Source organism: Novosphingobium fuchskuhlense (assembly GCF_001519075.1).
Lineage (GTDB): Bacteria > Pseudomonadota > Alphaproteobacteria > Sphingomonadales > Sphingomonadaceae > Novosphingobium > Novosphingobium fuchskuhlense.
In genome coordinates this window covers 277,495-334,744 of record NZ_KQ954245.1, presented here as the reverse complement: position 1 = coordinate 334,744, position 57,250 = coordinate 277,495, and the positions used below count along the sequence as shown (strand labels likewise).

Below are 57,250 nucleotides of genomic sequence, written 5' to 3'. Positions count from 1 at the left end.
CGGCTTCGGCAACACCGCCTTCGCGGTGAACGGCCCGACCTACCACATCAAGGGTGCCGAAGTGCAGATCGTGGCACGTCCGGCCGCAGGCCTCACGTTCCAGGGTTCGGCGACCTACAATGACAGCAAGCAGGCGAATTCGCCCTGCTTCATCGCCAACAACCCGGGTGTGTCGAGCTTCGGCAAGTGCATCACCCAGGTGTTCTCGGGCGGTGCGGTCAAGGATGTGCAGAGCCCGTTCGGTACGCCTGGCAGCATCACGCCGTTCAGCCCGCACTTCCAGGGCAACATCCGCGGCCGCTACGAATGGACCGGCAAGGGTGGCGTGGAATGGTTCGTTGCGGGCGGCGTGAACTACACCAGCTCGTACTTCAACCAGCCGGGCACCTACCCGTCGGGCGACGAAGCGGGCAACGGCAACGGTGTCGGCCCGAACGGGATCATCGTCCCCGGCACCACGGTGCTGCGCTACAAGATGAAGGGCTACGCGCTGGCTGACGCCCAGGTCGGCTTCACGCGTGACAACTGGACGGTTACGCTGTTTGGCGACAACATCTTCAACAGCCACGCATCGACGTTCACCAACTCGTCGCAGTTCATCAAGACTTCGACGGTTGTCCGTCCGCTGACCTACGGCATCAAGATCGCCACCAAGCTGTGATCTGATGCAAATGAATGGAAGGGGTGGCGCCACAAACGCCACCCCTTGCTTTCCGGCGGCCCAGAGCCTTTGATGGGCGAGTTTGATGGGCAAACGGCGTCAGCCGGCAGGAAAGTGCGTTAATGGCCACGCAGATCGAATTGACTCCCACTGACAAGACACGCCCTGCTTCGCCCTCTGCCGCAGTGCCCGAGGCCGACATCACGGCGCTGCATGCCCTCCAGGCCAAGGGCGATTACGCGGCCGCTGCCGCAGGCGCACGGAAGCTGCTTCCCGTCGATCCCGCCAACCGCGAATTGCTGCTGATCGAGGCGCATTCGCTGCGCATGTTGCAGCAGACCGATGCCGCGCTTGAGGCGCTGGCGCGCTTCGCACAGCATCATCCCAATTTCAGCCAGCTCTATCTGGAGCGCGGGCTCTGCCATGTCGCCCGGCGCGATGCACCGGCGGCGATCTTCGACTTGCGCCTCGCGGTCGGGGCCAATCCAGCGCTGGCAATGGGCTGGCGCATGCTCGACGGGCTCTACCGCATGACGGGTGACACCCGCAGCGCCGAACTCGCCACGCGCCATTTCGCCCATCTCGCCAGCCTGCCACCGCCGATCGTTCAGGCCAAAGTGCTTTACGGCGATGGCGAGGTCGATGTGGCGGAATCGCTCATCCGGCGCTTCCTGCTGGAAGCGGGAAACCACCCCGAAGCGATGCGTCTGCTCGCTCAGATCGGCCATCGCCGCAATGTGCTCGACGATGCCGAGGCGCTCTATGAAGGCATGCTCGCGCTGGTGCCCGACCATGAGGAAGCACGGCACGAATATGTGCAGGTGCTGATCGCGCGGCACAAGTTTCCCCAGGCGCGCGAAGCCCTGGAGCCGCTGTTGCGGCGCGATCCCGGGAACCATGCACACCGCATCCAGGCCGCCACGATCCGGGTGGGCCTTGGCGATTTCGAGAGCGTGATCCCGGAATACCGCGCGATGATCGCGGAGATAGCAGGCGACACGCTGGAAGCCCGCGTCCGCCGGGCCGATCTCAACCTTTGGCTCGGACACGCGCTCAAGACCGAAGCCCGCACGCCCGAAGCGATCGACGCCTATATGGCCGCGACCGCCGATCGGCCGGATTTCGGTGATGCCTGGTGGAGCCTCGCCAACCTCAAGACCTACCGCTTTTCGCCTGAGTCCATCGCGGTCATGCAAGGGCGGCTGGAGGCCCCAGAAACTGCCGACGTGGACCGCATCCACATCGCGTTCGCGCTGGGCAAGGCGCTGGAAGACGCCGGCGACCATGAAGGCTCGTGGGCGGCCTATGTCCGCGGCAATGCCATGCACCGTGCCAGCAACGGCTATATACCCGAGGTCTTCGAAACCAACACCCGCGAACAGAAGCGCGTCTGCACCTCCGCCTTCTTTGCCGCGCGCGAAGGCTGGGGGCTGGACGATCCCTCCCCGATCTTCGTGCTCGGCCTGCCGCGCTCGGGTTCCACCCTGCTCGAACAGATCCTCGCCTCGCACTCGATGGTCGAAGGCACGCAGGAACTGCCCGATATCCAGCGCATCGTGCACGAACTGCAGGGCCGCGAGCTCAATTTCGACCAGCCGCTCTATCCCGGATCGCTTCAGGACCTCGATGCCGAGGCCGTGCGCCGTTACGGCGCGCAGTATATCGCGGACACGATGCCCAACCGCATTCTCGGCCGGCCGTTCTTCATCGACAAGATGCCGAACAACTTCCGGCATGTCGGCCTGATCCACCTCATTCTGCCCAACGCCAAGATCATCGACGCGCGGCGCGATCCGATGGCGTGCTGCTTCAGCAATCTGAAGCAGCTCTTCGCGCAAGGGCAGGAATTCACCTACGGGATCGAGGACATCGCCCGCTACTACAAGACCTATGTCGAGCTGATGGACCACTGGGACGCGGTGCTCCCCGGCCGGGTGCTGCGCGTGCAGCACGAGGACGTGGTCGAGGACCTTGAAGGCAGCGTGCGGCGGATCCTCGACTACTGCGGCCTCCCCTTCGAAGAAGCCTGCATCGAATTTCACAAGACGAGGCGCAGCGTACGCACGCCGAGCTCCGAACAGGTCCGTCGGCCGATCTTCCGCGACGGACTTGATCAGTGGAAGAAGTTCGAGCCCTGGCTCGGGGCCTTGCGCGAGGCGCTGGGCCCCGAGCTGGCACCACAATAAATCAACACAGAAAAGGGACAGGAACGGCAATGGCAGCAATAGGTGCAACCGCCGCCCCCGCGGGCGAGGAGAATGCTTCGGCAGCCCTGCGCTGGTACGTGCTGCTGGTCATGATGCTGGCCTACACGATCAACATCGCGGACCGCTACGTGATGTCGACCGTGCTGGAGCAGATTCGGCTCGACCTGCATCTCAGCGATGGCGGCGTGGCCTTTCTGACCGGCGTTTCGCTGGCGCTGTTCTACGTGAGCATGGGCATTCCGCTTTCGTGGATCGCCGACCGTTACAACCGGCGCAACCTGCTGGCGATCTCGATCACGCTGTGGTCGGTGATGACAACGATGTGCGGCCTTTCGCGCGGCTACATGCAGCTCTTGCTCGCGCGGATGGGCGTGGGCGTGGGCGAGGCGGGCGGCACGCCTTCCTGCAACTCGATCATCTGCGACTATTTCCCCGCCGCGCGGCGCCCGATGGCGCTGACGATCTTCTGCCTCGGCGCCCCCATCGGTGCATGGATCGGCGCGGACATGGCGGGCGCGGTGGCCCATGCCTATGGCTGGCGCGCGGCGTTCCTCGTACTCGGCATTCCCGGCGTGCTGCTCGCGCTGCTGATCATGGCGACGATCCGCGAGCCCAAGCGCGGTTGTCTCGACGTGATCAAGAGCGAGGATGATCCGACGCTCATGGAAACCATGCGCTTCTGCCTCAGCCAGAAATCGGCGGTGCACGTGATGATGGGCAGCGGCGTGGGCGCGCTCTGGGGCTGGGGCCTGATGTGGTTCATCCCCACGTTCCTGCAACGCACGTACCAGATCGACGTCGGTGCGGCCGGCGCGATCGTCGGGCCGATCCATCTTGTCATGGGCATCGGCGCCTCGCTCCTGACAGCCTGGATTCTCGGCCGTCCGTCCTACACCGATCCGCGCAAGATCGTGTACCTGCTGGGCGCGGTGACCGCGGTCGCAACAGTGCCCGGCATCATCGCGATCTATACCCACAACCTGACGCTGGCGACGGTATCGCTGTGGCTGTTCATCCCGGGCATCTACTTCTACATCGGCCCCGCCTTCGCGCTCGGCCAGAACCTCGCACCGCCCAAAATGCGCGCGATGTTCAGCGCGATTGCACTGCTTATCGCCAACGTGTTCAACCTGATCGTCGCACCGCAGGGCGTCGGCATGCTGAGCGACTACTTTGCCGGGCCCGCCGGCCCCGACGCCGCTTCGCTGCGCTCGGCGCTCCTCATCCTCGCGCCGACCGGTTTCTGGGCGGCCTTCCACTATTTCATGGCGGCGAAAACGATCGTCGAAGACCAGAAGCGAGCCATCGGTCATGTCTGAGCTGAAGCCCCTCCCCTCCTACATAAACGGCCAGTGGGCCCTGCCCGCAACCTCGACCGCGCTGTTCGAGGCAGTCAATCCGGCGACAGAGGAAGTCTGCGCGCGCGTGGCGCTTTGCGGCCCGGACGATGTCGACCGCGCGATGGCAGCCGCCCGCGCGGCGTTTGACGGCTATTCCACCACGAGCCTCGAAGAGCGTCTCGCGCTCGTCGAGAAGCTGATCGCGGTGTTCGAGGCGCGCTATGACGAGATGGTCACGGCCATCAGCACCGAGATGGGCGCGCCTTACGACCTGTCCTACAATGCCCAGGCCGAGTGCGGGCCCGGCCACCTTAAGGAAACAGTGCGGGCCGCGCGTGAAATGGTGTGGGAACGCCAGCTCGGCAGCCGGGGACGCCTCGTGCATGAGGCCGTCGGCGTCTGCGCGCTGATCACGCCGTGGAACTGGCCGATCAACCAGCTCGCCGCCAAGATCGGCCCGGCGCTGGTCGCGGGCTGCACGATGGTCCTGAAGCCCAGCGAAATCGCGCCGCTTTCGGCGCAGCTCTTCGCAGAGTTCATCCATGAGGCGGGCTTCCCGGCGGGCGTGTTCAACATGGTCCACGGCACCGGCCCCGGCATCGGCGATGCGCTGACCGGCCACCCTGAGGCCGACATGGTCTCCTTCACCGGGTCGACCCGCGCGGGCATCCAGGTGGCAAAGTCCGCCGCCGAGACCGTCAAGCGCGTCAGCCAGGAACTGGGTGGCAAGTCGCCGAACCTCGTGTTCGCCGATGCGGGGCTTGAGGCTGCCGTCACGCGCGGCGTGCGCCACTGCTTCAACAACACCGGCCAATCTTGCAACGCGCCAACGCGCATGCTGGTCGAGGCCTCGGTCTATGACGAGGCGGTCGAGATCGCGAAGAGCGTGGCGGAAAGCGTGCAGCTCGGCGACCCGATGGAAAAGGGTCCGCATATTGGTCCAGTGGTGAGCAAGGTCCATTTCGAGCGCATCCAGAAGCTCATCGAAGCGGGCATCGCGGAAGGCGCGCGGCTGGTGACGGGCGGTCCGGGCCGCGCTGACGGGTTCAACCGCGGCTACTACGTCCAGCCGACGATCTTCGCGGACGTCACAAACCAGATGACCATTGCGCGCGAGGAAATCTTCGGGCCGGTGCTCACGATGATCCCGTTCAAGGACGAGGCGGACGCCGTCGCCATCGCCAACGACACGCCCTATGGCCTCGCCGCCTATGTCCAGACTGGCGACCTCGACCGCGCGCGCCGGGTGGCGCGGCAGCTGCGCGCGGGCAGCGTCTATCTCAACGGAGCGGGACAGGAATACTGCTCCCCCTTCGGCGGCTACAAGCAATCGGGCAACGGGCGTGAATGGGGCGAATTCGGCCTCCACGACTACCTTGAGATCAAGATCATCAACGGTTTCGAAGCGGCGGCATGAAACTCGCCGACATCGAGACTTTCGTCGTCGGCAATCCGCCGCCGCATTTCGGCGGGCGCTACTTCGTGTTCGTCAAACTGACGACGGCCTGCGGGATCAGCGGGATCGGGGAGGCCTATTGCGTCCCCTTCTCACCCCACCTCGTGGCCAAGATGATCGAAGACGTCTTCGCGCGCTATGCCGAGGGCCGCGATCCGCATGACATCGAGACCCTCTGGCGGCGGGTCTATTCGAGCGGGTTTACCCAGCATTCCGACCTTTCGCTGATGGGCGTGCTGAGCGCGTTGGAAATGGCGTGCTGGGATATCATCGGCAAGGCGGCGGGGCAGCCGGTCTACAAGCTGCTGGGCGGGCAGGTTCACGAGCGGCTTCGTGCCTACACCTATATCTACCCGCGCCCCGGCGACAAGACGGACGTTTATCACGACCCGGATCTCGCGGCGGAGCGTTCGGCGGAATACCTCGGACTGGGCTTCACCGCGCTGAAGTTCGATCCGGCGGGGCCTTATTCCGCGTTCGACGGGCGGCAATTGTCGCTGGAGGCGCTCGACCTGTCCGAGCGATTTGCGAACACGCTGCGCGAGGCGGTGGGGAGCCGCGCAGACCTCCTGTTCGGCACTCATGGCCAGATGACCGCGGCGGGTGCGATCCGGCTCGCGAAGCGGCTCGAGGCAGCCGATCCGCTGTGGCTTGAAGAGCCCGTGCCGCCCGATGCGCCCGAGGAAATGGCCAAGGTCGCCCGCGCGACCTCGATCCCGATCGCGACGGGCGAGCGGCTTTCGACCAAATACGACTTTGCCCGCCTGCTCGATGCAGGCGGCGCGGCGATCCTGCAGATGAACCTGGGGCGCGTCGGCGGGCTGCTCGAGGCCAAGAAGATCGCCGGGATGGCCGAAGTCCGCCACGCCCAGATCGCACCGCACCTCTATTGCGGGCCGGTGGTGGGCGCCGCAAATATCCAGCTGGCAACCGCGACACCCAATTTCCTGATCCTCGAAAGCATCGAGACCTGGGGCGGGTTCCATACCGATATCCTGAAACGCCCGATCCGTTTCGAGGAGGGCCATGTGATCCCGCCGACCGAACCCGGCCTCGGGGTCGAACTCAACGAGGACGTCGCCCGCGCGCATCCCTACACCGGGGATATGCTGCACCTGGAAATGACCCAGCACCCGGTGTTCTGATGAGCGATACCTTCGACTATATCGTGGTGGGCGCCGGCACCGCCGGATGCGTGCTGGCCAACCGGCTGACCGAGGACGGCAAGTCCACCGTACTCTTGCTGGAAGCAGGCGGCAGCGACCTTTCGATCTGGATCCAGATGCCGATCGGCTATGGCCGCACCTTCTTCGACAAGCGCATCAACTGGATGTACGATACGGAAGCCATCGAAGGGCTTGGCGGGCGCAGCAGCTACTGGCCGCGCGGCAAGGTGATCGGTGGCTCGGGTTCGATCAACGCGATGGTCTATGTGCGCGGGCAGCCACGCGATTTCGACGATTGGCGCGCGGCGGGCAATACCGGCTGGGGCTGGGACGATGTGCTGCCCTTCTTCACCAAGTCCGAGGATTTCGACCGCTACAGCGCGCACCACGGGCGCGGCGGGCCGCAGCACGTGACCGAGATCACCCCGCACGTCCACCCGGTGTGCCACAGCTTTATCGAGACGGCGGAGGGCCTGGGCTTTCCGGTGACGACCGATTTCAACGGCAACAACCCCGAAGGCGTGGGGTTCTATCAGATCAACACGCGCGGCGGCTGGCGCGCCTCCACCGCCAATGCCTTCCTGCACCCTGCCCGCCGCCGCAAGAACCTCGAACTGCGCACAAAATCGCAGGCCACGCGCGTGCTGTTCGAAGGCTCGCGCGCTGTCGGCATCGAGTATCGGCGCGGCGGGAAGCTCCACCAGGTGCGCGCGCGCCGCGAAGTGGTCCTGTCGGGCGGCGCGATCAACTCGCCGCAATTGCTGATGCTCTCCGGCATCGGTGATGGTGGAGCATTGGCGCAGCACGGGATTGGCGTGCAGAGCCACCTGCCCGCCGTGGGTTGCAATCTGCAGGATCATCTCGCGGTCTCGTATTTCTACAAGGTCCGCACCGCCACGCTGAACGACGAGCTCCACCCGCTGCTCGGCAAGGCGCAGGCGGCGCTGCGCTTTGCGTTCGACCGGCGCGGGCCGCTCTCGCTCAGCGTGAACCAGAGCGGCGGCTTCGTGCGCAGCGAGAAGGATGCGCCCAATGTCGATCTGCAGCTCTATTTCAGCCCGGTAAGCTATACAAAGACACCGCTGGCTGCGCGCAAGCTGCTCAATCCCGATCCGTTTTCGGCGTTCCTGCTCTCGTTCAATCCCTGCCGCCCGACGAGCCGGGGACACCTCGAACTGCGCTCGGCCGATCCGCTGGCCTATCCGGTGATCCAGCCCAACTACCTCTCGACCGAGCAGGACATCGCCGAAGTGCGCGCGGGCAACCGCCTGCTCCGCCAGATCGCGGCGAGCAGGCCGCTGGCGGACATGATCACCGAGGAGCTGATCCCCGGCCCGCAGGTCGCGAGCGAGGAAGACCAGCTCGCCGATTTCCGCGCGCGGGCCGATACTGTCTACCACCCCACCGGCACGTGCGCGATGGGGCCGGACGCGGCAGTTTCGGTGGTCGATGCGCGGCTTCGGGTGCACGGCACCGAGGGCCTGCGCGTGATCGATGCCTCGATCTTCCCCAACATCACCAGCGGCAACACCAATGCGCCGACAGTGATGGTGGCGGAAAAGGGTGCCGCGATGATCCTCGAGGATGCGCGCCGGCGGTAGGCCCGGCCGGCGCGCCTTCAGGCGTTACCGGCGCGGCACCACTTCGTAGCCCTGCTCTTCGGGCTCGTCATCGACCATCTGGTCCGGGAAGCCGGTGCCCAGCACCTTGATGCCGACGGGCTCTTCATAGCGGCGGATGATGTTGGGCGAGAACTCGCGCGGGCCGTAGGCGGCCTCGCCTTCCTTGAACAGGCGCACGATCAGCGGCGACATTTCGACCGGAACGCCGGTTTCCTGGGCGATCTTGTCGAACAGGCCGACGTCCTTGGAGACGAGGTCCATCGTGAAGTTGATGTCGCGGCTGCCGTTGAGGATGACCTGGCTCTCCGTCTCGTGGACAAAGCTGTTGCCCGAGGAGATGCGGATCGCCTCGTAGGTCGTGTTCATATCAAGCCCGACCGCCTTGCACACCGTCAGCGCCTCGGCGAGCGCGACGAGATGCGCGGTGCACAGGAAGTTGGTCATCACCTTGAGCTGCGAGGCGGTGCCCCAGTCACCCGTATGCAGCACGCGGCGGCCGAGCGTGGTGAGGACCGGCAGCACGCGCTCGAACCCCTCGCGCGGGCCGGCGGCGAAGATCGAGATATTGCCGGTATCCGCGCGGTGGCAACCGCCAGAGACAGGGCATTCCATGAACAGGCCGCCTTTGGCTTCCACCAGCGGACCGAGGCGCAGGACCTCGGCATAGTCGGTCGTGCTCATTTCCATCCAGACCTGGCCGGGGCGCATGACGGCGAGGAAGCCGTCCTCGCCCTCCGCGACGGCGGCGCTGGCGGCAGGCGACGGCAGGCAGGTGATGATAACATCGACCGCCTCGCCGAGTTCGCGCGGGCTGGCCGCTTCCTTGGCGCCGCGCGCGACATATTCGGCGACGAGCTCGGGATTGAGATCGCGCACGGTAACGTCGTGGCCATTGCGGATCAGGCTGCCCGCGAGCTTGCCGCCGACATTGCCGAGGCCGATGAAACCGATCTTCATGTGAGTCATTCTCCGGGGATCAACACGATCTTGCCGACGTGCTGCTTGGTAAGGAAGGCGCGCTGCGCCTCGACGATATGCGTAAGCGGCCAGGTTGCGGCGACAACGGGGCGGATTTCGCCGCGTTCGATGTAGCCGACGAGATTGGGGAACACTTGCGGCTCAAGGATCGTGCAGCCGTAAAGCGTCAGGTCCTTGAGGTAGAGCGTGCGCAGGTCCAGCTCTGCGATGGGGCCCGAAATCGCGCCCGCCACGCCGTAGCGACCGCCGCGCTTCAGGGCATCGAGCAGTGCCGGGAACCCGGCCCCGCCCGCCACATCGATCACCACATCGAAGCTCTCGCTTTCGAAACGGGCATCGCGCGGCGCGACGTGGGCAGCACCGAGCGCACGCACGCCCTCGGCCTTTTCCGGGCTGGCGAGTGCGGTGACTTCGGCCCCCCGGCGCCTGGCCAGCTGAACCGCAGCCGAGCCGACACCACCCGACGCGCCAGTGATCAAGACCCGCTCGCCCGCCGCCAGCGCTGTGCGCGTCAGCATGTTTTCCGCTGCCGAATAGGCGCAGGGGAACGAGGCGAGTTCGATATCGCTCAGCGGCGTTTCGATGCGGTGCGCGTGGGCAGACGGCATCCGCGCATATTGCGCAAACGCGCCATCGACTTCGGATCCGAAATAGACCGCCTCGAACGGCCCCGCACCGCGAAACACCGGCTCGACCAGAACGCGCTCGCCGATGCGGGCGGCAGCCACGCCCTCCCCCACGGCGACAATCCTGCCGGCGGCATCGGCACCCTGAATCCGGGGGAACTGCGGCAGTGCCCCCGTCCAGCCGGAATCCTCCGTCTTCGCTTCCGCAAAGCCATCACCGCCACCAGCCTCGGTGGCCACGGTGACAGCCTTGGAATACCACGCGGTGCGGGTGTTGATATCGGTGTTGTTGACCCCCGCCGCGCCAACCCGGATCAGCACCTCGCCTGGCCCGGGCTTCGTCACCGGCACATCGGTTCGGTGCGAGAGGCAATCGAACCCGCCGTTGCCGGTGAGCAGCACGGCTTCCATGGTGGCGGGGACGAGGTCCATCGGATCAGACGAGCGGCGGTAGCTGCGACTTCAGCCAGTCGAAATGCGCATAGGACATGCCGCGATAGTCGTCCCAGCCGCGCGCAGTCTTCTCGGCGACCTCGTCGGACAGGACATTGAGCGGCTGGCCGCTGGCATAGGCGAGCAGCAAAGTCTGGGCGGCCTTCTCGAAGAAGTAGAGGTCCTCGAAGGCTTCGGCGACCGTCGGGCCGGTGCAGGTCACGCCGTGATTGCCCATGAGCAGCGTCTTCTTGCCGCCGAGCGCAGCGGCGAGGCGCAGGCCTTCCTCCGCTTCATCGGCAATGCCGCCGAAGCCCTGATCGATCGCAAGCCGATTGAAAAAGCGCGCCGTGTTGTTGTCGAGCGGGAGCATGCGCGGATCCGCGAGCGTGGCGAGCGCGGTGGCGTGCGGGGGGTGGCAGTGAATGATGACCCGCGCGGCGGGGCACTGGCGGTGTACGGTGCCGTGGATGGTCCAGGCAGAGGCATCGGGCGCATCGGGCCGGTTCATCACGTCCGCATCGTCGGCATCGAGCAGCATCAGGTCCTGCGGCTTGATGCTGGCAAAGTGCTGCCACTTGCGGTTGAGGAGGAACTGCTTGCCATCATCCGAAACTGCCGCGCTGAAATGGTTGCCGACCGATTCCGACCAGCCCATCTGCGCCGTAATGCGGAACGCGGCGGCAAGGTCCTCGCGCAGCGCCGCGACTTCAGCTTCCGTCACTTGAAGCGGCCTTCACTCGTCAGCGCGCGATAGGTGCTGCGCATTTCGCCGCGATCGGCATAAGTCCCGCGCAGATAGCGCGCACCGCTGGTGGCTGAATAGGCCTCGCGCCCGTGGACGATGCGGTGGTTGTCGAACACGATGCATTCGCCCGCGTTGATGCGAAAGCGCATGAGGTACTTGTCCGATTGCAGCATCCGCCCGAAGCGGCAGAACGCGGGATAGTAGCGGTCAAGCACGTCCTGCGGCAGATCGAACACGTCGGCCATGTGCTGGCTGATGGTGACGCCGGACACCTCGCCATGCGCGTCAAGCTCGATCACCCGCTGGCGTGAGCGGACGTCGTATGTGTCGTGCTCGCAGTAGAAGGGCACTTCGGTCTCGGCGAGGAGCTTGAAGTCCTCCGGGTAGAGCTCGCGGAAATCGTTCGCGACCGCGACACCATCGAGAAACAGGTTGGCCCCGCCCTCCACGCTATTGGCGCGGCAATGGAGGAACTGCACGCCGGGAGCCATGTCCTCGGCCGGGGTATCGGTGTGCAGTTCGAGCGCCTTGGCCGTGTAGGCAAGGTTGGTCGGCTCGATATGGGTCATCACGTCGAAGTATTCGCCGAAGAAGGTCGGGCGCACGTGGCCCATCAGCTTGACGAGATCGGTCAGACCCTCGTCGCTGTCGGGCATGTCCGTCACCAGCGCCACGCCTTCGACGATCAGCGCCCTCAGCCATTCGGCAACCTTGGCCTTGTCGGCCATGAGCTCCGCTTGCGGGAAGCGGGCGATGTCGGGGTAGTGATCGGCATACCAGGCGCGGCGCGGCAGGTCTGACGGATCGTGGCGGCGCTTGCCCTCGGCATAATCGGCCAGCCAGTCCAGCGGATAGCGGCTGGTGTGGTTCTCGCCGTCCCACGTGATTTCGAGCGCACCTTCCACCACTTCGGCGCGGCGCGGGCGCGGGGCAGCCTCAAGGTGGAAGATATCGAACACCCGCTCGCGCGTCTGGCTGTCGAACGACGTCGGGCAGTTGTCGCGCAGCCAGTAGGCGTTGAAATAGGCGGCGCGCCCGCCGGGAAGCACGAGCTCAAGCCCGGTTTCGGTGATCGTGACCGGTGCTGCGGACGTGGTGGTCTGGTTCATGCATTCCCCCGCTGGGATTGGCGGCCGTCTGCCTGCCGCATTTTCTCCTGCAGCCTATCCCGGATTGCACGGGCTCAGCAGTGCATCATCAAGAATCATATACCGTATCAATGACCGTAATGCACTGACATCGATGGATCATACACTGCCGAGCAGGTCCGCCGCCCAGGGGAGCTGCGCAAGAACAAGAGGCATGCTTTCGCTCCGGATCGTCTCGCCCGCCAGCGCCGCGGTCTCGGCAGCGAGGTCGCCCAGTTCGCCGGCGCGGCTCACGACCTGGATGCGGCGGGCAAACCGCGCGCGCGGCAGCGGTTCGACCCGCAAATCCGGGATCAGCGCAGGCATCGCGGCAAGGCACAGCAGCGAGGTGATCGACCAGCCGATCCCCAGCGCGACCGCATTCAATTGCTGCGGCACGATATCGACCTCGATCACGTTGGGCAGGCGCAGCCGCATCCGGGTAAGCTGGCTTTCGATGCGCTGGCCCATTCCGGTATCAAGCGAATAGCGCACGAACGGGAGGCCCTCCGCCGCCGCGATCGGATCGGCAGCCCCCCGGAAACTGGGCGGAAAGACGAGCACGAAGGGATCGTCGAGGACGTCGTGGTGGACCACGCCTTCCTGCTTTTCGAGCACGCTGCTGCCGGTGATCAGCAGATCGACACGCCGCGCCAGGAAATCCTGCTGCTGGTTGAGCGAAATCCCCGAGCGCACCCGCCAGCGCGCCACGCGGGGGCCGAGCCGGTTGAGAAGCGGTCCGGTCAGCAGGATCGCCAGCGATTCCGCCATCGCGACTGTCACCTTGTCGATCGGCTGGTTGGCGCCTTCGCGGACCTCGTCGACCATGGTGCGCGCGGTGGCGAGCAAGTGCGTCGCGCGTTCGTAGAGCGCGCGGCCCGCCGGGGTAAGCCCGAGCGGGCGGAGGGTGCGATCGAACAGGGTCGCGCCGATCCCCTGCTCGAGCCGCGCGATGGTCTGCGACACGGCGGACTGGGTGATGCGCAACTGCTGCGCACTGGCCGTCATGCCGCCCAGTTCGACGGTGAGGACGAAGACTTCCAGCGCATGGAAATCGAACTCAGCGGGTAGCAGCATGGCAGGCCTCACGATAAAAATGCCTGAAGGCTCATATTATAAACTATTATCGTGGGGCAAGAACGTTCACGCGATGAGCCGGATTGACGTAGATCAATGCGCGGAGCAAAATGCCCGAAAATCCAGTGGAGTTACCGAAATCGCGCCTGATCGCCTCATCAATCGCCGCTGGCTGCCGCTGAACGCGCTGCGGGCGTTCGAGGCGGTCGGTCGGCACATGAGCTTCACCGCTGGCGCGCAGGCGCTCACGGTTTCGCAGAGCGCGATGAGCCGCCATGTCAGCAGCCTCGAGGATCTGATCGGCCGCCCGCTGTTCGAACGCGGGCCAACCGGTCTCAAGCTGACCCCTGCGGGCTCGATCCTCCTCCCCGTCGTGAGCAAGTGCCTTGACCGGATGGAGCAGACGATCAACACGATCCGCAACAAGGATCTCGAAAGCCGGCCGATCCGGCTGCACATCCCGCCCTCGCTGCTCTACCAGAACGCGCTGCCGCTGCTGGCCCAGTTCCACAAGGAGCATCCCGAGATCCGCATCGATGTGGTGACCTCCAACGTCACCGGCGCCCCGCGCGACAACGTCGACATGGCGGTGGTGTTCGACCGCCCCAATGTCGACGACAGCGTGGCGGACCTCTTGTGGATGGTTCGGGTCGCCCCGCTCTGCTCGCCCGAAACGGCGGCGGCGCATGAGGGCAAGAGCCTCGAGCAGTTCCTCAACGACAACGAATTGCTGCACGTGAAGCTGGAGGGAGAGCCGCGCGGTCTCCTGTGGTCCAGCTACGCCGCACAGCAGCGTCTTGCGATCGAGGCGGGTGACGGGCTGGCATTCGACACCGCGTTTTCGGCCGTGCGCTATGCCATCGGCGCTTCGGGTGTGGTGCTGGCGGACATTGACATGTTCGCACAGGAAATCGCCAGCGGCCAGCTTGTGATGCCTTATGACCGCGTCTCGGCGGACGGTTTCGGCTATTACCTCAAGACTCATGCCGAAGATCTCGGCGATCCGGCGATCTACCTCCTGCGCGAATGGATCATCCGGCACTTCTCGAACGGCATGGGCCGCGATGCTCCGACGCCCACCGAGATGGTGCCGGAAATGCGCGGCTGACGGCTGCGTTTCTGCGGTGCGGTCCCCGCCCTAAGGGGACGGCGGCAAGTGCCGCAGGATCAGTCCGTCCTGGTGGTCCTTGACGAAGCCCTTCCACGTCGGGTTGCTGCCGCCTTCGCTCACCGCATCGTAGCGCTTGTCGTCGCTCGTCCACTTGGCGCCGTCGGATTCCTCGGACGGCACCGCGAGATACTCGGCCTTCGCCGCCTCGCCCTTGAGCTGCAGATCAAGGAACGCCGTGATGAAGTGCAGCGCGATGCTGTTGACGCGCGGCTTGCGCCACATGCGGTCCTCGAACCAGTCGAAATCCCACACGGTGCCGCGCATTTCGGCGGGGGCAGGATTGGTCCCGATGGCGTGCCCGGCCCCTTTCAGGGCCAGCAGCCAGCGATCCGATCCCTTGGCATCGCGGAAGATCGCCGCGGGGCCAGGATCATACCCGACGGTGCGATCTGCCGTACCAGCGACCACCAGGAGCGGCGCCTTGATGCCCGACAGGCCGTTTGCCCCCCAGGCCGCCCACGGCGAGCCGCCGGCCGGCGCTATCGCGACGACGGCCTTGATCGCCGGATCATGGAGCGCGGCGACCTCCGGTCCGCTCCCCGTATACCGCTCGACGAGCGCGGTAGGCAGGCGCTTCACGGCAGGACTTCCCGCATCGATCTGCGCGCCCGCCACGGTCAGTGCGCCGTAGCCGCCGAACGAATAGCCCGCGAGCGCAATGCGCGTGCTGTCGCCAAGCCGCCCCAGCAGGCCATCGCGAATGCGGCGAAGCACGAAGGTGATATCAAGTGGACGGCGGATCAGCGTCGCGGGGGTCTGCTTGGTATCGGTGATGGCCGGATCATGATGACGGATGGCCACAACGACATAGCCCTTGGTGGCGAGGTTTTCGCCCAGCCATGACAGCATGACCGGATCATTGTTGTAGCCATGGGACAGGAGGACGATCGGATAGCCCTGCCCCGCCGGCTTCGCATCCGTCACAGCGAGCGCGGGAACGGTGAAATAGGCAGGCGGCCTCGGCGGCTCGGAGACGAGGCTTGCCCGGTAGGTGGCGCGGCGATCCTTGGGGCCGACATGCGCCGGATACCAGATCACCAGCGGCATTGTCCGGTCGGCGCGGACGAGCTCGCCCTTGGCAAGCGTACCGAGCGGATCGACGGCGGCTCTGTCGACCACCGTCTTCTCGATCACGCCGACGCCATTGGGCCCGAGGGCGGCCAGCGCGGGGGAGCCGATCTCCGGAATGCTGGGAGGCGCGGCCGCTTCGGCCGGCGCGGCCACAACGGACGAAGCGGTCAGCATCGCCGCGAACACCGATAGCGGCTTCAAGCGCGAATCGCCCTGATGCCGGGATGTGGGGTGCAAAACAGCCCGAAATCCGGCTGTCTCGATAGGGTCTCCCGGTCATCCGCCGGGTTTGTCATTGCCTCTCGCATGGCCCTTGTTACCGCATTTACCCCGAGCTGCGCTATCTTGTATTCGTATCACAGGTTGCACTTGCTGCATTTGTATGAACACGCATGCGTGGCTAAGGAGCAGGCCAACCACGAATTGGCCGCAATGACAGGCAGGAGCAAACACGTGCCGGATCCCGAATCCTTCGACCTGCTGATCGTCGGCGGGGGGATCAACGGCGCAGGTATTGCGCGCGATGCTGCAGGGCGCGGCCTATCGGTGCTGCTTGTCGAGCAGGAAGATCTTGCCAGTCACACCTCGTCCGCCAGCACGAAGCTGATCCATGGCGGTCTGCGCTACCTTGAATATTACGAGTTCCGACTGGTGCGCGAAGCGCTGATCGAGCGCGAGCGCCTGCTCGGCATGGCGCCGCACATCATCTGGCCGCTGGCCTTCGTGCTGCCCCAGATGAACTCGCCGCGCCCGGCTTGGCTCGTACGGCTGGGGCTGTTCCTCTATGACCACCTCGGCGGCCGCAAGAAGCTGCCGGCGACGAAGACCGTCAACCTCGCCCGCTCGGCGCTCGGCAATGGTCTGCGGCCCGGCGCGAAGACGGCGTTCGTCTATTCGGACTGCTGGGTCGAAGACAGCCGCCTCGTCGTGCTCAACGCGCGCGATGCGGCGGAGCGCGGGGCACAGATCGAGACGCGCACGAGGCTGGTTTCCGCTCGGCGCGAAGGCGCGCTGTGGAAGGCCGAGATCGCGGGCGATGGCGGCACGCGCACCGTCTTTGCCAAAGGCCTCGTGAATGCGGCGGGCCCGTGGGTCGAGGACGTGCTGCAGCGCGCGGCGAACGCAAGCCAGGACCGCGGCGTGCGCCTGATCAAGGGCAGCCACATCGTGGTGCCGAAGCTCTACGAAGGCGAGCATGCCTTCATGCTGCAGAACCCGGATCGCCGCATCGTCTTCGCGATCCCCTACGAGCATGACTACACGCTGATCGGCACGACGGACGAGCCATGGCAGGGCCAGCCCGGCAAGGCGCAAATCTCGTCCGAGGAAACCGACTACCTGTGCGAGACGGTGCGGCGCTATTTTGCGAAGGCGATCCACCCCGAGGACGTCGTGTGGAGCTTCGCCGGCATCCGCCCGCTCTACGACGACCACGCCGCGAGTGCCTCGGCCGTGACGCGCGATTATGTGCTCGATCTGGATGGCGGCAGTGGCCCGGATGGCCAGACGCGGGCGCCGCTGCTCAGCGTGTTCGGCGGCAAGATCACCACCTATCGCAAGCTGGCCGAGCACGCGCTCGAAAAGCTGGTCCCGTTCTACCCCGGGGCCACGGGCGACTGGACGGCGGGAGCGGACCTGCCAGGCGGTGACATCCCCGGAGATGATTTCGAGCGCTTTGCCGCAGAGCTGGCGGCAGCGCATCCCGCGCTCCCGGCCGCGCTGATCGCCCGCCTCGCCCGCGCTTATGGCACGCGCGCCACGGTCATCCTCGGCAACGCGCAGACCATGGCGGATCTGGGCACCGATTTCGGCGGCGGACTGACGCGAGCCGAAGTCGATTACCTTGCCGGGCAGGAATGGGCCCGCAGCGCCGAGGACGTGCTCTATCGCCGCAGCAAGCTGGGCCTCCATGTGCCACCGGGCACGGCAAAGGCTGTCGAGGCCTATCTCGCCGCACACAAGTCCTGAACGGCAACGCGAAAACGCTTAACCATCGGCAATCCCGGGAGCGGGCGGGACATGATGGTTGATACGGCATAACCCCCGGCAAATCGGGCGATCTGCCCTGCGCAGAACTCCGCATGGCTGCTTAGACACAGCTTCAGCCGCCGCTGGCAAGGCTTGGAGGGCCATCCCCAGCACGAGCCAAGATCATGCCCCGTTTCTCCGATATGTCCCCCGTGATGCGCACAGGTGCGAGCACCAATCCCTTCATCACGGCGCTGATTCCCTCGCAGCCGGCCTTCCGTCTGGTCTGGTCGACCAAGGATGGCGCCGGGCCGACCCAGATCAGCTACAGCTTTCCGTGGATGGACGGGGTGGCCAGCCAGTTCACCAATCCCTATGGCCGGGGTGAGAATACGGCGGCAGTGACAGGGGCTGTGAACGCGGATGAGGCGGGGATGATCACCCGCGCCTTCACTGCCTGGTCCAACGTGGCCAACATCGCCTTCACGCAGGTTGCCGAAACGGCGGACGGCACCGTCGGCGATATCCGGGTGGCTTTTTCATCGGCGGTTTCAGCCGGCTACTGGGGCTACTCGCTCGGCATTTCGGACGGGCGCGGGAATGCCCACGGCGATATCTGGATCGACGATGCGATCATCGGCCAGTCGTTCGCGCCGGGTACCTACAACTACATGGCGATCCTGCACGAGATCGGCCACAGCCTCGGCCTCAAACATTCCTTCGAAGCGCCGAAGATCCCCGCCGGGTTCGACAACCAGCGCTTCACGATCATGTCCTACACCTCGCCCGAAAAGGTCTGGTGGCAGGACCCGGCCAGCGGGACCGCGAAGTTCCTGATCGTCTCGCCGATGGTCTACGACATCCAGGCGATCCAGAAACTCTACGGCGCCAACATGACCTACCACACCGGCGACGACACCTACGCCTTCGATCCCGCCGCGCCGTCGTTCGAGGCGATCTGGGATGCCGGCGGGACCGATACCTTCAGCGTCGCCGCGTTCAGCCAGGGCTGCACCGTGGACCTGAAGCCCGGGGCCTATTCCTCGCTCGCCTATGACGGGGTTTCGCTGACCAACAACATCGGCATCGCCTTTGGCTGCACGATCGAGAATGCGCTGGGCGGAGCCGGTGCCGATACGCTGCTCGGCTCGGAACTCGCCAACCTCCTCGACGGCGGCGCGGGCGCGGATACGCTGCGCGGCGCGGGCGGCGACGACACGCTGGCGGGCGGCGCGGGGGCCGACCTCCTCGACGGCGGTGCAGGCAACGATACGCTCCGCGGAGGCGAAGATGACGATGTCCTGGTCGGCGGTGCCGGCAACGACGTGCTGGATGGCGGCGCGGGCAGCGACACCGCAAGCTATGCCTCGGGCAGCGCGGCGGTGCGGGTGAGCCTTGCGATCAGCGGCGCGCAAGCGACCGGCGGCGGCGGCAACGACACGCTGACCGGGATCGAGAACCTGATCGGCGGCACCGGCGCGGACTTGCTGGTCGGCAATGACGAGGGCAACGTGCTCGACGGCGGCAACGGAGCCGATCAGCTGCTGGGCGGTGGCGGGGCCGACGTGCTGATCGGCGGCGCGGGGCGCGACATGCTGGCAGGCGGCGGTGGCGGCGATGCGTTCCGGTTTGCCTCGATCAAGGACCTGCCGGGCATTGCCGCAACCACGGCCGACGTGATCCTCGACTTCAGCACCGCCCAGGGCGACTACATCGACCTTTCGGGCATCGACGCGATCAAGCAGACGGCGAACGTCAACGATGCTTTCGTGTGGATCGGCAGCGCGGCCTTTAGCAAGGTTGCCGGCCAGTTGCACTACGTTGTCACGGCCGGAGTTGGCCTTGTCAGCGGAGATATCGACGGCAACGGAATCGCCGACTTTGCGATCCGCATCGACGGCGGCCCCGCCCTCGCCGCAACAGATTTCGTGCTCTAGCCGCGCACCACCCGCAGCGGCACACCCTGATACGACAGGCCGGGAAGCAGGTGCTCCTGCTTCATGATCACGCTTCCCGGGCCGACATGCGCGCCCTCGCCCACCACACAGCCATAGAGCGGAACGGTGCCGGCCGAGATCGTCGCACCGGCCATGATGCGGACCCTGTCGACCTTGAGCACGCGATCCTCGAAGGTGTGCGCCTGGAAGAAGGCTGTCACGGTCGCTCCGTCGCCGATCTCGATCATGTCGGGATCGACAACTTGCGAGAACTGTGGCCCCAGCACGGCCATCCTGCCGATCTTGAGCCCCATCAGTCGCAAATAGGCATTGAGCAGGAACGTGCCTTCGAGCTGCTGCAGGATCGCATTGGCGTAGCGCGCCCAGACGACGAAGACGAAGTCCCACCGGCTTGCCCAGCACGACCAGAGCGCGTGCTGCGCCGGCTTGACGCGGCCCACGAGGAGCCACTTGGCGGCCGTGACGGTCAGCAGCAGCACCACCAGCGGCGCGAGTGTCGCCAGGGGGATCACGATCAGCGCGAACTCAAGATCGGTCGATTCCGGCGCGCCTTCGACCAGCAGCTTGTACCACAGCACCGTCGCCAGCAGCGGGCCGACCGGCAGCACGAAGCGCAGGAGTTCCCAGAACATGCGGTTGACGTAGCGGATCGCAGAAGGATCGTGGGTCAGGCTGCGGTCCATTTCCACGACCTGACGGCGCGGCAGATCGAAGCTCGGCCGGCCGAAGCGCGATTGGCCGGCGGAAATCTCGCTGGCATGGGCGACCGTGCTGATGCCGATCAGGATATCGTCCGGCAGCACTTCGCCGGCCGGGATCACCGCATGGTTGCCAAGGAACGTGTTGCGACCAAGCACGATCGGCGCCAGCGTAACGGTGCCGCGCGAAATCTCCGGGCCGCCGAGGTAGATGCCATCGGCAAAGAAGGTCTCGGCGCCGATGGTGACGAGTTCGGGCGTCACGTCGAAGATCGTGCTGATCTCGCACTTTTCGCCGATGTTCGCGCCCGCCAGGCGCAGCCAGTGCTTCCAGAGCAACGTGCCTGAAAGCCACTGTCCGGCATTGAAGACCGCCGCCGACTTGATCCAGACGCGGATGTAATCAAGGCTCCAGCGATCGATCACGCCCGGCTGCACCCGGCCCATCGCGCGCAGCATCAGCGCGCTCCACACGAGGCTGACGGGAACGCTGATCGTCGTCACCCCGATGACGACCGCAAGCACCTGCGGATCGAGCTTCGGCTCGTACATCCAGGTCCAGATCTCGTTCGAGCCGACGCCGAGCAGCCCGCACAGCAGCAGCGCGAGCAGCCCCGTGGGCAACGCGCCGAGCATCGTGGCGGTGCCTTCCGCCGCAAGGGTAGCAAGGCCGTGGACGACGGGATGGAGACGGCGGCCGCCCGCGGTCAGCACCGGCGCCTGCGCTGCGGGGCCGACGCGGCGGGCGGGAACCCCGTCCCACAGCTCGCCGGACGGGACCGTGGTGCCCGGATTGACCACCGACAGCGGTGCGATCACGCTGCCGGCACCGACCCGGCAATCATGCTCCACAGACGCGCGCGACTGCAGCGTCACATCGCTGCCGATCACGATCCGGCCGACGACGATATCGCCCCGGTCCAGCTCGACGAGGCCCAGATGCGCGTCCTGCCCCAGCGTGACATTGTCGCCGATCTCGAGCAGATCCCACCCGCCGCGGTGCAAATGAACGCCGCGATGGATATGGACACCGCGCCCGATCTTCGCGCCCAGCAGGCGCAGCACGGCATTGTGGAACACCGTGCCCGAAAGCATCGGCCAGGGAATGAGCCGGGCGGACTGGATCGTTACCCAGTGGCGCAGGTAATAGGTGCTCCACACCGGTGCCCGGACCGGGCGATACCGCCCGAGCACCGCCCATTTCACCAGCATCGTAAAGCCCACCGAAACCGGCAGATAGAGCACGACGCCAGCCACCGTGATCAGCGGGGTGAGCAGCACGAAGGCAACAAGGTTCAGCTTGTCGAACAGGGCCGGGAACAGTTCCCAGGCCACCCACCAGCTTACCCAGCCGCCGAACGCCAGTTCGCCGGCCAGCCACGCGATCTGCACCACATTGGCAAGCAGCGGCCGGGCCTTGCCTTCACGCACAAGCGCGTCCGGCACATGCTGCGCAGCGCTGTCTGCAGCGGCGCCGGCTTCCTCGGCCATGGCCGCGAGCCCGCGAACCGTCCGCGCGGCATAGATGTCGCTCACGGTAACCCAGTCTGCGGCGCCATCTTCGCGCAGCAGCGTCACCAGCAGCGCGGCGCTCAGGGAATCGCCGCCGAGATCCTCGAAGAAATCGTCCTCGACCGAGATGCCAGCCGGACGAGACAGAATATCCGCGAATGCGGCCGCCAGCGCGGATTCAAGCGGCGTGGCGGGCGGCACGATCGCACGGGTGGGCGCAGCATCGGCGGTGAAGGCCATCGGCGGCAACGCCGCGCGATTGAGCTTGCCGCCCACGGTGGTGGGCAGTTCATCGAGCAGGCCGATGCGGCGCGGCACCATGTAGCTCGGCACGGTGCTGCCCAACTGGGTGCGCAGATCGTCGAGGTCGAGCGGCGAGACACCGTCCTCCGCCACGACGTAGGCGACAAGTTCGGGCACGCCGCCCGCATCCTGCAGCCGCGCCGCCGCCCCGCGCACACCCGGCAGCGCCGCCAGCCGCGCCTCGATCTCGCCCAGTTCGACCCGGTAGCCGCGGATCTTGACCTGCGCATCAATGCGGCCGTGGTAGAACAGATTGCCGTCCGGCTCGCGGTGGACAAGGTCGCCGGTGCGGTAGATCCGCCCGCAGATGGGATGGTCGACGAACTTCTCGGCCGTGAGGTCTTCGCGGTGGCGATAGCCGCGCGCGACGCCCGCGCCGCCCATGCACAGTTCGCCCTGCTCGCCTTCCGTTACCTGCTGGAGCGCATCATCCAGCACATAGGCCTCCATGCCCGGCACGGGGCGACCGATGGTGATGGGGCCGCCGGGCACGATATCGCCGCGCAGGCAGGTCACGGCGCATTCGGTCGGGCCATAGCCGTTGACCATGCGGCGCCCCTTGGCCCAGCGGTCGGCGATGTCGCGCGGAAGCGCCTCACCACCGACGTAGAGCAGCTTCAGATCGGGCAGCGCGTTTTCGGGATCGCGGCAGCCGCTGCTGCGCAGCAAGGTCGGCGGCGGGCAGAATACGGTGGCGCGCTCGCTGCGCAGCCATTCGACGATGTCAGGCCCGAGGCGCGCCGCCTCGTCGTCCATCACCACCAGCGTCGCGCCCGAAGCAAGCGCCAGCCAGATTTCCTCGATCGAACTGTCGTAGGCCGCCGAGGACCCCTGGATCACCCGGTCGGCCGGGCCCAGCGCGAACTCTGCGAGATCGGAGGCCACGAGATTGGCGACGTTGCGGTGCTCCACCATCACGCCCTTGGGCTTGCCGGTCGTGCCGCTGGTGTAGATCACATAGGCGAGCTGCTCGGGGCGCACGTCGGCGGGAAGCGCGGCCCCTGCCGGCGGCTCCGCCTGCGAAAGCGCCGCAGCATCGAGGAGCGGGATCGCGCCTGCCACCGGTCCGAGCCTTTGCGCACCGGCCACATCGGTCAGCACCGCCACGGCGTCGGCATCCTCGAGCACTTCGGCGATGCGGTCATCCGGGAACGAGGGATCGATCGCGGTGTAGGCCCCGCCCGCCTTCAGCACCGCAATCTGCGCGAGATAAAGCATCGGCGAGGTGCGCGGGAGCAGCAGCGCAACGATCCGCTCGGGCTCGAGCCGTGGCGCCAGGTGAAGCGCGAGCCGGTCCGTCAGCCGGGCAAGCTCGGCATAAGTCATCGTCTGCCGCTCGGGCCGGTTGCGCGCGGGCGGCACGTCGATTGCCGTGCCTTCCGGATGGCGCGCAGCCGCCTCACCGAGGAAAGCATGCAGCAGACGGGGACGGAGATCAGACGCGGACAACATGGGGCCCCTCTATCGCTGCCGCGATTGCGGTCAAGCCGTCGATCTCCCCGAATCCGTGGAGGAATTGGCCGATGCCGTGGGCATTTCGCCCCGGACGCTGCTCAATCGATGTAGCCGTGCCCGTAAGTCTCGTCATAACCCGGCGCACCGAGATCGCGCGCAGACCTGACCAGCGCGTCGATGCAAGCGGGGCCGCTGCGACCTTCGGCGCGGCACTGCGCCAGCCTTGCGGCAATCACCGGCGCGGCGAACGAGGTGCCCGAATAACGCGCATAGCCGCCCGCGGACGCCGCCGCGAGCACACCGACGCCCTGGGCCGCGACGCCGATGTAGCGGCCGTGGTTGGCATAGCGGTAGATCCTGAGCGCCGGATCGACTGCCGTTACCGCGACCACGCCGGGCAAGGCTGCAGGAAAGACGGGCGGCGCGGCCGGGCCATCGTTGCCTGCCGCCGCCACGATGATGTGGCCCTTCGCGCCCGCCAGCGAGACCATCTTCTGCAAAACGGCATTGGGCGGACCGGCAATGCTCATGTTGATCACCGGCGCACCCTGCCCCAGCAGCCATTCCATCGCCTCGACCAGACTGTCGAGCGAGGTGAAGGGCCGCCCGGCGGGGCCGCGAAAGATGTTGGCGCTGTAGATGGTCGTCGCGCCACGCCCGGCCAGCAGTGAGGCAACCGCTGTACCATGCTGCGCGGCGGCGGGGACGGACGGTGCCTCGCCCCCGCTCCAGGCGACGACTTTGGCCGCGGCCAGCGCAGGGTGGCGCACGACGGCGGTATCGATCATCCCCACCGGGAAGCCGGATGCGGCAGCTGCGGGCACTGCGGCCTTGCGTTCGGGCTTGCCCTTGCCGCGTCCGGCAAGGCCGAGGCCGTAGTAATGGTCGTAGTCGATGACAGCGCCGGGCGCTGCCGCCCGCACTTCGCCGATGGCCGCGCGCAGGCTGCGGCCATGCGGCACGCCCAGCCGCACGACATCCTCGCCCAGCGCGGCCAGCGTCTTGCGGCTGACCACGCGGTAGCCGGCAGCGACCAGATGCTGCTCGGCGGAGGCCGGCAGCGAAAACGCGATGACCTCGCCCTGCCGCACGGGATTGCCGGCCTCGTCGCGGTCGGCGCCTTCATCGCGAATGGCATCGGCCTGCCACCCGGCATCGGCAGCGGCTTGTGCCATGCCATCGCGGCTCTCGCTCTCGCGCGTTTCGCTTTCTCGGCTCTCGCGCGCTTCGCGTTCGCGCGGCTCGGGCATCTCGCGGATTTCGCGCGGCTCGGCCACTTCGCGGTGCTCGCTGGCCTCGCGCTCCTGCGCCTGCAGCGGGGATGCAGCGGGCAGGCACAGCGCGGCAAGCACCGCGAGCCATGCCACACCGCTGATCCACTGCTTGTTCATTCCTTGCCCTTATCGCCACCCCTTGCGTGCGACAACGCCTCGCCGCCGCTTGTATTCCCTGGCCGGGAACGTGTGGCTTAAAGATTAATACGGGAATAAGCATCCCGCGCCGTCGTTGTGGTGGAGGACAATGGGACCAAACCGATCTGGAGCAACCGGATTGCAGACGCGCATTATCGCGCTGCTCCCCCGCTTGCGCCGATTTTGCGAAGGTCTCGCAGGATCGCCACACGATGGAGACGACTTGATGCAGGCCACGGTTGAACGCGCGTTGGGACGCGCGCACCTCTTCGATGAGGACACCCGGCTCGACAGCTGGATGTATCGCATCGCGCAGAACCTGCATATCGACCGGGGGCGCAGCCTCAAGCGGCGCGGCACCAGCGTCGATCTGGAGCATGCCGAGGAACTGACCGGAGATGACGGGCGCGCGATCACCGAAGCGCGGTCCGATCTCGCCGCCGCGCAGCGCGTGCTGCAGGCGCTGCCCGAGGACCAGCGTGCGACCTTCCTGCTCGTCGTGGTCGAGGGGCTGAGCTACCGCGAGGCGGCGGAGGCGATGGAGGTGCAGATCGGCACGGTGATGAGCCGGATCGCCCGCGCGCGGCAGCGCATTGCCGAGGAACTTGCGCCGCTGCGGCGGCAGGAGGCAGCACGATGATGAGCGAGGACGAACGGCTTGCCGCCTGGCTTGATGGCGCGCTGCCGCCCGAGGAAGCCGAAGCCTTTGCCGCCGCGCTCGAACGCGATCCTGCGCTGGCCGCACGTGCCGGGGAATGGGCCGCAAACGACCGCGCCCTGGCGGGGGCATTGTTCGCGAACGAGCGCCCGATCGATGACGATCTCATCGCGCGGATGGGGCTGGCGACAACCCCCGTCGCGGCCAACGACAATCCGCGCAGGGGACGCTTCGGCTGGCTTGCGGCGGGCTCGGCCGTAGCGGCGAGCCTTGCGGCGGCACTGGTCTTCACGCTGCGCCCCGCAGCCCCCGTCGACGACCTCTCCGGTGCGCTCGAACGGACCGCCTCGCTCGGCAATGCAAAACTGGCGAACGGCCGCACGATCACGCCGCTGCTGACGGTGCGCGCCGCCGACGGACGCTGGTGCCGCGAATACCGCGAGGATGAGGATACCGCGCTGGCCTGCCGGACCGGCAGCGGACGCTGGACGATCGAGGCGCGCGCCCATGCCGGTGCCGCGCCCGATGCTGGCGCCATAGCGGTGGCGGGCGGTGCCGATCCGGCACCGCTGGAAGGGGCCTACCAGCGGCTCAAGGCGTCTGATCCGGTCAGCGCGGCAGACGAGAAAGCGCTGATCGGGAAAGGCTGGCAGTAAAGCGCTGGACGTATGGGGGCCTTGGGCTGCGCCGGCAGCCTCAGGGCCGCCAGACGAGCGTCAGCCCGCCTATCGTATCGGCGCTGCGCTGCGAAAAGCCGGTGCCGCCATAGGCCTGCAGGCGCAGTTGGCGGCTGAGCCGCGCGCTGACCCACAACGTTCCCTCGCTGATCGGTCCGTGCCCGCGCGTTGCCGATTGGAGCCAGTCGTAATCCGCGCCGAGCGTGAGGACCGGGCTCAGCGCCTGACTGACGCCTGCCCCGAAACCCCAGCCATCGCGGACCGGAAAGCGCACATTGCGCCCGAGGAAGCGCCGCCGCGCGCTGGCATAAAGCGTGGTGCCGCCAAATGTGCCGACCAGATCCGCCGCCAGCGTCACGTCCACCTTGCCGGTGCCGATCCCCTTGCGCGAAGACGCAGTCGGCAGCTTAACGCGGCTGCGCGGTTCGAGCGCCAGATGTTCGCCAAGCGGCAGGCTGTAGGCCAGGGTGACCGTGGTATCGCCGAGGCCGCCACGATTGCGGCGCGCTACCGGCGTGACGGCACCGCCAGTGCCAGTGCCAGTGCCAGTGCCGGTTCCGGTATCTGTGCCGGTCCCGGCGCCGGTCCCCTCGCCTTCCCCCGATCCGCTGGCCGAGCCGGAGCCGGAGCCGCTGCCGCTACTGCCGCCCTCGCTCTCGGTTTCCGGCTCGCTGGCCACGCCGCTGCCGCTGCTTCCGCTGCTGCCGCTACCCGATGCGCCGCTGCCGCTGCCGTCGAGCAGTGTGCCGGGGCCGCGCAAATGGACATAGGCCGTGGTCACTTTCACGCTGAAGCGCGCGTGGGTGTATTTGACGGAAACAGGTGCGGTGACGATCTCGGTCCGCGCGGACTGGCCATATGTGCCATCGACGTAGGTGGTGCCCACACTCACGCGCACGCTGTCCGTGCCGGGCTCACCGCCCGGTTGGGCCAAGGCGGCCACGGGGGCGGCCAATACGAAAAGGGCGAGCCCTGCCCTGCGCAGATGCCGCTGCTTGCGATCCCGAACCATCAACCCTTCCCTTTTGCCTTTGGCCGCGTCTCTGCAACGGACGCGGCCAAAGGGCAAGGCGGGTCAGGAGCTACGCGTCAGCCCGGCCAGCAGATCGGTCGAAAGCACTTGCGGAAGTTCGCGCGCATCGCCGTGTGCCGGATACCACAGATAGAGCGGCACCCCGGCGCGGCCGTGCGCCTTGAGGAAGCGGCTGATCGCAGGGTCCTGCCGGGTCCAATCGCCGCGCAGCACCGAAACGCCGCCTGCCGCAAAAGCCCGCGCGACGGTCGGCGTATCGAGTGCGGTGGCCTCGTTGACCTTGCAGGTGAGGCACCAGTCGGCGGTCAGGTAGACGAACACCGGGTGCCCTTCGCGGCGCAAGGCCTCGAGCCGGCTCTCGGTAAAGGGCTGGCTGCCGAGCGAATCCGCCACGGCCGCATCGGTCGCGGCAGCCGGCGCGGCAACCACGCCCAGCGCGATCACCGGCAGCGCGGTGCTGGCCAGGACCAGCGCGGGCAGCCCATGTTTGCCGCCGCGCTGGCGCACGCCGTACCACCACAGCGCTAGGCCCATAAGCAGCACGGCACCCAGCGCCGTGGTCATCGCGCCGATCCCGGCCTGCCGCCCGACCAGCCAGGCAAGGCCGAGCGCGGTTGCGAACATCGGCACGGCCAGCACGTGGCGCAGCACGACCATCCATTGACCGGGACGCGGGATCAGCCGCCGCGCAGGGGCCCAGAAGCCAAGCAGCAGGAATGGCAGCGCCATGCCGAGACCAAGCCCGGCAAACACGCCAAGGGCAGCGAGCGGCGGCATGACGAGCGCTGCACCCAGCGCGCCGGCCATGAACGGGCCGGTGCACGGTGTCGCGATGAAGGCCGCGAGTGCACCGGTCGCCAGCGAGCCGGTGAAGCCGGAACCGGGCTTGCCGCTGACGCTCAGCGAGGGGAGCTCGAACAGGCCGGCCATGTTGAGTGCGATCGCGCTGACCAGCAGGAGGAGCCCGGCCACGACGGTGGGGTTCTGGAGCTGGAACGCCCAACCTGCCGCGCTGCCGGCGCCGCGCAGCACAAGCAGCGCGCCGCCCAGTGCGAGCACGGTGCCGATCACCCCGGCGCTATAGCCCAGGGCTTCGCTGCGGGCATGGGCCGCGCTGCCGCCGGAGCGGGCCAGTGCCATGGCCTTGAGGCTGAGGATCGGGAACACGCAGGGCATGAGGTTCAGGATCAAGCCGCCCAGCAGCGCCGCACCGAAGGCGAGCGCGTAAGTGGCAAGGTCGAATGCGGCGGCTGCAGGAGCGGGCGGCAGCTTGGTGGCGGCGGGCGGTGCGATGGCGGCGCGCGCCTTGGCGAAGAGCGCGGCCTGTTCAGGATCGGGCGTGCCAGTCCCGATGGTCAGGGGCAGCTCGAGGTCGACCGGATCGGGGACGCATGAGCCTTCCGAGCAGACGAGCAGATCGAGATTGACGCGCAGCGGCAGTGCGGTTCCTGCCGCAAGGCCCTTGGGCAGATGCAGGTCCTGCAGCAGTACGACATCGCCTTCGTGGACATTGCTGACGAGGCCGGAAAGCACGAGCCGCTTCGTCGGCGGATGCCGCAGTTCGCCTTCGGTCACCCCCGCTGGGGCCGTCCATGTAGCGGCAGGCGCATAGCCGGTATCGCCGGGATTGGGCCCGTAGATATGCCACCCGTCCTTGAGGGTGATGTGGAACGCGGCGGTCACCGTGTCGCCTGCCGCAGGCTCGCGGCTCTCGGCGACGAGTTCCGCCCGGTAGTGCGCATGTTCGGCAGGTGCGGCCGCAGCCGGCACGGCCAGCAGCAGTGCGGTAATCGGCGCGAGCAGTGCTCTGGCCCGGATTTTCATGACGGCAATCCCATGTTCGGTCAGCGGAAGGTCACGCGCAGCCCGGTGATCAGGCTTACCGACTTCGAGCCGGCGAAGAGATCGGTCCGTGCCAGCGTGCCCGGCGCGGTGCGATCGAAGCGCTGGCCTTCCTGGATGTAGCGCTCCGCCGCGCCATAGATTTCGAGGTTGGGTGCGATCTTCGCCCCGGCCTTTATCCCGAAAGTCCAGGCATGGAACGCGCCAAGCCGGCTGTCGGCGCTGACGAAATCGGGCGTGATCTCATCAATCAGCAGATAGTGGCGGAAGAACCGCGCACCGGTCTGTCGATAATAGCGGATGCCGGGTTCGACATAGGCGCTGCGCCCGAGCGGAGCGTGCTCGGACAGCGCGAAGGTCCAAGACTTTATGCCCCAACTGTCCCGGTACCAGCGCACAGAGGCGTCTGTCACCGCAGAGCCCAGCGCGAACTTGGTCCCGGCATAGATGCTATCGCGCACGCGGCGATCCGGCCGCTTCTCGTAGACATAGGCAAAGGGATCGCCGCTGGCGCTATCGACCAGCGAGACCAGCTTGTAGGGATCGGTCTGATAGCCGGTCGAGACGCCGTGGCTCCAGTTGAGCTGGGCCAGCCAGCCCGGGGTGAGCACTTGCGTCAGCCCCGCAACGAAGCTGGAGACGACCTTGTGGCGGCCGGTGCCGACCACGGTTTCGCCCATGCTGGCCAGCGCGCGGGGGATGCCCGTGAAGGGTTTGACGCTGTCGCGCTCGTAGTTGTAGCCGAGCGAGAGCGTGGTGTTCTTGTTGAACAGCTCCTTGGCGAGGCTGGCGCGGCCCGAATACGAGGTGAAGTCCATCTCCCACGAACCCGCCCCGCCCATGCTGAGCTTGAGCCCGCTCGCCACCGGTACGGTCACGCCAAGGTCGACGGCCTTGCGCCTGTCCTTGAAGCCCGCATCGACCGGGAGGCGGCCGCGCTTGATCTCGTAGATGCCCGAGGCGCCGGTGGTGGTATCGCCCGCGTGCTCGCGGGTGGAGGCGGCGGGCAGATGGCCGCCGCGCTGGGTCGGCGGGCGGAAGGTCTGCACGACGTTGCGGCTGCGCGCCGCGCCGTTTGGTGTCGCGCCCGTCAGCGAATCATAGACGAACTTGCCCGAAATGACCGTGCCATTGGCGCGGTTCCAGGTCAGGCCGGTCTCGGATTCGATCACCCGAACGCGGCTTTCGTCCTCCTGATAATAGAGCACTGCGGTATCGGCGACGAGCGTACCGGCCTCGCTCGAGGTCTCGTCATAGGCATTGGGCGCGGCCTCCCCCGTCTGGGGAGCCGTCTGCGGTGCGGCCTGGGGGGCTGCTTCCGGCGCTGTCTGCGCAGCGAGTGGCGCAGCGCCAAGAAGCGCGCCCGCCAGCGCACCAAGCGTGCCGGCAATGCGGGGGCCGGTCAGTTGCATCCGCAGCCTCCGCCATCGAAGCTGCGCCCGCCCGAGGCCGCTTCCTTGCTGAAATAGGTATGCTCGTCGAAGGCCATGATCGCCGGCTCGCGCGCAAGCTGCATCGATTTGCGCGCAAGGACATCACGCTGCCACGGCTGCGCACCGATGTGGGCGCATCCGGACAGCGCAGCGAGCGCGAAGAGGGCGGCGCCTGCGCGAATGCGGGCCATGCTCACTTCTCCCGCACCAACTGGGCGACATGCCCCTCGTATTCGACCGCCTTGCCGGGGAAGAATCCCTGATGGCGGAAGCGCATCGTGCCCTTGCGGTCGAACACCAGCGACGTCGGCATGTCGGCCACCTTCCAGGTCTTGGCGAGGTTGCCGGCGGGATCGTAGACCACCGGCAGGGTCCCATGGACCTGCCGAAGGAAGGCCTCTGCCGCAGGGCGCTGACGATCGAGGTTGATCGTCACAACCGCGACATCGCCCGCCGGATAGCGCGCGGCGAGGCTCTGCATGAACGGGAACGAGAGCTTGCACGGCCCGCACCACGAGGCCCAGAAATCGACGTAGACGACCTTGCCGCGATACTTGGCGAGATCGAGCGCGACCGTATCGGCGCGCGCGGCCAAGGGCGCCACGGCGACAAGCGCGGCGCAGACACCCAGAAGCGAGCGGCGGGCGAACCGCCGCGAGAGAGGATCGAGCATGCAATATATCTCCGGCCGGCGCGGGGCCTGCCCCGTGCCGGCGTGGTCAGGGATCGAGGCTATAGAACAAAATCGCTTGCCGACAGGGTATGGACCCCGTCCAGCTTGATACAGAAATCTGCCACCGTGTCGCCGTTCACGTTGCCGTAGACATAGGTGTTGCCCCCCGTGACGACATAGCGCAGCTCGCCCCCGGTGTGGTTGTGGAAGCTGTTGGTGCCGATGAAATGAAACGCCTGGTTGCCGCCGCCGCCATACCCGCTCGCAGAAACCACCGCGTCGATCTGGTTGAGATCGATGTGATCGCCCGCCGTGAAATCGACGATCGTATCCGCCTTGCTCGATGTGTGGCTGGAAAAATCGCTGGTCGACAGGAAGAAAAACGTGTCCTTGCCGGCACCGCCGGTCACGATGTCCATGCCCGAGCCACCGACGATCTGGTCGTTCCCGGCGCCGCCGTCGATCTTGTCTTTCCCGGCAAGCCCCCACAGCGTGTTGTCCGCGGCGTTGCCCGTCAGCGTGTTGTCCAGTGCATTGCCGGCACCGTTGATCGCGGACGTGCCGCCGAGCAGCAGGTTTTCGACATTGGCGGTCAGCTGATAGCTGATCAGGGCGTTGACCGTATCGGTGCCCTCGCCGGCTTTCTCGATCACCTTGTCGCCGGCATTGTCGACGAAATAGGTGTCGTTGCCGAGGCCGCCGGTCATCGTATCAGCACCCGCGCCACCATCGAGCTTGTCGTTTCCGGCGAGCCCGGTGAGCGTATCATTGCCGCCCAGCCCCAGAAGTGTGTCGGCGAGATCGGTGCCGGTCAGGGTATCGACGCCAGAGGTTCCTGTGATCTTTGACATGATCTGCCTTTCGGTTCGTTCTGCGCTGGCCCGGCCCGGCAATTGCCTGACGGGACTTCCTGAACCGACAACGCCGGCCGCCAGCATTTATTCCAAAGTTTTTTGTGCGCGGCTCAAAGGGCGAAGAGGCGCCGCGCGGCTGCGTCGCACAAGGCGATGCAGCGCTCACGCGGGGTGCGCTGGTCCGAAAGGTAGTATTCGATCCAGAGGCCATCGAGCACGGCTGAAAGCAGCGCAATGGCATCGGCCATCGGCAGGGCTCCGGGCGCCGTCGGCAACTGGCCGACAAGGCGTGCCAGCAGCGCCCGCTGGCGCAGATTGAAGCTGTCCGAAACCGCCGCGAAATCGGCCCGGCTGCGCGCCTGCTGCCAGAACACCATCCACGCGCCGATGATCTCGGGTCCGGCCCAGTCATCCGAAAACACCGCGACGAAATAGCGGTGCAGCGCTTGCCGCGGGTCTGCCGCATGGGGCAGCGCCGCCGCCTCGAGTTGGGTGAGCATGTCCTCGCAGAGCTGCTCATAGGTCTCGAGCAGAAGGTTGTCCGGATTGCGGAAATAGTGGCGCAGCAGCCCGTGGCTTACCCCGGCCTGGCGGCAGATCTCGCGGCCTGTCGCGCCCTTGGCTCCCAGTCGGGCCAGGCAGCTGACTGTCGCCGCGACGAGGTCCGCCCGCCGCACGACCGGCGACGCGCGGCGGCGGCGCACCTTGGCCGGCTCTGCGGGGGCAAGGTTGGCCAGGATCAGGCTGCCCGCCGCGCCGCGCGCTGGCCGAGGATGTAGACCACGCTGCCACTGCCCAGCAGCACGGCGGTGAGCCCGAGAATCTTAATCACGGCCAGCAGCTTGTTCGGTTCATCCGGGGCCGGAAAGGCGGCGAGAACCAGCGCGACGAGCGTCGTGGCGAGGCCGAGGCAGGCAAACAGGATCGAGGTCACGCGCCCGCCGGGCAGCCGGGTCACACCATGCTCGGCAGGACGACCCTGCAGGCGGATCACCGCCAGAAAGACAAGCGCGAACGGCAGGAAGGCGGCGATGATACCCATGCTCACCAGCACGTCATACGCGCCTTTCACGCCCGTGCCAGCCTGTCCCAGGATGCACAGCACCGCGCCGAGGCCGCCCTGCACGAGGATCGCGACGTAGGGCGTGCCCCACTTGGGATGGACCCTGGCAAAGACCGGCGGGAGCAGCCGGTCGATCCCGACGGCAAAGGGAATCCGCGCGGCGCAGGACAGGAACCCGCTCGCCGCGCCGAGATTGCCCAGCGTGATGAGCAGTGCAAGCGGCACCACGATCCAGCCCGCCCCCACCTTCTGTGCCGCCACCGCGCCCGCCTGGATCAGGCCCTGCAGTGTGTTGACCTCGCCAGCAGGCATCGCCAGCAGCACCGCGAAGGTGCCGATGATGTAGCATGAGACGATCACCACGCCGGCGATCGGCAGGGCGCGCGGAATGGTGCGGCGGGGCTCGCGGATCTCGCCGCTCATGAACGAGGCCGTCTCCGCGCCCGAAAGCGCAAAGGCAATCGCCGCCCACATGATCATGTGCTGGATATCGAACACCGGTACGAACGCGGCGGGCGTGAAGCGTGTGGCCGAACCGAACTGCCACCACGCGGCGAAGCCCAGCACGATCACGATGAGGGCCGGCCCCCACATGCCGACCGCTCCCAGATTGTGCAGCCAGCGCCCGAAGCGCAGGCCGAAGATGTTGATCGCGGTGATAAAGGCGAGCGCGGTGAGCGCAAAGCCCATGAAGAACACGGGATTGCCGCGCAGGAACTGCAGGCTCTCGCCACCGATATAGAGCGCGTTGCCCGCGTCGAAATAGAGCACGCTGGGAAAATAGGGCAGGTTCGAGGTGAAATAGCTCCACCCCGCCATGAAGCCCACGTAGGGCCCGAAGGCCTCGCGGGTCCAGATATAGAGCCCGCCTTCCTGCGGGTAGCGCGACGAGAGCTCGACGATGGCGAGCACGAACGGCAGGTAGAAGCACAGCATCGCGCCGATCCAGACGAGGATCGAGCTTGGCCCGAAGGCGGCTGCCGTCGCGATCCAGCGCAGGCTCACGCCGGTCACGACATAGAACATCGCAAGATCGGCAACGCCCATCACCTTTGGCGGATGGGGGGCGCCGCCGGCCATCAGCGGCGGTCCTGCGTCGTTCTGGCCTGCCGTTTGGTGTCGCGCAGCACCTGCTTCGCCGCATTATGCCCCGGCGCACCGGTCACGCCGCCGCCCGGGTGCGCGCCTGCGCCGCACAGGTAAAGCCCCTCGACCGGCGTTCGGTATTGCGACCAGCGCGGCACCGGGCGCATCGAGAACAGCGCGCCGGGGTGCAGATCGCCATGGAAGATATTGCCCTCGGTGAGGCCATAGATCCGCTCAAGGTCCAGCGGGGTCAGCATGACCCGGCCAAGGATCAGCTCGCGCAGGTTCGGCATGTGCCGGCTGATCTGGTCGATGATCGCGTCCGCCAGCGCCTCGCGCTTCTCGTCCCAGGTGCCCTCGCGCAGTTCATAGGGCAGATACTGGATGAAGCAGGTCAGCATGTGATGCCCCGGCGGGCAGAGGCTGTCGTCGACAAGGCTGGGGATCACGCAATCGATCCACAATTCGTCCGGCACGGCGCCGAAACGCGCCGCATCTGCGCAGCGCTGCGCCCCTTCCAATGTGGGCGCGATGGTCAGCAGCGCGCGTTCGAGCGGCGTGGCATCGCTCGCGCGGCCGATGACAGTGGGTTCGCCCGACAGCGCGATGTTGAGCTTGGCCGCCGGCCCGCCCATCTTGATCGCGGCGATATCGCGGCGGAAATCATCGGGGAGATCGGCCTTGGCCAGCAGCGTCAGGAACGTGCGCTTGGGATCGGCGTTGGACAGCACGACACGCCCGCGCACCTGCCGCCCGTCGATGAGGGTGACCCCCGTCGCGCGGCCCTGATAGACGTCGATGCTGCCCACCGGTGCGCTCGTCTCGATCACCGCGCCAAAGCTGCGCGCCGCGGCGGCAATCGCGCCCGAAACCGAACCCATGCCGCCCATGACATGGCCGTTGAAGCCCTGCACCGCATCGTCGCCACCTGCCAGCAGGTGGAACAGCAGCCCGACCGCCGAGCCCGGCTCATAGGGCCCGCCGTGCTTGCCATAGACGTTGTTCGCCAGGATCATTCGCTTGGCGGCATCGGATTCGAAGTGCCGGTCAAGGAACTCGCCCAGGCTGCCGGTGAGGAACTGCACCATCTCGCCGATCTCGGTGCCCTTGATGCGGCGGAAGCGGCGGACCATCCGCAATCCCTCGCGCAGCCGGTCAAGCCCGCGTGCGGCAAGGTCTGGCGGGGATTCGAGGAAGAAGGGCTGAAGATAGGCGGCAAGCGCCTTCAGCTTGCGCTCGACATCGAGAAAGGCCTCGGCGTCGCGCGCGGAAAACCGGGCGATTTCCTGCGCGGTGCGCGCAGGGTCAGCCCACCAGCGGATGATCTCGGCCTCGCCTGCGTCATTCGGCCCGAGCGGCACCGTCAGGATCGGATCGCAGGCCACCATGCGCAGCCCGTGGCGGCCGAGATCGAGATCCCGGATCACCGTCGGCATCAGCATCGAGGCGATGTAGGACGTAAACGACACGCGGTGGCCGGGAATGACCTCCTCGGTCACGCAGGCACCGCCGACGATGGGGCGCGCTTCCAGCACCAGCACCGAACGCCCGGCCTTTGCCAGATAGGCCGCCGCGGTCAGGCCGTTGTGCCCCGCCCCCACGACAATCGCGTCCCAGACCTTGCTCGTCACATCCATGGCCGCGCTGCCTGTCCTTTTCGCTTTCCGGCTGGATGACTGCCGCAATGCCGCTTATAAGGCAAGCGTCTAATAAGCGATGCGGAGCAAGCGGCGATGAACGTTCAGCAGGCCAATGGCGGGATGGAAAAGTCGCTTGAAAGCGCCGCCTATCTGACGGCCGAGGCCCACGTGCGCGACAGGGCGGCGATTTTCCACCGCCAATGGCTGTGCGCAGGGCGCGAGGAAGACATGCCTGCCCCCGGCGATCACAAGGTGCTCGATGTGGCGGGCGAAAGCGTGATCGTGGTGCGCGGCAAGGAAGGCGCGCTCCATGCGCACTACAACGTCTGCCGCCACCGCGGCGCGCGGATGTGCGATGCGACCAGCGACGCGCGCTGGGGCGTCACGCTTGATGCCGGCGTGGTGGGCCGTACGATGATCCGCTGCCCCTACCACGGCTGGTCCTACGCGCTCGATGGCCGCCTGCTGGCCGCCCCGCAGCTGCAGGATACCCCCGGCTTCGACAAGAGCCAGTTCCCGCTGCACCCCGTCGGCGTGCAGAGCTGGGGCGGCTTCATCTTCCTCAACCTGTCACCCGATACAGCGCCCGATTTCGCTGCAGGCCTCGCCGATCCCGCGCGGCGCCTCGGCAACTATCCGCTCGCCGATCTCGTAACCGCGCGGACCATCCGCTACGAGCTGAACGCCAACTGGAAGCTGATCCTCGAGAATTACAACGAGTGCTACCATTGCCCGGGCGTCCATCCGGAACTGACGGCAATCGTCCCAGCTTTCCGCACACGCGGCGGCATCGACCTCGACTGGGAAGCCGGCATCCCCCACCGCGAGGGTGCGGTGACCTATACCTGGGACGGCACCACCCGCCGCGCGCCCTTCCCCGGCCTCTCCGAAGAGGAAAAGGTGCGCCACAAGGGCGAGCTGATCTATCCCAACCTCATGCTGAGCGTGAGCTGCGACCATGCCGCCGCCTTCCTGCTCTGGCCCCTCGCTGCTGACCGCACGCTGATCGAATGCCGCTTCCTGTTCCACCCCGACGAGGTGGCCAAGGCCGATTTCGACCCGTCGGACGCGGTGGACTTCTGGGATCTCGTCAACCGGCAGGACTGGGCCGTTTGCGAACGCGTCCAGTCCGGCATCGCCGCGCGCGTCCACACCCACGGTTACTACGCCCCGATCGAAGACCTCAGCCTCGATATCCGGCGCTACATTGAAGGATGCGGGGAACCCTGAGCGGCAGCATGCACAGCTGCTGGCCAGCGCCGCGTTGCGGGTCCAGGCTCGACAGCCTGAGGGCCGCCGACGGGAGAAGATGCCGATGAAATATCGCGTGATCCTGCTGGCTGCGGTTGCTGCTCTGGCGACTTCCGCGCTGGCCGGGCCCTCGGGCGGCCGCCCGTGGCAGGATCTGCCGGCCGGCCCGCAATCGCTGCCCGGCGATAACCTCCCGCCCTTCGGCATGCTCGACGCGCATGGCAAGCTGCCCCCTCCCCCGCCGCTGCCGCCGGGCACGGTCCTCCACGATCCCTCCGCGCCGCCCGAGCGCACGGCGCGGGGGCCGCATATGCGAAGGCGGAAGCGCTGGCACGCGCCGCCGTGGTCGCCTGCGCTGCCAAAGGCTACGCTGTCGGCGCGGCGGTGGTCGACAGCAAGGGCGAGGCGCGCGCCATGCTATCGGGCGAACGCGCCGATGGCAGCCATGTCTTCGTCGCAATGCGCAAGGCGCAGGTTGCCATCGCCTTTGGCATGCCGAGCAGCGCGGCGCGGGACCTTGTCGCGCGCGATCCGGCACAGCTGACCAAAGTGACTCCGACGATGTTCGTCGAAGGCGGCGCGGTGCCGCTCTACATGATGGGCGAGCTCATGGGCGCAGTCGCCGTCAGCGGGGCCGCAGGTCCAGTGATCGGCGCGGCTGACGAGGCCTGCGCACGCGAGGCGCTGCGGGCTGTGCCAGACCTCACGGCGGAACGGCCATCGTCTCCTCCGGCCGGAACTTGAAGGCACTTGGCGGAGAGGCAGGGATTCGAACCCTGGATACGGTCACCCGTATGCCGCATTTCGAGTGCGGTGCATTCGACCACTCTGCCACCTCTCCGCGAAGTGTCGTTGAGCCGGCCGTAGCCGTCCCGGTCGAGGAAGCGCGCCGTTAGCGCATGGCCCCGCGCTTGCCAAGGGGAAACATGTGACACCTCTCCTACAATCCACGGGTCTTGCACCAAGGCTCGCTTGTTTCGCAGCCGCGAAGCCCTATATTCCCGGTCATGGATCGAGCGAGTTTCTTTTCGCCCCAGGCCGGTCGCGAGATCACGGCTCCCCACGTCTCCAGAGCGCGGTTCGCCATTGGCGATGTCGTCCGGCACAAGCTGTTCGACTTCCGCGGGGTCATCTTCGATATCGACCCGGTCTTCGCCAACAGCGAGGAATGGTACGAATCGATCCCTGCCGAAATCCGCCCACCGCGCGAACAGCCGTTCTACCACCTCCTCGCCGAGAACGACGAGAACAGCTACGTCGCCTATGTCAGCCAGCAGAACCTGATGTCCGATGCGGACGGCGGCCCGGTGGACCACCCTTCGGTACACGAGATGTTCGAGGCTTTCCGCGACGGACGCTACCGCCTGCGCCGCGGCCTCTCGCACTGATGTTGTTGCGTTGACGCGGCGTTGCGGCACCGGGTAGGTGCCGCAACGCCTTCGCAGAGGCGAGGAGCATCCAGAACTAGGCCTTCAGCTTCCAGCCCGACTGGAAGATATAGTAGATCGCCACCCACAGCACGAGATTGAGCACGCCGAGCCCGATCGCGCCGTGCAGCACCGCCTCGTTGGTTGTGCCGATATCGCTCTGGCCCAGGAAACCGAAGCGGAAGCCCGAGATCACGTAGAAGATCGGGTTGAAGCGGCTGATCGTCTGGAACGTCGGCGAAAGATTGCTGATCACGTAGAACGTGCCCGAAAGCATCGACATCGGGGTGATCACGAAGTTGGTGATCGCCGCATTGTGATCAAACTTCTCCGCCCAGAGCGAGGTCAGCACGCCGATCAGCGCAAGCAGGATCGCGCCCATCAGGCCGAACCAGATCACCGCCCAGGGGTGATGCACGGTCAGGTCCACGCCCGGCCAGAACAGCATCGCGCCGGCCACCGCCAGTCCGACCAGGATCGCGCGGGTGACGGCCGCCGCCACCAGCGCCAGGATCAGCTCCGCATTCGAGATCGGCGGCATCAGGTAATCGATGATCGTACCCTGAATCTTGCCGACGAGGAGCCCGAAGCTCGAATTGGCGAAGGAATTGTTGATCATCCCCATCGCGATCAGGCCCGGCGCGACAAACGTGGCGAAGGGCACGCCCAGCACGATGCGCCCGCCGCCGCCCAGCGCCAGTGTGAAAATCATCAGATAGAGCAGTGTTGTCACCGCCGGGGCCCAGATCGTCTGGGTCTGCACCTTGAAGAAGCGACGCACCTCCTTCATATAGAGGGTCCACAGCCCCAAGCGATTGATGCTGCGGAAGCGCAGCTGCCCGGGCGGCGGAAAATCGCCCGCACCGCTGCGTTGCTCGGATAGGGAAGCGGCCCCGCCTTGGGGCATCTGTTGATCGGCCATGGACGGTGCGGTATCGCGCATGCCGGATCAAGGCAAGGCATTGCACCGGACCTGCGCCGCAGCCGGCAGTTTCCACGGGCGAACGGTTCGCGCGGGGCGGCAGGATTTGAAGGATATGAAACGCACATGAGCTGGACGGACGAGCGGATCGAGAAGCTGACCAAGATGTGGGAAGGCGGGGCAACCGCCAGTCAGATCGCCGAAGAACTGGGCGGGGTCAGTCGCAATGCCGTGATCGGCAAGGCCCACCGCCTCGGCCTGAAGGCGCGCCCCTCCCCCGTCAAGCCGAACGAAAAGAGCGAGGCCACTCCGGCGAAACCTGCGCGCAGCGAGACGGAAACGCCGCGATCGCCAGCCGATCTTGCCAGGCTTGTGCGCCGCGAACTGCACCCGCTCGACCCGGTGCCCCCCGCGCCTGAAAACACCCCTACACCGCCCCCCGCGCGCAAGCCGGCGGTCAAGTCCGAACCGTCCACCGATACCGCCCCGCAGGTTGCGGCCCAGGACGGCACAGCAGCGGCCGGCCCGGCGAGCGACACGCCCGCCCCGCCGCCCCAGCCGCGCATCGTCTCAGTCGGCCCCGGCGGGTTCCTGCGTCAGGGCCCCGGCGATCAGCAGGCACCGATCCCCCCTGCCCCGCCCCGCCGCCTCGTGCCCGCCCGGCCAAGCCAGGAAGTGGCCGACAAGACCGGGCTGCTCGATCTCAACGACCGCATCTGCCGCTGGCCGATGGGCCACCCCGGCGAGCCCGATTTCCATTTCTGCGGTGACAAGGTGAACCCCGGCTTCCCGTATTGCGTCGAGCATTGCGGCCGCGCCTATCAGGCGCAGCTGCCGCGCGGCCATCGTCGGCCGCCGCCGCCGATGCCTTTCGGCGGGCCCCGGGTCCGCTGAACCGGCTCGGGCGTTAAGTCCGATACGGTCTAAAAACCCCGGATTTGCGTCACTTTTGCAAGGCCACGTGGTTAATTCCGCGTGGCCTTCGCCGTTCTTGATGACATGAGCGGACAGACAACAGATGAAAACGCGCGCAAGGCGCGTTGGTGGCAGTGGTTCAGCGGCAGCGCCGAAGACGATGCCGCCGAACCGGGTACGGATACCCCGGCACATGGCAACACGCGCGAACTCACCGCGCGCGAGGTATGGCTTCCTGCCAAGCGGCGCATGATCGGCAAGATCGCCGATTTCCTGATCGACCATGATCTCGAGATCCTCCCCGTCACGCTGACGGTCGCTTACGAATGCGTCACCGGCGGCGCGCCGCGGCTGGCCCAGCTGATCCTCGAACGCACCGAGAAGGGTCTGCCGATCACGCTCGGCTGGATCGAGGAGCAGCGCGCCGAAAGCACGCACGAGAAGAACGGCGAGGCGCTTGCCGTGCTGATGAGCCGCCTCGAGGACAGCCTCGACGAATTCAGCAGGACCACCACCGGCGCGCGCACCGCGACGAGCGAATACAGCAGCGCGCTGCGACAGCATGTCGACGAACTGGAAGGCGTCGGCCGTGCGGGCGTGGTGATCACCGAACTCGCCGCGCTCACCCGCGCGATGATGGAGCGCAGCATCGCGATCGAGACCGAGCTGGCCTGCAGCGAGCGCCGCGCACAGGCGCTGCAGACTTCGCTGGAGGAGACCCGGCGCCTCGCGGATATGGACCATCTCACCGGTCTGCCGAACCGCCGCGCGTTCGATCACATGCTCGAGCGCGAGATGCGCGAGGCGCAGGAAAACGGCGAAGCGCTCTGCGTGGCCTTCGTCGATATCGATCACTTCAAGCGCGTCAATGACACCCACGGCCATCCGGCGGGCGACCGCGTGCTCAAGTTCGTCGGCGAGACGCTGAGCCGCATCGCCGATGCGCGCTGCTTTGTGGCGCGCCATGGCGGCGAGGAATTTGCCGTCATCTGGCGCAACCACACGGTTGATAAGGCCTGGAAAAAGCTCGATGCCGCGCGCGAGGAGATCGCCGAGCGCCGGCTCGTCAACCGGGCCAATGACATGCCCTTCGGCAAGATCACCTTCTCGGGCGGCATCGCGGATGTCTTCGCCTATCCGGAAAAGAGCGCGGCGCTCAAGGCGGCGGACGAGGCGCTCTATGCGGCCAAGCAATCGGGCCGCAACCGCATCCTCAAGGCTGGCGAGGACCCCGGGCCCCAGCAACAGGCTGCGTAGCAGGCTGCCTGGAAGGTTTCAGCAGGAACACGACATAGCCGGCAAATCGCCGGTCACGCGCAAGCGCAGGCGGCGGCGCCCACTCGCCACCTTCGACCAGCGCGATCTTGTGGATCAGCGGCAGGGTGTCGATATGCCGGAACCAGTCGGCATAGCCGGGGATCGTGTGGCGGCCCTGATAGGTCTGGATCACCACTTCGTCGACCAGCCCCGCCAGCCGCGCCAGTTCGGCCGGATCGCCGTTCGCGCTCCAGTCCATGAGCCCGGTGATCGACAGCCGCGTGCCGGGCGGCAGTTCCCGCCGCACGCTCTCGAGGAACGCGCGGTAGCGATCCAGTCCGGGCGTCGCTGCATCAAAGTCGATCTGCAGCCCTTCCAGCCTGCCAGCCGCCGCGCGCCAGCGGGCCAGCATGGCGCGCACCGCGTCCCAGGTGCGCCCATCCCAGTCGAGCCGTTCGGTGCGCACCGTCAGCCATACGGCCGCCGTCTGCACCCGCGGCGGCCCTGCGCGCATGGGGGTCATCCGCACCGGTCCGCCGCGCCGCACTTCGCCGCCGAGAATGTAGAGTTCGCGGGCGCGGGCGACGGCGGGTGGCGGCGGCACCCCGGCCCAGAGGAAGAAGCGGTCATGCCGCGCCGGATCGACCGGCTGCGGCTGCGGCTGCGGCGCCTGCCGGCACCCCGCTGCCGCCAGCGCCAGCGCGGCCAGCAATGCCGCCCCCGTCCCCGCCTTCACCAGTAGTACTTGAGCTTCTGCGTCCACGCGCTCTTAGGAAACTCGCGCCGCAGCCGGTCGAACCAGGCCTTGCGCTGCGCCACTGGCGCGTCGACACCGCCGCAGCCGTTGTAGCCAGAGGGCGCATAACAGCTCACCGCGCGGAACAGCGCATAGGCGCGCTCGTCCGGCGTGCTGCGCGGATCGCCGATGACCGAGGCGTAGATCGCGCCGCGTGCGAGCGGCGCGCCGCGATAGTCATTGGCCGCCCCGCCCAGCCGCCCGCGCGGCGGCGCCGTGTCGAGCGCGGTAAAGCCGTCAAATCCGTTGAGCCGCCAGAACTCGCCGAGGCACAGCCTGGCGTGGACATCGCGCGGATTGGCGGCAAGCGCGCGGGCTGTGGCGTCGATGGTCGGGCACGCGAAGCCACCCCCCGCCGTGCGCCCCTTGGAGAACAGACCGATCGCCACCGGCGCGCCTGCGCCGATGTTCCAGATCCCCTCGGGCTGGGCGTCCGCGCGCACCAGTGGGAGATTGGCGGCGAACCCGGCATAGTCACCCCGGCTGAGCTGCTTGTAGAGCAGCGTGAACAGCGCGGCATCGCGCTCGTGACGGGGCCGCGCGCCATCGAGCGCGGCGCTGCGCAGCAGCGCGGGTCCGGCGGAATGGGCGAGCAGGATCTCGCGCACATCGCTGTCGGTGATCGGCGAATCCGCCGCAAAGACCTGCGCCAGCTTGCCGTGGCGCTCCCAGTTCATCGCGAGGCCCAGCTCGACCGTGGGGCGCTGCCACAGCGCCTTGGCGCCGCCCATCAGTTCCAGCCAGAAACCCGCCTCGTTGGGATCGCCCTTTGCCGCCAGCGCCTGCCCGCGCAGCACCTGCCGGCTGAACGCGAGCGGGGTGTAGGCGGTGCGCTTGGCATCGTCCGGGATCAGCTGCAGCACACGCGCATAGTCCTTGGCGACGTAGAACGCGTGGTTGGCCTGCAGGAACGCGTAAAGCGCGGGCGCTCGCATGAAGGCGGCCTGCTGGCTGCCCAGTGCCGCCACATCGAGCGGCGTTTCCGCGCCGCCCGTGTCATAGCGGTCGTCGGGATCGGCAACGCGCATTGCCTTAAGATCCGCCGCCGCCAGCAGCAGCAGGCCGCCACCGCGCGGGTCGGGGTTGTCGCTGGTGGAAAGGTACTTGCCGTCCGCTTCGTTGATGAGGTCGACGATCGGCGCGCCGTCTTTCGGGGCGCTCGCCAGCAGGCTTTCATAGCGCTGGCCGAGCGCGGGAAAATCGCCCGCCAGCCACAGCGCGCGTCGCTCCAGCCCCCTGGCGGAATCGGTGTAGCGGCCCTTCGGCCAGGCCTTGAGATAGTCGGCCAATGCCGCCTTGCCGCGCAGGGCCGCCGCCTTGTCGACCGTCTTGAGCCCGTCGAAGAAGCCATATTCGTTGATGCTCTTCGCCAGCGCTGCCCCCAGTTCGGCCCGCGCGACCATGTAGGTCGCGGTCTCGGCAACCCAGGGGTCGGACGCCCCGGCCAGTGCGCGGTAGCCAGTGGCGGCTTCGTCATAGCGCGCGCCATAGAAGGCATCGGAGGCGGCGAGATAGCCAAGGAAGGCCTTGGCTGGCGCGCTGCCGACACGCACTTGCGGGAGCACCGTGGGCAGCGCGCTGTCGCTGCAGCGGGCCACGAGTTTCTCGCGTGCCGTGGTCAGCGCGCCGCGCTCCGCCTCGCCCAGCGCGCGGTTTGCGGCCATCGCGGCGGTGAAGGCCGGGCTCGCCGCCTTGAACCGTTCGCAGGGGCCCGGGGGCGCATCGGCCAGCGGATCGGCCTCGGGCACCCAGCCCCGCGTCGCCAGGCCCCAGTCGAGGAACACATGGCCGAAATCCTCCTCGTCATACGCGTGCTTGGGATAGTCGCCGCCCGTCGCCACACCGCCTGTCAGCCCCAGCCCGGCCGAATCGCGCAGCAGCGCCAGCAGGTTGAGCCGGCTGTCGTTGCCCGGCGCGATGACCACACGGTTGTGGCAGGCCAGTGCACCGCCAAACAGCGACCATGCCGGCTCACACCCCGTATCGGCACAAGCCAGGGCCACCCCCGAAGAGGCCAGCAGCCCCGCCATGATCACGCCCCTGGTGAGCCTCAGCCGCATCGCCCGTCGTCCCTTCCGCTTGTGCTGCCGGACGCATGGTTCCCCGCCCCTCGCGCCAAGGCAAGAAAAAAGGGCCCGCGGTTTTCCGCGAGCCCCTCTTTCAATCGGCCTCACAGCCGGACGATCAGTCGTCCGACTTGAGGAACGCCGGCATGTGATCGCCGCCGCCTTCACCGCCGCCACGCGGACCGCGGTCACGGCCGCCACCGCCATCACGGCGCGGGCCGCGATCACCACCGCGTCCACCAGGGCCACGACGGTCGCCGCCGCGATCACCGCGATCACCACGGTCACCGCGCGGTTCACGCGGCTCGCGGGGCGGACGGGTGTCTTCGAGCTCGGCACCGGTCTCCTGATCGACGACACGCATCGACAGGCGAACCTTGCCGCGCGGATCGATCTCGAGGACCTTGACCTTCACGGCCTGGCCTTCCTTGACGACATCGGTGGGCTTCTCGACCCGCTCGTTGCGCATCTCGGACACGTGGACGAGACCGTCCTTGCCGCCCATGAAGTTCACGAACGCGCCGAAATCGACAATGTTCACGACCTTGCCATCGTAGATCTTGCCGACTTCGGCTTCTTCCACGATGCCGAGGATCCACTTCTTCGCGGCCTCGATCTGGTTGATGTCGGACGAGCTGATCTTGATCAGACCTTCATCGTCGATATCCACCTTGGCGCCGGTTTCAGCGACGATCTCGCGGATCACCTTGCCGCCGGTGCCGATCACTTCGCGGATCTTCGACTTGTCGATCTGGATCGTCTCGATGCGCGGCGCGTGGGCCGAAAGCTCGGTGCGGGCCGAACCCAGCGCCTTGGTCATCTCGTTCAGGATGTGCGCACGGCCTTCGCTCGCCTGATGCAGCGCCTTGGCCATGATCTCGCGCGTGATGCCCGCGATCTTGATGTCCATCTGCATCGTGGTGATGCCCGCGCTGGTGCCGGCCACCTTGAAGTCCATGTCGCCGAGGTGGTCCTCGTCGCCCAGGATGTCCGAAAGGACGGCGAACTCGTCGCCTTCCAGGATCAGACCCATCGCGATGCCCGAAACCGGACGTTCGATCGGAACGCCGGCGTCCATCATCGAAAGGCAGCCGCCGCAGACGGTCGCCATAGACGAGGAACCGTTCGACTCGGTGATGTCCGAGAGAACGCGGATCGTGTAGGGGAAGTCTTCCTTCGAAGGCAGCACCGGGTGCAGCGCGCGCCAGGCGAGCTTGCCGTGGCCCACTTCGCGGCGGCCCGGGGCACCGAAACGCCCAACTTCGCCAACCGAGTACGGCGGGAAGTTGTAGTGCAGCATGAAGCGCTGATACGACAGGCCATCAAGACCGTCGATCATCTGCTCGGCGTCCTTGGTCCCCAGCGTGGTGGTGCAGATCGCCTGGGTTTCACCGCGCGTGAAGAGCGAGGAACCATGCGTGCGCGGCAGGAAACCGACGATCGATTCGATCGGGCGGACCTGCGTGGTGGTGCGCCCGTCGATGCGCGTGCCGTCCTTAAGGATGGCGCCGCGCACGATGTCGGCCTCGACCTTCTTCATGGTCTTCATCGCGACCATCTGGGTCTGCGGACCTTCCTCGGCGAAGGCTTCCTTGGCCTTGGCCCGCGCTTCGTTCAGCGCGTTCGAACGCGCCGACTTGTCGGTGAGCTTGTAGGCTGCGGCCACATCGGCGCCGACAAGCGCCTTGAGCTTGGCCTTGATCTCCGCCGTGTTGTCGGTGAGGTCGATTTCCCAGGGATCCTTGGCGGCCTTCTCGGCCAGATCGATGATCGCGCCGACGACCTTGCGGATCTCGTCATGCGCAAACATGACCGCACCGAGCATTTCGTCTTCGGTCAGTTCCTTGGCTTCGGATTCGACCATCATCACGGCCGCATCGGTGGCGGCGACGACGAGATCGAGACGGCCTTCGGCAACCTGCGACATCGACGGGTTGAGCTGGTACTCGCCGTCCTTGAAGCCGACGCGCGCCGCGCCGATCGGACCCATGAAGGGCACGCCCGAGATGGTGAGCGCAGCCGAGGCGGCGATCATCGCCACGATATCGGGCTCGGTCTCGCCATCATAGCTCAGCACCTGGGCGATGACGTTGATCTCGTTGTAGAAACCTTCGGGGAACAGCGGACGGACCGGACGGTCGATCAGGCGGGAAACCAGCGTTTCCTTTTCCGTCGCGCCGCGCTCACGCTTGAAGAAGCCGCCCGGGATGCGCCCCGCGGCCGAGAACTTTTCCTGATAGTGCACGGTCAGCGGGAAGAAGTCCTGGCCTTCCTTGACCTTCTTGGCGGCAGTCACCGCGCAAAGCACGACTGTTTCGCCATATGTGGCGAGGACCGCGCCGTCAGCCTGACGGGCAATGCGGCCGGTTTCCAGAGTGAGGGTCTTCCCGCCCCACTCCAGCGATACGGTTTTGACGTCGAACATGTGTTTTCCTTCAGCCCGCCGCCCTATTGCGCGCGGGGTTTGCTGCCGGGTGTGCCGTCCCGGTCCGGTGCGGGGCGCTTGTCTGGCCCCATGGGATGCGTCCGTCCGCCGAATTGCGAAACGGGCGCCACATGCAAAAAGCGGCCCGCGTGGGGGCCGCTTTCCGCTTGGTTACTTGCGCAGACCGAGCTTCTGGATGAGGGCATTGTAGCGCGCCACATCCTTCTTCTTGAGATAGTCCAGCAGCGAGCGCCGCTTGTTGACCATCATCAGCAGCCCGCGGCGCGAATGGTTGTCCTTGTGGTGCGCCTTGAAGTGCTCCGTCAGGGTCAGGATGCGGCTGGTGAGGATCGCGACCTGCACTTCGGGCGAACCGGTATCGTTCTTGGCCCGCGCGTTGTCCGCGATGATTTCCTGCTTCTTTTCAGCGGTAACCGACATTGTACTTACTCCGCGACATCGGGAAGGTTGAACCCCCGCGCGACAGTCAGGCTGGAGCCTGATAGCTGAACCAGCGCCACCGGCTTTCCGCCGCTGCGCACCCAGTAAAGCCCGTCGTCATGGGGCAGCCCGTCAAGAACGCGGCCCTGGTGGACCGCTCTTGCCTGCTCGGGCGAAAGGTCAAGAGCCGGGATGTCGACCAGCCCTGCCTCCAGCGGCAAGAGTACGTGTTCAAGGGGTGCGCCCTTACCCACCTCGTTCAATTTGTCCAGCGAAATCGCTTGGGCGAGGCCGAACGGCCCGGCCTTGAGGCGGCGCAGCATGGTGACATGACCGACCGCGCCGAGCGCGTGTGCGATATCGCGCGCGAGGCTGCGGATATAGGTGCCCTTGGAGACGTGGGCGACGAGCGTGACCTCGCCCTCCCCCTCGGCGGTGATCTCCAGCGAATGGATCGTCACCGCGCGGCTCTTCAGTTCCACCGCTTCGCCCGCCCGGGCAAGCTCATAGGCCCGCTCGCCATCCACCTTGATCGCTGAGAAGACCGGCGGCACCTGCTCGATCGGCCCGGTGAAGCGCGGCAGCATCGCCGCGATAGCTGCCGGCGCCGGCCGCACATCGCTTGCCGCGATCACCTTGCCTTCAAGGTCGAGCGTGTCGGTTTCCTCCCCGAAGCGCACCGTGAAGGCATAGGCCTTGCTCGCATCGAGCATACGCCCGGCGAGCTTGGTAGCCTCGCCGATGGCAATGGGAAGTATTCCCGTCGCCAGCGGATCCAGTGTGCCGCCGTGCCCGACCTTGACCTTGCCGTAGCCCGCTTCCCGCAAGTTGCGCTTCACCGCGCCCACGGCCTGGGTGGAGCCGAGACCATGCGGCTTGTCGAGAATGATCCAGCCATTGACCATGCCCGGCGCGCTCAATCGAGCTCCGGCCCGGCCACCAGTGCCACGATATGCTCGAACTGACTGAGCATCCATTCCATCGGCGGGCCGACCAGCCGGTCGACGATATGGAGACCCGGAAACAGCCACGGCAGCACGATGAACACCGCCATGAATAGCGGAATGCCCACCGGCTCGATCCGGTCGAGCAGCCGCACGCCGGCATCGGGCGCGAGGCCCCGCACGATGCGCGAGCCATCGAACGGCGGCAGCGGCAGCAGGTTGAACGTGCCGAGAAACACGTTGAGCGCGATGAAGTTCTTGAGGTTGTCCGCCAGGAACAGCACGCCCGGCCCCGGCGTCTCCTGCGGGCCGATCCCGCGCAGCAGCAACCCGAAGGCCACCGCCGACATGGCCGCCAGCGCGAAGTTCGTCAGCGGCCCCGCCGCCGCCACCAGTGCCATGTCGCGCTTGGGGCTGCGCAGCCGCATGTAATTGACCGGCACCGGCTTGGCCCAGCCGAACACCGGCAGCCCGAGCAGCTTGAGCATCCCCGGCAGGATCAGCGTCCCCATCGGATCGACGTGCTTCAAGGGATTGAGGCTCAGCCGCCCGCGCTCATAGGCCGTCGGATCGCCGAGCAGCCGCGCCGCCCAGCCATGCGCGATCTCGTGCAGCACGATGGCGAACACCATCGGCACGATCACCGTGGCGGCCAGATAAAAGGGATTGGTCATGCGCGGGCGGCCTGCCAATCCGCGCGCAGCAAGCCGTAGATCACGGTATCGCGCACCCGGCCGGTCCAGGTCCTTCGCTCGCGCCGCATCACGCCTTCCTCCACCGCGCCCAGCTTGCGCACCGCGGCGCGGCTGCGGGTGTTGATGACATCGACCTTGAACACCACGCGCTCCAGTCCGCAGGCAAAGGCGTGATCGATCATCAGTCGCTTGAGCCTGCCATTGAAGCCGGTGCCGCGCAGCGCCGGCACGATGAAGCTGTTGCCGATCTCCACCGACCAGCCCGGATCGCCGAAAGTGATCCATGCCGTCATGCCGACCACGACGCCCTCCTTGAACACGGCATAGACCAGCCGCCCCGGCCCGCCCGCCAGCAGGCTGTCGAACTGCGGGTCGAAATGCTCGCCCAGATAGCAGAACGGGTAGATGTCCCAGATCTCGCTGTCCTGGGCGCAGGCAGCCCGCAAGGCTTCGCGGTGCCCCTCGTGCAGCGGCTCGATCCTAAGATCGCCTTCCTCCAGCGCGACGTAGAGCGGCGGAATACTCACGGCGTGGTGCCCGGCATGACGGGGTGGCGGAAAGGGAGGATTGCCATGGCGCGCATCACATAGGCATTGACGCGCGAAAGCCAAGCGTCCGTAAGTTGGACGGGGCTTTAGAAATGCCACGCGCTCCTAAAATATCACTTCCGGCCACCGCCGGGAATGAAGTGTCATCGTCGCCCGTTATAAGCAAAGCCCGGTACCAGCCGTTGCCGCCGCCTCACGAAGGACCGTCATGCCGCGATTTCCGCTTCGCTTCCTCGTGCTGCTAGCGGCGCTCTTCACCATGCTCCAGCCCGCACTGGGCGCGGCGGGCGACTTGCGCTATGTGATCGACAAGAGCGCGAGCCATGTGGATGCCAAGGTCCCCTTCTTCGGGATTGCAAGCAAGACCGCCAAGTTCCCGGACATGTCGGGCACCTTCAACCTCTCGTTCGCCAATCTCGAAGCGCTCGACATGGTTGTCGATATCGACGCCCGCACGCTGACGACCGGGGATGCCCAGACCAACACGCTGAAAGGCAGAAGTTTCTTCGACGTGGCCCACCACCCGACGGTGCGCTTTGTCGGCAAGCGGCTCAAGATGACCGGCGACAGGACCGCCGAAGTCGAAGGCCAGATCACCGCGCGCGGGGTGACCCGGCCGATCCGGCTCGCAGTCACCTTTTCGGTCCCGCCCTTCTCGACCGGCGGCACGCAGCCCATCTCGATCGTCGGCACCGGCGTGATCGACCGCCGCCAGTTCGGGATGACCGCCTTTCCGTGGATCATCGGCGCGATGGTCAATGTCACCATCCGGGCGCGGATGGTGCCGAGCTAGGCTTCGTCGCCGGCCTCGGTGATATCACGCGCCACGCGCGGATCGGCCAGCAGCTTGTCGATATGGCTCGCCACGTCGAAGCTCTCGTCGGCCTGAAAACGCATCTTGGCCGCATATTTGAGGCGCAGGCGCTGGGCGACTTCCTTCTGGAAGAACGCCGTGTTGGTGCGCAGCGCTTTCAGCACCGCCTCCTCGTTCGCGCCGAGCAGCGGCTTGATATAGGCAGTCGCGTGGCGAAGGTCGGGCGACATGCGCACTTCGGTCACCGAAACCGAATGCGCGGTGAGCACATCGTCGTGCACTTCCTGCCGCATCAGCAGCTCCGAGAGGATATGGCGCACCTGTTCGCCTACCTTGAGCAGGCGGACCGAACGGGTTTCGGGGGATGCGGGCGGCTTTGCCATAGTATGTCTATCCTTCAGCCCAGCTTCGCCAGAATGCGGGCAAGCGAGCGTACGTTGCGGGCCGTGCCGCGCCGGCCGAGCCGCCGTTCCAGAAACGCGCCCGTCATCCGACTGGCCGAGACCCCTTCGACGAAATCGATATAGAGCGCGCGGGGCCCCAGCGCGAGCCTTTCGGGGCCGCGCGCCGCCTGATCCTCAACCAGCACGCGAAACTGCGCCGGATCGGCCTCGCCATCAAGAAACATGGTGTGGACGTTGGCATCCGCGCCGTCCCCCGTGAAGGGATTGTCCTCGATCGCGCTGCGCAGCTCTGCCGCGTTCAGCACCGCCACCATCGAGCGGAAGCCGAACCGGTCCTTGACGATCCATTCGAGCATTTCGGCAAGGCCCTCGCCCGGGCGCTCCTCATGCTCGAACAGCACGTTGCCGCTCGCGATGACGGTCTCGACCTGTTCCAGCCCTTCACGCTCGAACGCCTCGCGCAGCTCCGTCATCGAGAGGCGATTGCCACCGACATTGATGGAGCCGAGGAGAGCGACGTAGCGGGGCATCAGGACCTCCCCTCACCCAGCCGGGGCGGAAGCGCGCGCATCACAGCGTACGCACGCGCTCCTCGACCTCGAAGACTTCAAGCTGGTCGCCCGGCTTCACGTCGTTCGTATCGGCCAGCACCACACCGCACTCGAGGCCCGCGCGCACTTCCGGCACGTCGTCCTTGAAGCGGCGCAGCGAGTGGATAACGGTCTGCGAGATGATGACATCCTGGCGCGTGAGGCGGGCGTTGATGCCCTTGCGGATGAAGCCCTCGACCACGAGCAGACCGGCCGCCTTGTCGCGCTTGCCCGCCGGGAACACTTCCTTGACCTCGGCACGGCCGACCACGGTCTCGATCCGCTCCGGCCCGAGCTGGCCGGCCATTTCGAGGCGGATGTCGTCCGTCAGCTGATAGATCACGTCAAAGTACTTCATGCGCACCTTGAAGCGTTCGACCAGTTCGCGCGCCTTGGCGTTGGGGCGGACGTTGAAGCCGATGATCGGCGCGCCGCTCGCCTGCGCGAGGTTGACGTCGCTTTCGGTGATCGCACCCACGCCGGAAGCCAGGATGCGCACCTTGATTTCGTCGGTCGAAATGCGGTTGAGCGCATTGACGATCGCTTCGGTCGACCCTTGCACGTCGGCCTTCACCACCACCGGATATTCGATGACAGCCTGCTTGGCGGCGAGCGCGGAGAACATGTTCTCGAGGCTCGTCGGGGCCTGCGCGGTGCGCTTCGCGGTCGCGCGTTCCTGGCGATAGGCGGCGACCTCGCGGGCGCGGGCCTCGTTTTCCACCACGGTCAGCGTATCGCCTGCCATCGGCACGCCGCCAAGGCCGAGCACCTCGACCGGAAGCGACGGCGGGGCTTCCTTGATCTGGCGCCCCTTGTCATCGTGCATCGCGCGGACGCGGCCCGACTGGGTACCGACCACGAGGATGTCGCCCACCTTGAGCGTGCCGCGATTGACCAGCACGGTCGCCAGCGGGCCCTTGCCCTTGTCGAGCTTGGCCTCGATCACGGTGGCTTCCGCCGCGCGGTCCGGATTGGCGCGCAGTTCGAGCAGTTCAGCCTGGAGCAGGATCTTCTCGATCAGCTCGTCCATGCCCTGCCCGGTCTTCGCCGAAACCTCGACATCCTGCACGTCGCCCGACATTTCCTCGACCACGATCTCGTGCTCGAGCAGACGTTCGCGGATCTTCTGCGGGTTCGCCTCGTGCTTGTCGGCCTTGGTGATCGCCACGATCATCGGCACGCCGGCGGCCTTGGTGTGGTTGATCGCCTCGATCGTCTGCGGCATCAGCCCGTCGTCCGCCGCAACCACCAGAATGACGATGTCCGTCACGTTGGCACCGCGCTGGCGCATTTCGGTGAAGGCTTCGTGGCCCGGTGTATCGAGGAAGGTGATGTGGTCACCGCTCTTGGTCTTGATCTGATAGGCGCCGATGTGCTGCGTGATGCCGCCGGCCTCGCCGCGCACCACGTCGGTGCCGCGCAGCGCGTCGAGCAGGCTGGTCTTGCCGTGGTCGACGTGGCCCATGATCGTGACGACCGGCGGGCGCGGCTGCAGCGTCTCGTCGGTATCGACGTCGGCCGCCGTGTCGATATCGACATCGGAATCAGACACGCGCTTGATATTGTGGCCGAATTCCGTGACGAGCAGCTCGGCGGTGTCCTGGTCGATGGTCTGGTTGATGGTGACCATCATGCCCATCTTGAACAGCGCCTTGACAAGGTCCGCGGCCTTTTCGGCCATGCGGTTGCCCAGTTCCTGCACCGTGATCGCCTCGGGCACCACGACATCACGGACCTGCTTTTCGCGCGGCTGCGACTGCCCGGCGAAGTGCGCACGGCGCTCCTTCTCGCGGGCGCGCTTCAGCGCGGCGAGGCTGCGGGCGCGGGCGCCCTCGTCCTCGTTGAGTGCGCGGGTGACGGTGAGCTTGCCCGCCTGGCGGCGATCGCCCGCGCCCTTGTCACGCGGGGCATGGGCAGGCTTCTTTGCCGGCGGTTCGGGCCGCTTGGGCGCGACGACAGGCGTGAAACGGCGCGGGGCGGGCTGCACCTGTTCGGCGGCAGCCGGTGCTTCGGCCGGAGCGGCAGCCTCGGCAGGAGCAGCAACCGGCGCTTCGACCGGGGCCGAAGCGGGAGCCGGAGCCGGAGCCTCGGCAACAGGAGCCTCGACCGGGGCAGCGGCAGGCGCTTCGGCAGGGGCGGCAGCCTCGACCTCGCCGGCCTTGCGCGCTTCAGCGGCGCGGCGCGCTTCCTCGGCGGCGCGCAGGCGCTCTTCCTGCTCGCGGCGATTGGCCGCTTCCAGCGCCTGAAGGCGGGCTTCCTCTGCCTCGCGCAGCAGGCGGGTCTGCATTTCCTGACGCGTTTCGCGCGAGGCGGCGGGCGGCGGCGGAGGCGGCGCGGGTGCCCGAACCGGCTCGGGCGCAGGCGCCGGTGCAGCCACGACAGCCGGGGTCTCGACAGGCGTCGGCGCGGCTTCACCCGGGGTGCGCGGCATCAGCTTGCGCCGCTTGACCTCGACGACAACCTTGTTGGTCCGCCCATGGCTGAAGGTCTGCTTGACCTCGCCCGCCTCGACCGAAGTCTTCAGGCCAAGCGGCCTGCGGCCCAGCGTCGGCTTCTTGTCATCGCTCATCGAAATCACATACCCTTCGTATCAATATCTTCGCCCGCAGCCGAAGCCGCGTGCGCCGTGTCTGGTTCAAACCCTAGAAAATGCAGCAGGCGCCGCAGCGGCACCGCGACCCGTTCGGCCGCGGCGGCATCGGTCAGCGCCAGGTGAACCACGTTGTCGCGGCCCAATGCCACAGACAGCGCCGCGCGGTCCAGCGGCAAGATAATGCCCTTGAGCCCGGTTCCTTCAGCTTCCTCGCCCACGCGCCAGGCCTGGGCCAGCTTGTTCGGACCGTCGGTTCCGGCATCGCTGGCATGGGCCAGCCACACCACCGCGCCGGCGCGCGCGCCCTGCGCGATCTTTTCGGTGCCGAGCAGCATGTTGCCCGCGCGCAGTTCGATCCCGAGTCGGTCGGTCAGCGCGCGGGTCAGCGCCGCGCGGGTCCGCTCCGGGAGATCGGCCGGGATGGTCAGCGGCGCGCCCTTGAACGCGCGCGCCAGCGCGCCGCGCAGCTTGCCATTGGCGACGGCTGCCGCCAGCTCGGCTTCGGCAACGCCGATCCATGCACCGCGGCCCGGCGCACGCGCCAGGGCGTCGGGCAGCACATCGCCGGTGGGCGAAATCGCCAGCCGCACAAGCTCACCGCGCGCATCGTGGCGCCCGGTCAGCACGCATTTGCGCTCCGGCTGGGCCTCCTTTACGGAGGTCCCGGCCGGCTTGCTGCCAATCCTGTCGGAGCTTAGCGTATCATTGTGAGGATTCCGCATGGGCGGCCTCCTCAACTGCCGGTTCGTCTTCGAACCAGTGCGCACGCGCGGCCATGATGATCTCGTTGCCCTGCTCTTCCGAGAGGCCGTATTCGCCCAGCACGCCGCCCTTGTCCTCGGTGCGCTCGCTGCGTTCGCGGTCGCGGCGGTTCTCGGTATTGTTGTTGCGACGGCGCTGTTCGCCGCCGCGCTTCTTGGCGATGAGTTCGTCGGTGGCGAGATCGGCCAGATCGTCGAGCGTCTTGATGCCCGCCTTGCCCAGCGTGACCAGCATCGCTTCGGTCAGATGGGGCAGCTCGGCCAGCGCATCCTCGACGCCAAGGCCGCGGCGCTCTTCACGCTGCGCTTCCTCGCGGCGCTCCAGCGCCTCGAGCGCGCGGCTCTGCAGTTCCTGGCCCAGCTCCTCGTCGAACCCTTCGATCGCCGCGAGTTCGGCGATATCGATGTAGGCGACCTCCTCCAGCTCGCTGAAGCCTTCGGCCACCAGCAGCTGCGAGAGCGTCTCGTCGACGTCGAGTTCTTCCTCGAACATCTTCGAGCGCTCGGCGAATTCCTTCTGGCGCTTCTCCGAGGCTTCCGCCTCGGTCATGATGTCGATGGCAGAGCCCGTCAGCGAGGACGCCAGACGCACGTTCTGGCCGCGGCGACCGATGGCGAGCGACAGCTGGTCATCGGGCACGACGACCTCGATACGGCTTTCTTCCTCGTCGATCACCACGCGGCTCACGGTCGCGGGCTGGAGCGCGTTGACCACGAAGGTCGCGGTGTCCTCGCTCCAGGGGATGATGTCGATCTTCTCGCCCTGCAGTTCCTGCACGACGGCCTGCACGCGGCTGCCCTTCATGCCGACGCAGGCGCCGACCGGGTCGATGCTCGAATCGCGGCTGATCACGCCGATCTTGGCGCGACTGCCCGGATCGCGCGCGGCGGCCTTGATCTCGATGATGCCATCGTAGATTTCGGGCACTTCCTGCGCGAATAGCTTCTTCATGAACTCGGGGTGCGCACGGCTGAGGAAAATCTGGGGCCCACGGTTCTGGCGCTCGACCTTCATGATCCAGGCCCGCACACGCTCGCCCACGCGCGGCACTTCGCGGGGGATCTGCTGGTCGCGGCGGATCACGCCCTCGGCGCGGCCGAGGTTGACGATCACGTGGCCGAACTCGACCGACTTGATCACGCCGGTGATCACTTCGCCGGCGCGGTCCTTGAACTCTTCGTACTGGCGGTCACGCTCGGCATCGCGGACCTTCTGGAAGATCACCTGCTTGGCCGACTGCGCGTCGATGCGCCCGAGGTCAACCGGCGGCAGCGGATCGACGAGGAAGTCGCCGACCTTCGCGCCGGGCTGGAGCTTCTCGGCCTGCTTGAGATCGACCTGCTTGAAGTAGTCCTCGACCTCTTCGACCACTTCGACGACGCGCCACAGACGCAGGTCGCCGGTGCGCGGATCGAGCTTGGCCCGAATGTCGTTCTCGGCGCCATAGCGGTTGCGCGCGGACTTCTGGATCGCTTCTTCCATCGCCTCGATGACGATGGACTTGTCGATCATCTTCTCGGTCGCGACAGAGTTCGCGATCGCGAGCAGCTCGGCACGGTTGGCGGAAATCGCACTGGCCATGGCTTAGTCTTCCTGTTCCTCAACAATATCATCCACGCCGCTGGTATCCAGCGGTCGGGAAGCGGCGATCAGCTTATCCGTCAGGATCAGCTTGGCATTGGCAACGAGGCTGAATGGTACGGTATATACCACGCCATCGTCGTTGATCGAAATCATCTCTCTCTCGGCGTCGAACCCGGCGAGATCGCCACGGAAGCGCTTCCGATTATCAAGCAGTTCAGCAAGTTCGATCCGCGCCTCGTGGCCGGTCCAGGCGGCAAAGTCCTTCGCGCGGGTTAGCGGACGGTCGATCCCCGGCGAGCTGACCTCGAGCCGGTAGGCCTCCGCGATCAGCACATCGCCCGCTTCTTCCAACGCATCGATGCGATCGGAAATGCGGTGCGACAGCGCAGCGCAGTCCTCGATCACCAGCTGGCCGGTCTCGGGCCGCTCGGCCATGATCTGGAGCGTGTGCTCCTCATCCCCGATCTCGCCGCCCTTGAAATAGCGCACACGCACGAGATCGAAGCCGAGGCTGGCAGCCTCTTCTTCGGCAATCTCGGTAATCCGTGCGATATCGTTCATGCATGCTCCAACGGGCCGGCACAGCGAAGACAGGGGTTTGGTGCCGGCCCCGCTTGGCGCCAGCCCAGACTTTGCCTTCACAATGTCGGGATGAAGTGCCCCTAGGCGAGAGGGCCGCAAAAGGCAAGCGGCAAGATTTCGGAATTACCCGATACCGAAAGTCGGTGAAATTTCCCAAACGTTCGCATTTCGATAAGCATAACTGGCTAGGTGGCCTGAATGAAACCCCAGATTTCCGCCATTTCTCGCATTTGGCACGACCCATGCAGAGACCTTGGCATACGCCGGACGGACTGGACGGCGCCAAC

The 57,250-nt window shown here is 66.7% G+C and carries 47 protein-coding genes, 1 tRNA gene and 1 pseudogene (1 of these 49 cut by a window edge); 17 read left to right on the top strand and 32 right to left on the bottom strand.

Features of this window, described 5'->3' with window-relative positions; translation table 11 throughout:
• The 6 genes from AQZ52_RS11410 to AQZ52_RS11385 all read left to right on the top strand — a co-directional run.
• On the top strand, positions 1-661 hold the final stretch of the coding sequence (locus AQZ52_RS11410) for a TonB-dependent receptor (protein WP_156424914.1). The gene continues 2,027 nt to the left of window position 1, outside the view; the window shows 661 of its 2,688 coding nt (coding positions 2,028-2,688); the start codon falls outside the window, past its left edge; it ends in the stop codon at positions 659-661.
• 122 nt (positions 662-783) lie between these two features.
• A complete protein-coding gene (locus tag AQZ52_RS11405) occupies positions 784-2,847 on the top strand; it encodes a tetratricopeptide repeat-containing sulfotransferase family protein (protein ID WP_067910658.1) in 2,064 nt (687 codons plus the stop codon).
• A 29-nt stretch (positions 2,848-2,876) separates the two neighbouring features.
• A complete protein-coding gene (locus AQZ52_RS11400) occupies positions 2,877-4,187 on the top strand; it encodes a spinster family MFS transporter (protein ID WP_067910656.1) in 1,311 nt (436 codons plus the stop codon).
• Positions 4,180-5,625: an aldehyde dehydrogenase family protein gene (locus AQZ52_RS11395; protein ID WP_067910653.1), complete on the top strand. Its 1,446-nt coding sequence runs from the start codon at positions 4,180-4,182 to the stop codon at positions 5,623-5,625. Before AQZ52_RS11400 ends, AQZ52_RS11395 begins: the two co-directional genes overlap by 8 nt.
• Complete coding sequence (locus tag AQZ52_RS11390) at positions 5,622-6,809, top strand: mandelate racemase/muconate lactonizing enzyme family protein (RefSeq protein ID WP_067910650.1); 1,188 nt, start codon at positions 5,622-5,624, stop codon at positions 6,807-6,809. Before AQZ52_RS11395 ends, AQZ52_RS11390 begins: the two co-directional genes overlap by 4 nt.
• Positions 6,809-8,431 (top strand): GMC family oxidoreductase, encoded by a 1,623-nt coding sequence (locus AQZ52_RS11385; RefSeq protein ID WP_067910647.1) that lies wholly within the window; start codon positions 6,809-6,811, stop codon positions 8,429-8,431. Before AQZ52_RS11390 ends, AQZ52_RS11385 begins: the two co-directional genes overlap by 1 nt.
• Before the next feature lie 24 nt (positions 8,432-8,455).
• On the opposite strand, the gene AQZ52_RS11380 is transcribed toward AQZ52_RS11385, so the two are convergent.
• The 5 genes from AQZ52_RS11380 to AQZ52_RS11360 form a co-directional block, all read right to left on the bottom strand.
• Positions 8,456-9,409: an NAD(P)-dependent oxidoreductase gene (locus tag AQZ52_RS11380; protein ID WP_067910644.1), complete on the bottom strand. Its 954-nt coding sequence runs from the start codon at positions 9,407-9,409 to the stop codon at positions 8,456-8,458.
• A 5-nt stretch (positions 9,410-9,414) separates the two neighbouring features.
• Positions 9,415-10,488 (bottom strand): alcohol dehydrogenase family protein, encoded by a 1,074-nt coding sequence (locus AQZ52_RS11375; RefSeq protein ID WP_067910641.1) that lies wholly within the window; start codon positions 10,486-10,488, stop codon positions 9,415-9,417.
• 4 nt (positions 10,489-10,492) lie between these two features.
• Positions 10,493-11,212, bottom strand: coding sequence for a class II aldolase/adducin family protein (locus AQZ52_RS11370; protein WP_067910639.1), 720 nt, complete (start codon positions 11,210-11,212; stop codon positions 10,493-10,495).
• Positions 11,209-12,345, bottom strand: a complete 1,137-nt coding sequence (locus tag AQZ52_RS11365; protein WP_067910636.1) for a TauD/TfdA family dioxygenase — start codon at positions 12,343-12,345, stop codon at positions 11,209-11,211. Before AQZ52_RS11365 ends, AQZ52_RS11370 begins: the two co-directional genes overlap by 4 nt.
• A gap of 138 nt (positions 12,346-12,483) precedes the next feature.
• Complete coding sequence (locus AQZ52_RS11360) at positions 12,484-13,440, bottom strand: LysR family transcriptional regulator (RefSeq protein WP_067910633.1); 957 nt, start codon at positions 13,438-13,440, stop codon at positions 12,484-12,486.
• A gap of 73 nt (positions 13,441-13,513) precedes the next feature.
• Between AQZ52_RS11360 and AQZ52_RS11355 the strand changes: the two genes are divergently transcribed.
• Positions 13,514-14,548, top strand: a complete 1,035-nt coding sequence (locus AQZ52_RS11355; protein ID WP_240481604.1) for a LysR family transcriptional regulator — start codon at positions 13,514-13,516, stop codon at positions 14,546-14,548.
• A 30-nt stretch (positions 14,549-14,578) separates the two neighbouring features.
• Here the strand turns inward: AQZ52_RS11355 and AQZ52_RS11350 are convergent, their stop codons facing one another.
• A complete protein-coding gene (locus AQZ52_RS11350) occupies positions 14,579-15,883 on the bottom strand; it encodes an alpha/beta hydrolase family protein (RefSeq protein ID WP_067910630.1) in 1,305 nt (434 codons plus the stop codon).
• Positions 15,884-16,135: 252 nt separating this feature from the next.
• Between AQZ52_RS11350 and glpD the strand changes: the two genes are divergently transcribed.
• Positions 16,136-17,650, top strand: a complete 1,515-nt coding sequence (gene glpD, locus AQZ52_RS11345) for a glycerol-3-phosphate dehydrogenase (protein ID WP_240481603.1) — start codon at positions 16,136-16,138, stop codon at positions 17,648-17,650.
• A 185-nt stretch (positions 17,651-17,835) separates the two neighbouring features.
• Entirely contained in the window at positions 17,836-19,587 is a 1,752-nt protein-coding gene (locus AQZ52_RS18170; protein ID WP_082697883.1) for a M10 family metallopeptidase, read from the top strand.
• On the opposite strand, the gene AQZ52_RS11335 is transcribed toward AQZ52_RS18170, so the two are convergent.
• Entirely contained in the window at positions 19,584-23,573 is a 3,990-nt protein-coding gene (locus tag AQZ52_RS11335; RefSeq protein ID WP_067910624.1) for a non-ribosomal peptide synthetase, read from the bottom strand. The two genes, AQZ52_RS18170 and AQZ52_RS11335, sit on opposite strands and share 4 nt — an antisense overlap.
• Before the next feature lie 101 nt (positions 23,574-23,674).
• The gene (locus tag AQZ52_RS11330) at positions 23,675-24,967 is read right to left on the bottom strand and encodes a S8 family serine peptidase (protein WP_082697881.1); all 1,293 of its coding nucleotides are present in this window, start codon (positions 24,965-24,967) and stop codon (positions 23,675-23,677) included.
• A gap of 130 nt (positions 24,968-25,097) precedes the next feature.
• Between AQZ52_RS11330 and AQZ52_RS11325 the strand changes: the two genes are divergently transcribed.
• Positions 25,098-25,628, top strand: a complete 531-nt coding sequence (locus tag AQZ52_RS11325) for a sigma-70 family RNA polymerase sigma factor (RefSeq protein WP_067910621.1) — start codon at positions 25,098-25,100, stop codon at positions 25,626-25,628.
• On the top strand, positions 25,628-26,302 hold the full coding sequence (locus AQZ52_RS11320) for a hypothetical protein (protein WP_240481601.1): 675 nt from the start codon (positions 25,628-25,630) through the stop codon (positions 26,300-26,302). Before AQZ52_RS11325 ends, AQZ52_RS11320 begins: the two co-directional genes overlap by 1 nt.
• A gap of 40 nt (positions 26,303-26,342) precedes the next feature.
• Here the strand turns inward: AQZ52_RS11320 and AQZ52_RS11315 are convergent, their stop codons facing one another.
• The 9 genes from AQZ52_RS11315 to AQZ52_RS11275 all read right to left on the bottom strand — a co-directional run bounded on the left by AQZ52_RS11315 (position 26,343) and on the right by AQZ52_RS11275 (position 35,944).
• Positions 26,343-27,335, bottom strand: a complete 993-nt coding sequence (locus tag AQZ52_RS11315) for a hypothetical protein (protein WP_067910614.1) — start codon at positions 27,333-27,335, stop codon at positions 26,343-26,345.
• A 63-nt stretch (positions 27,336-27,398) separates the two neighbouring features.
• Complete coding sequence (locus tag AQZ52_RS11310; RefSeq protein ID WP_067910611.1) at positions 27,399-29,180, bottom strand: protein-disulfide reductase DsbD family protein; 1,782 nt, start codon at positions 29,178-29,180, stop codon at positions 27,399-27,401.
• 20 nt (positions 29,181-29,200) lie between these two features.
• Positions 29,201-30,610, bottom strand: coding sequence for a DUF3570 domain-containing protein (locus AQZ52_RS11305; RefSeq protein WP_067910608.1), 1,410 nt, complete (start codon positions 30,608-30,610; stop codon positions 29,201-29,203).
• Positions 30,601-30,822, bottom strand: a complete 222-nt coding sequence (locus AQZ52_RS11300; protein WP_067910605.1) for a DUF4266 domain-containing protein — start codon at positions 30,820-30,822, stop codon at positions 30,601-30,603. Before AQZ52_RS11300 ends, AQZ52_RS11305 begins: the two co-directional genes overlap by 10 nt.
• A 2-nt stretch (positions 30,823-30,824) precedes the next feature.
• Positions 30,825-31,304 (bottom strand): TlpA disulfide reductase family protein, encoded by a 480-nt coding sequence (locus AQZ52_RS11295; protein WP_067910603.1) that lies wholly within the window; start codon positions 31,302-31,304, stop codon positions 30,825-30,827.
• 59 nt (positions 31,305-31,363) lie between these two features.
• On the bottom strand, positions 31,364-32,155 hold the full coding sequence (locus AQZ52_RS18555) for a calcium-binding protein (RefSeq protein ID WP_067910600.1): 792 nt from the start codon (positions 32,153-32,155) through the stop codon (positions 31,364-31,366).
• A 113-nt stretch (positions 32,156-32,268) separates the two neighbouring features.
• The gene (locus tag AQZ52_RS11285) at positions 32,269-32,862 is read right to left on the bottom strand and encodes a TetR/AcrR family transcriptional regulator (RefSeq protein ID WP_067910597.1); all 594 of its coding nucleotides are present in this window, start codon (positions 32,860-32,862) and stop codon (positions 32,269-32,271) included.
• A 35-nt stretch (positions 32,863-32,897) separates the two neighbouring features.
• A complete protein-coding gene (locus tag AQZ52_RS11280) occupies positions 32,898-34,301 on the bottom strand; it encodes an APC family permease (RefSeq protein ID WP_067910594.1) in 1,404 nt (467 codons plus the stop codon).
• Complete coding sequence (locus tag AQZ52_RS11275; RefSeq protein ID WP_067910591.1) at positions 34,301-35,944, bottom strand: phytoene desaturase family protein; 1,644 nt, start codon at positions 35,942-35,944, stop codon at positions 34,301-34,303. The genes AQZ52_RS11280 and AQZ52_RS11275 overlap by 1 nt, the downstream gene beginning before the upstream one ends.
• A gap of 96 nt (positions 35,945-36,040) precedes the next feature.
• Here AQZ52_RS11275 and AQZ52_RS11270 point away from each other — a divergent pair, with 96 nt between their 5' ends.
• Together AQZ52_RS11270 and AQZ52_RS11265 are read left to right on the top strand one after the other, a co-directional pair.
• Positions 36,041-37,177 (top strand): aromatic ring-hydroxylating oxygenase subunit alpha, encoded by a 1,137-nt coding sequence (locus AQZ52_RS11270; RefSeq protein WP_205626471.1) that lies wholly within the window; start codon positions 36,041-36,043, stop codon positions 37,175-37,177.
• Positions 37,178-37,522: 345 nt separating this feature from the next.
• A pseudogene (locus AQZ52_RS11265) lies at positions 37,523-37,942 on the top strand (heme-binding protein); the annotation flags it as partial.
• Between the two features lie 7 nt (positions 37,943-37,949).
• On the opposite strand, the gene AQZ52_RS11260 reads toward AQZ52_RS11265, so the two are convergent.
• Positions 37,950-38,039 (bottom strand) — tRNA-Ser (locus AQZ52_RS11260).
• A 166-nt stretch (positions 38,040-38,205) separates the two neighbouring features.
• On the opposite strand from AQZ52_RS11260, the gene hspQ reads away from it, so the two are divergent.
• On the top strand, positions 38,206-38,586 hold the full coding sequence (hspQ, locus tag AQZ52_RS11255; protein ID WP_067910586.1) for a heat shock protein HspQ: 381 nt from the start codon (positions 38,206-38,208) through the stop codon (positions 38,584-38,586).
• 76 nt (positions 38,587-38,662) lie between these two features.
• On the opposite strand, the gene AQZ52_RS11250 is transcribed toward hspQ, so the two are convergent.
• The gene (locus AQZ52_RS11250) at positions 38,663-39,547 is read right to left on the bottom strand and encodes an ABC transporter permease (protein WP_067912044.1); all 885 of its coding nucleotides are present in this window, start codon (positions 39,545-39,547) and stop codon (positions 38,663-38,665) included.
• A 126-nt stretch (positions 39,548-39,673) separates the two neighbouring features.
• Between AQZ52_RS11250 and AQZ52_RS11245 the strand changes: the two genes are divergently transcribed.
• Positions 39,674-40,441 carry a GcrA family cell cycle regulator gene (locus AQZ52_RS11245; protein WP_067910584.1) on the top strand — a complete coding sequence of 256 codons (768 nt, stop codon included), beginning with the start codon at positions 39,674-39,676 and terminating at the stop codon, positions 40,439-40,441.
• An 81-nt stretch (positions 40,442-40,522) separates the two neighbouring features.
• Complete coding sequence (locus AQZ52_RS11240) at positions 40,523-41,719, top strand: GGDEF domain-containing protein (protein WP_240481598.1); 1,197 nt, start codon at positions 40,523-40,525, stop codon at positions 41,717-41,719.
• Here AQZ52_RS11240 and AQZ52_RS11235 read toward each other — a convergent pair.
• The 7 genes from AQZ52_RS11235 to AQZ52_RS11205 form a co-directional block, all read right to left on the bottom strand.
• The gene (locus tag AQZ52_RS11235; protein WP_240481596.1) at positions 41,676-42,482 is read right to left on the bottom strand and encodes a DUF3142 domain-containing protein; all 807 of its coding nucleotides are present in this window, start codon (positions 42,480-42,482) and stop codon (positions 41,676-41,678) included. The two genes, AQZ52_RS11240 and AQZ52_RS11235, sit on opposite strands and share 44 nt — an antisense overlap.
• Positions 42,452-44,575: a PA5441 family protein gene (locus AQZ52_RS11230; RefSeq protein ID WP_067910578.1), complete on the bottom strand. Its 2,124-nt coding sequence runs from the start codon at positions 44,573-44,575 to the stop codon at positions 42,452-42,454. Before AQZ52_RS11230 ends, AQZ52_RS11235 begins: the two co-directional genes overlap by 31 nt.
• Positions 44,576-44,699: 124 nt before the next feature.
• Positions 44,700-47,006, bottom strand: a complete 2,307-nt coding sequence (gene pnp, locus AQZ52_RS11225) for a polyribonucleotide nucleotidyltransferase (RefSeq protein ID WP_067910575.1) — start codon at positions 47,004-47,006, stop codon at positions 44,700-44,702.
• A 171-nt stretch (positions 47,007-47,177) separates the two neighbouring features.
• Positions 47,178-47,447, bottom strand: coding sequence for a 30S ribosomal protein S15 (gene rpsO, locus AQZ52_RS11220; RefSeq protein WP_067910572.1), 270 nt, complete (start codon positions 47,445-47,447; stop codon positions 47,178-47,180).
• Between the two features lie 5 nt (positions 47,448-47,452).
• Positions 47,453-48,352 (bottom strand): tRNA pseudouridine(55) synthase TruB, encoded by a 900-nt coding sequence (gene truB, locus AQZ52_RS11215; protein ID WP_067910568.1) that lies wholly within the window; start codon positions 48,350-48,352, stop codon positions 47,453-47,455.
• A gap of 11 nt (positions 48,353-48,363) precedes the next feature.
• Complete coding sequence (locus AQZ52_RS11210) at positions 48,364-49,065, bottom strand: site-2 protease family protein (protein ID WP_067910565.1); 702 nt, start codon at positions 49,063-49,065, stop codon at positions 48,364-48,366.
• Positions 49,062-49,613, bottom strand: coding sequence for a GNAT family N-acetyltransferase (locus tag AQZ52_RS11205; RefSeq protein ID WP_067910562.1), 552 nt, complete (start codon positions 49,611-49,613; stop codon positions 49,062-49,064). Before AQZ52_RS11205 ends, AQZ52_RS11210 begins: the two co-directional genes overlap by 4 nt.
• Before the next feature lie 229 nt (positions 49,614-49,842).
• Here AQZ52_RS11205 and AQZ52_RS11200 point away from each other — a divergent pair, with 229 nt between their 5' ends.
• Positions 49,843-50,427: a YceI family protein gene (locus AQZ52_RS11200; RefSeq protein WP_067910559.1), complete on the top strand. Its 585-nt coding sequence runs from the start codon at positions 49,843-49,845 to the stop codon at positions 50,425-50,427.
• Here AQZ52_RS11200 and rbfA read toward each other — a convergent pair.
• Genes rbfA through rimP form a run of 6 tightly spaced genes read right to left on the bottom strand, consistent with a single transcriptional unit; the run spans position 50,424 to position 56,942 of the window.
• Positions 50,424-50,831: a 30S ribosome-binding factor RbfA gene (gene rbfA / locus AQZ52_RS11195; protein ID WP_067910556.1), complete on the bottom strand. Its 408-nt coding sequence runs from the start codon at positions 50,829-50,831 to the stop codon at positions 50,424-50,426. The two genes, AQZ52_RS11200 and rbfA, sit on opposite strands and share 4 nt — an antisense overlap.
• A 14-nt stretch (positions 50,832-50,845) precedes the next feature.
• Positions 50,846-51,382 carry a DUF1697 domain-containing protein gene (locus tag AQZ52_RS11190; RefSeq protein ID WP_067910552.1) on the bottom strand — a complete coding sequence of 179 codons (537 nt, stop codon included), beginning with the start codon at positions 51,380-51,382 and terminating at the stop codon, positions 50,846-50,848.
• Between the two features lie 40 nt (positions 51,383-51,422).
• Entirely contained in the window at positions 51,423-54,011 is a 2,589-nt protein-coding gene (gene infB, locus AQZ52_RS11185) for a translation initiation factor IF-2 (protein ID WP_205626470.1), read from the bottom strand.
• A 5-nt stretch (positions 54,012-54,016) separates the two neighbouring features.
• Complete coding sequence (locus AQZ52_RS11180) at positions 54,017-54,757, bottom strand: DUF448 domain-containing protein (protein WP_067910545.1); 741 nt, start codon at positions 54,755-54,757, stop codon at positions 54,017-54,019.
• Positions 54,738-56,378, bottom strand: a complete 1,641-nt coding sequence (gene nusA, locus AQZ52_RS11175; protein WP_067910542.1) for a transcription termination factor NusA — start codon at positions 56,376-56,378, stop codon at positions 54,738-54,740. The genes AQZ52_RS11180 and nusA overlap by 20 nt, the downstream gene beginning before the upstream one ends.
• Positions 56,379-56,381: 3 nt before the next feature.
• Positions 56,382-56,942, bottom strand: coding sequence for a ribosome maturation protein RimP (gene rimP, locus AQZ52_RS11170; RefSeq protein ID WP_067910539.1), 561 nt, complete (start codon positions 56,940-56,942; stop codon positions 56,382-56,384).
• Between the last annotated feature and the right edge of the window lie 308 nt (positions 56,943-57,250).

What these genes read in the sequence shown, in the direction of transcription:
- AQZ52_RS11330 (WP_082697881.1), bottom strand. Translation starts at nt 24,967, where the DNA reads ATGAACAAGCAGTGGATCAGCGGTGTGGCATGGCTCGCGGTGCTTGCC.
- AQZ52_RS11335 (WP_067910624.1), bottom strand. Translation starts at nt 23,573, where the DNA reads ATGTTGTCCGCGTCTGATCTCCGTCCCCGTCTGCTGCATGCTTTCCTC.
- rpsO (WP_067910572.1), bottom strand. Translation starts at nt 47,447, where the DNA reads ATGTCGGTTACCGCTGAAAAGAAGCAGGAAATCATCGCGGACAACGCG.
- AQZ52_RS18555 (WP_067910600.1), bottom strand. Translation starts at nt 32,155, where the DNA reads ATGTCAAAGATCACAGGAACCTCTGGCGTCGATACCCTGACCGGCACC.
- AQZ52_RS11320 (WP_240481601.1), top strand. Translation starts at nt 25,628, where the DNA reads ATGAGCGAGGACGAACGGCTTGCCGCCTGGCTTGATGGCGCGCTGCCG.
- AQZ52_RS11375 (WP_067910641.1), bottom strand. Translation starts at nt 10,488, where the DNA reads ATGGACCTCGTCCCCGCCACCATGGAAGCCGTGCTGCTCACCGGCAAC.
- truB (WP_067910568.1), bottom strand. Translation starts at nt 48,352, where the DNA reads ATGGTCAATGGCTGGATCATTCTCGACAAGCCGCATGGTCTCGGCTCC.
- AQZ52_RS11295 (WP_067910603.1), bottom strand. Translation starts at nt 31,304, where the DNA reads ATGCTCGATCCTCTCTCGCGGCGGTTCGCCCGCCGCTCGCTTCTGGGT.
- AQZ52_RS11380 (WP_067910644.1), bottom strand. Translation starts at nt 9,409, where the DNA reads ATGAAGATCGGTTTCATCGGCCTCGGCAATGTCGGCGGCAAGCTCGCG.
- AQZ52_RS11315 (WP_067910614.1), bottom strand. Translation starts at nt 27,335, where the DNA reads ATGGTTCGGGATCGCAAGCAGCGGCATCTGCGCAGGGCAGGGCTCGCC.
- AQZ52_RS11200 (WP_067910559.1), top strand. Translation starts at nt 49,843, where the DNA reads ATGCCGCGATTTCCGCTTCGCTTCCTCGTGCTGCTAGCGGCGCTCTTC.
- AQZ52_RS11275 (WP_067910591.1), bottom strand. Translation starts at nt 35,944, where the DNA reads ATGGATGTGACGAGCAAGGTCTGGGACGCGATTGTCGTGGGGGCGGGG.
- AQZ52_RS11355 (WP_240481604.1), top strand. Translation starts at nt 13,514, where the DNA reads ATGAGCCGGATTGACGTAGATCAATGCGCGGAGCAAAATGCCCGAAAA.
- AQZ52_RS11300 (WP_067910605.1), bottom strand. Translation starts at nt 30,822, where the DNA reads ATGGCCCGCATTCGCGCAGGCGCCGCCCTCTTCGCGCTCGCTGCGCTG.
- AQZ52_RS11325 (WP_067910621.1), top strand. Translation starts at nt 25,098, where the DNA reads ATGGGACCAAACCGATCTGGAGCAACCGGATTGCAGACGCGCATTATC.
- infB (WP_205626470.1), bottom strand. Translation starts at nt 54,011, where the DNA reads ATGAGCGATGACAAGAAGCCGACGCTGGGCCGCAGGCCGCTTGGCCTG.
- AQZ52_RS11210 (WP_067910565.1), bottom strand. Translation starts at nt 49,065, where the DNA reads ATGACCAATCCCTTTTATCTGGCCGCCACGGTGATCGTGCCGATGGTG.
- AQZ52_RS11190 (WP_067910552.1), bottom strand. Translation starts at nt 51,382, where the DNA reads ATGCCCCGCTACGTCGCTCTCCTCGGCTCCATCAATGTCGGTGGCAAT.
- AQZ52_RS11250 (WP_067912044.1), bottom strand. Translation starts at nt 39,547, where the DNA reads ATGGCCGATCAACAGATGCCCCAAGGCGGGGCCGCTTCCCTATCCGAG.
- AQZ52_RS11400 (WP_067910656.1), top strand. Translation starts at nt 2,877, where the DNA reads ATGGCAGCAATAGGTGCAACCGCCGCCCCCGCGGGCGAGGAGAATGCT.
- AQZ52_RS18170 (WP_082697883.1), top strand. Translation starts at nt 17,836, where the DNA reads ATGCCCCGTTTCTCCGATATGTCCCCCGTGATGCGCACAGGTGCGAGC.
- AQZ52_RS11245 (WP_067910584.1), top strand. Translation starts at nt 39,674, where the DNA reads ATGAGCTGGACGGACGAGCGGATCGAGAAGCTGACCAAGATGTGGGAA.
- AQZ52_RS11230 (WP_067910578.1), bottom strand. Translation starts at nt 44,575, where the DNA reads ATGCGGCTGAGGCTCACCAGGGGCGTGATCATGGCGGGGCTGCTGGCC.
- AQZ52_RS11280 (WP_067910594.1), bottom strand. Translation starts at nt 34,301, where the DNA reads ATGGCCGGCGGCGCCCCCCATCCGCCAAAGGTGATGGGCGTTGCCGAT.
- rimP (WP_067910539.1), bottom strand. Translation starts at nt 56,942, where the DNA reads ATGAACGATATCGCACGGATTACCGAGATTGCCGAAGAAGAGGCTGCC.
- hspQ (WP_067910586.1), top strand. Translation starts at nt 38,206, where the DNA reads ATGGATCGAGCGAGTTTCTTTTCGCCCCAGGCCGGTCGCGAGATCACG.
- AQZ52_RS11395 (WP_067910653.1), top strand. Translation starts at nt 4,180, where the DNA reads ATGTCTGAGCTGAAGCCCCTCCCCTCCTACATAAACGGCCAGTGGGCC.
- rbfA (WP_067910556.1), bottom strand. Translation starts at nt 50,831, where the DNA reads ATGGCAAAGCCGCCCGCATCCCCCGAAACCCGTTCGGTCCGCCTGCTC.
- nusA (WP_067910542.1), bottom strand. Translation starts at nt 56,378, where the DNA reads ATGGCCAGTGCGATTTCCGCCAACCGTGCCGAGCTGCTCGCGATCGCG.
- AQZ52_RS11360 (WP_067910633.1), bottom strand. Translation starts at nt 13,440, where the DNA reads ATGCTGCTACCCGCTGAGTTCGATTTCCATGCGCTGGAAGTCTTCGTC.
- pnp (WP_067910575.1), bottom strand. Translation starts at nt 47,006, where the DNA reads ATGTTCGACGTCAAAACCGTATCGCTGGAGTGGGGCGGGAAGACCCTC.
- AQZ52_RS11310 (WP_067910611.1), bottom strand. Translation starts at nt 29,180, where the DNA reads ATGAAAATCCGGGCCAGAGCACTGCTCGCGCCGATTACCGCACTGCTG.
- AQZ52_RS11385 (WP_067910647.1), top strand. Translation starts at nt 6,809, where the DNA reads ATGAGCGATACCTTCGACTATATCGTGGTGGGCGCCGGCACCGCCGGA.
- AQZ52_RS11180 (WP_067910545.1), bottom strand. Translation starts at nt 54,757, where the DNA reads ATGCGGAATCCTCACAATGATACGCTAAGCTCCGACAGGATTGGCAGC.
- AQZ52_RS11390 (WP_067910650.1), top strand. Translation starts at nt 5,622, where the DNA reads ATGAAACTCGCCGACATCGAGACTTTCGTCGTCGGCAATCCGCCGCCG.
- AQZ52_RS11305 (WP_067910608.1), bottom strand. Translation starts at nt 30,610, where the DNA reads ATGCAACTGACCGGCCCCCGCATTGCCGGCACGCTTGGTGCGCTGGCG.
- AQZ52_RS11365 (WP_067910636.1), bottom strand. Translation starts at nt 12,345, where the DNA reads ATGAACCAGACCACCACGTCCGCAGCACCGGTCACGATCACCGAAACC.
- AQZ52_RS11405 (WP_067910658.1), top strand. Translation starts at nt 784, where the DNA reads ATGGCCACGCAGATCGAATTGACTCCCACTGACAAGACACGCCCTGCT.
- AQZ52_RS11270 (WP_205626471.1), top strand. Translation starts at nt 36,041, where the DNA reads ATGAACGTTCAGCAGGCCAATGGCGGGATGGAAAAGTCGCTTGAAAGC.